A 43,345-nucleotide genomic window follows, 5' to 3' on the forward strand; every position below is an offset into this window, starting at 1 on the left:
TCTCAAGCTCGCCTGTGTCGCTACGGACTCTCTTTTTAGTGTGCCCATTGCGCTTGTTAGGCTTGTCTGCCTTTTCATGCTTGGGGTAACCGAGGTGGTCTTCCATCTCGGCTTCAAGTGCGGTGTCGATAAAAGATTGCATGAGCTGCTTTTGAAAGTCTTTGATGTCATCGAAGCTTTTCATGCTGCTGGCCATTTGCTCAGCCAGTTTCTTGATGTCAGATTGAGTAGTCATTGCTTATTCTCCTGTTAGTGGATTATAAGCAGTTACACAGAGTTTGGGAAACTCCCGATTTATCACTACTCGCTAGTAAAAGTATTGGCGAGCTAGTGACCGCATACCCCAATTTATTGATTTTCCCCGCTCATTTTGAAGACAACGAAGACGATATTGCCAGTAGGCCAACTTTTGAATTAAAGGTGAATGAGTTTCAGACCGTTTTAGAGACAGGCAACGTCATGGGCTTTATTGGTGTGAAAGATACACAGTTAAAAATTCAGTCCCGTTTTGCTCGGGCTTCTGTTGTCGATAGTGATGCCCAATCCAATCAAGAAGAGGTTATTGAAGAAGATTATTTTCTACATTATATGCTGCAAAAAGTATTGTGTATTAACTTGTTCGACTTAAAACATAGCCGAAATCAAACTAACCTATTTGATTTTTTGGTATATTTGTTTCCTTATTTTCTTAAAAAAGCCCTTTCACAGGGCTTATATAAGGAGTATCAAAAGAAAACCTATAATGATAGTAACCTTAAAGGTACTATCGATATTAAAACTCATGTACAGAGAAACTTACCGTTTAGAGGTAACGTTGCCTACAGTGTGCGCGAGCATAGTTTTGATAACCCAATATCACAGCTTATTCGACACACTATAGAGTTTATTAAACAACAACCTAACCTAAGAGGTGTGTTACATAGCGACAGCGAAACACTTGATTTTATCAATCTGATTGTCCAGCATACGCCGTCATATCATGCACGCGATCGATATACTATCATCAATACTAACCGTAAGCCCTTTGTCCATCCTTACTTTATGGAATATAGTGGCTTGCAAAAAATCTGTCTGCAAATTTTACGTTATGAAGGTCTGAAATACGCTAACAACGATGATAAGGCTCATGGCATTTTGTTTGATGGAGCGTGGTTATGGGAGGAGTACCTCAACACGCTGTTACATCCAATTGGATATGACCATCCCACTAACAATACTCAACAAGGTGGTATCAAGGTATATGTTCAAAAGCTTTCAGGGAATAACGTGCGTCGTTATCCTGATTTTATTAAAGACAGTCGTATTATTTTAGACGCTAAATATAAGCGTATGAAAAATAATGAAATTAATCGTGACGACCTAAACCAATTACTTTCGTATTTGTTTTTATATAAAGCAAGTATTGGTGGCTATATTGCCCCAAGTGAAACGACAAATTTAGACTTGAAGATGGGATTACTTAATGGCTTCGGTGGCAGTATCTACAAATTTAAATTAGCAATTCCACAAGAAGTCACAAGCTACCAAGCATTTAAAAACGCTATTGCTGAGAATGAAACTAAGCTGATTAATGCTATTAAAGAGCTGTCTTCTGAGAAAAGTAATAATGAATAGTTTGTAATCATACAAGAGTCATTTTGAGAAGCTTTTTAGCCCTGACAGTAGCGTCTATCCTACTTGGATAAGCGTGTTGCGAAGGCTAGGTTTTGGGGCAGTATCGTGACTAAACAGGAATGACTCAAACCGTAGCCTCGCCACGCCTAGATAAGCAGATAATAGCGGATGGCAGGATTGGCTACTTTTCACCACTATACAGCTCAAACCTCACCCAAATCTTCCATATCCACATACTCTTTTTTACCATGAATCTTATACATCTTGCGATTGATCTCTGGATACAGGGTAATATCGATCGGTGGTCGGCTGCCGCCCATCAGGTAAGTGGCATCGGCATCGCTCTCATTGCGCATCGAATGCGCCGCGCCATGCGCAGGAAAGCCGACAAAATCTCCAGCACTCAGCTCATACTGCTCATCACCGTAGCGCAGCGACAGCTCACCTGACAGTACATAAATGAACTCATCCGACTCTTCATGATAGTGATGCGTCGTCGTCTCATCTCCCGCTTCCACCCGTACGAGGTGCAAGCCAAACTTGGTCAGACCAACGATATCACTGAGCGACACCGTATGGCGGATAGCGTGCTCATTGAACTGGTGGATATGCTTAGTCTCAGGCGTGTTATCGATATCGGATTTGGTCAAGACGTATGCTTGCGTGTCCTTAGGCGGCTTTTGTTCTGGTGTCGTCATCATCGGTCTCCTTGATTGATGCTTTGAGTGTATACCACTATTAGCCAATAGTATCAGGTTTTAAAAGGGACGAAATAGGCGTGATGTTGATAATCAGACAGCGGCTTTATATATCCTGCATAAAGCGATTGTTGATGACGCCATTCCTGTTGTACCCTGAACCATTATTTTAAATGAAGGAGAGTGCGGGTGTTGTATAACTTTGATGAGGTCATCGATAGACGTGGTACGGGGTCGCTTAAATGGCACTATAGCGATGATACGATTCCGCTGTGGGTGGCGGATATGGATTTTAAGGCCGCACCGCCTATCTTAAACGCGATTGAGCAAGCCGTACAGCATGGCATATTGGGCTATACCTTACCGACCGAAGCGTTGTATGCGGCGATTATTGATTGGCATAGTAGCCGCTATGGATTGATGCTCACGGATAAGGAGATTTTGTTCTCCCCAGGTGTCGTCCCAAGCCTAGCGCTGATGATGAACGTCTTTACCGAGGTAGGGGATGCGGTACTGGTCAATGATCCTGTGTACACGCCCTTTATGAGCAAAGTCACGCAAAATAAGCGCACGCTGGTGCGCTCAGCGCTGGTGGAAGCGGACGGCAAATATCGTCTGGACTTGGACGATATGGAAGCCAAAATCATCAAGCACAGTATCAAGCTGTACTTTCTGTGCAATCCGCAAAACCCAGGCGGGCGCGTGTGGACGGCGGATGAGCTGAATGCGGTGCTAGACTTGTGCAAAAAGCATGATGTAGCGATTGTCAGTGATGAGATTCACCAAGATTTGACCTTGCGCGGGCATACCTTTACACCGTTTTTAACGCTGGCACAAGGTTATGAGCACAAAGTGGTGAGCCTGACCTCGATGACCAAAACCTTTAATATCGCGGGGATCAAAGGCTCGCTGATTTTTGCTAAGGATGCCGCGCTGATAGAAAAAATTGACGCCCAGCAGCATCTAAACGATGAGTATGAGCTCAACATGTTCGCCTATGCGGCGATGCACAGCGCCTATCGTGAGGGCGGTGAATGGCTGGCGCAACTGCTTGCCTATATTGAGGACAATATTGAGTTTACCTTGCAGTTTTTCGCTGAACATCTACCCAATATCAAGGTAATGCGACCAGAAGCGTCTTATCTGATTTGGCTGGATTGCTCAGCATATAGTCAAGACGACGAGCAGCTTTATGATATTTTACGTGCGGCGAAAGTGGAGCTCAATGCTGGAATCAAATATGGTGAGGAAGGACATCTCAAAATGCGTATCAATGTTGCCTGTCCGCGTATGCTGTTAGAAGCGGGTTTGGCGCGGATGGTGATGGCGTTTGAGGGGTTGGGGAGTTAAGGCATTGTTGAGAAAATGGGCAATGCCTTATTGCTGACCTAGTGAAACAAGCAAACTATTGATTCTATTAATCGAGATCAAACATGGATGAAAAAGTTAAAGCATCATGGGAGCGTGTACTTCACCCCAGGACGCTTAAAAAAAATATCATTACAGCCTCTATATTTTCGATGGGCTTCGAGATGCTCAAGAATAGTATTGTTGAAAAGATAAAAGGCTTTTTTACTAATGGGTTCGATAAAAATGGAATGATTGTTAGCGCTGAGTATAAAGAAAAGGTGCTTGTCTTGAATAGAAGCCGACTCTATGCATCTTTAACGTGGCTACGAGATATGGGTGCCATTGATGATGAAGATTTAGAGAAATTTGAGTATATCAAAAGGTGCCGCAACACCTTAGCTCATGAAATGTTAACATTTGCTTCGGCTAGGATTGACTTTGATGTCACAGAAACTTTTGAAGAAATGGTCGGTTTATTGAGAAAGATAGAGATTTGGTGGTTTGTAAACCTAGATATGGCAATAGACCCAGAGGCTTATCCTGAAGATCTAGATTTAGAGCAGGTTACTCCAGGTCCATTATGGGGTCTTCAAATGCTTATTGACGTTGCGTTAGGTTCAGAGGATGAGGCGCAAAAATACTATAATTACTTTGTCGCAAACTCGGACAAAGTTTAAGATGTGCATTTCCTCGGAATTTTTCAACTCTCCTACAACTAGCTGCGAATGTATGTTGAATTGTACAAAATAGTATGGTCTAAATTTTCAACCACTTCTAAGCTAAAAATACTTATCACACCAAAGCTCAATCGGTCATAACCATTGAACATTAATATCTATACCCTTACTCTATCGGAGATAGCTTACCATGCGGGCTTGAGCGCAGGTACTGTTTGGGCGCTTTCACTTTTGTGCCAAGCTCGCCCACTACGCACAAATAAAACCACACTTAAACAAACGGCGCATCAGGACAATGTGACTCCTCCAGCTCCTGTTCCGTAGGCGCGCGCAGTAGCGTAATCGGCGCTGTCTGCGCCGCCTGCCAGTCAATTAAGCCAAGCGCGGCAAACTCACCCAGCCAGCCTGCCATTGCCCAATGTTGCCACTGATCATAAAAGCGATTGGCATTGATAACGATGCTGTCCAAGTGGTTCAGCGGCGGACGATAGACGCCGTGCTGCTGATGGTAGACGATTTCGGCAGTCAGATAAAACGGCATGCCGCACGCGCGTGCGCGAAATGCAAAATCGGTATCCTCCGCGCCATAGCCGACATAAGCGGTGTCAAAGCCGCCAAGCGCCTCAAACTGCTGGCGCGTGATGGTAAAGCACAAGCTCCAAAACGTGCCAAAGTCCTCGGTCTGCGCTATCGCGGCGGGCGCGAGTGAGTCGGTTGGCGCAAAGTTCGGGCGGTAGGGGTTGTATACCGAGAGCGTATCTAGCGCGGCATCATTCAGCATATCTGCTGCCAGTTCTGTCGATTCGGCGGCTGATAGCGGGCGCGTCAGATATTTGGGCTGTCCCATCAGTAGTGCCTCAGGGTGCGCCATGAGCTTGCTATATAGTCCCGCGATGCTGTCCACAGCAACCAAGCAATCGACATCTAAGAATATCAGCGCATCATGGCTCGCGTGCGTGGCGCCGATATTGCGATTGTGCCCGATATCAAAGCGCGCTTGCTTATCGTTGCCATCATTCGTGGTTGGAATCTGCACGATGTTCAGCGCATATTCGCTTAGTAGGCGCTCGGGGTCGGCGTCGTCATTGACGATGATGACTTCGGCGGGTAGCGTACTGCTGTTGGCAAGCGCGGCAAGCAGATTATATAAGTGCGTGTTGCGTCCGTAGCAGGTAGTGATGACGCTCACAGGCGCGGTCGGTCGCTTCGGGGAGGCGGTCGGTCGCTTCGGGGAGATTGGGTCGTGATGGATCATAGGCTTAGTTTTTCTTATTATTAAATGAATATTAGCGCTCAGGACGCAGCTCAAGTTTGGGCAACAGCCACTCATGAAACCATGCCTTGGTATCGCCATAGTCGCCAAAGCTGTGCATCAATGCGGCTGCTGAGGTGTCCGAGTCAGGCGCTGTCTGCGTAATGGCTGTCGGCGTAGGCAGCTGACCGTTATTATTTTGCACAGTTTCACAAAAGTCATCCCAGCTGAGCGCCCGACCTTGCGCAATCAAAGCATTGGCGGTGGCGACTTGCTCGTCATGTGGACGCGCATCAGGCTGTACGATAATGGGCGTCTGCTCGTAATAGACCTGCGCGATGCTGTTCAGCCCGCACGCCATAAACAAGGCATCACTATGGATGATAAACGGGCGCACGTCTTTGACCTGTGTGGCAATATCGACCAAGTGGCGCATGTTATCACTAATAGGACCGAGCGAGATGATAAAGGCATCGGGCAGCAGCTCACGCAATGTGGGCAGGCGCGCATCGATGGCTTGGTGTCCGCCATAGCCTTTAATCACCGTGATAATAGGCGCGCCCTCACGATACGGCGTAGCATCGTCTGCTAAATCATTGAGTAATGTCAAAAACTCGGAACGGGTCAACTCCGCACTGGGCGCTGTACCGATAAAGTCCAAATATAGGCTTTTCTTTGGTATCCATGCAGGCGTGTCTATCGCTTCAAGCGCACGCGGATACGGTGCAAGCATTGCCAGCGCACCTTTAAAAGCCTCTACGTGCGGCGTATCGTCCCGCACGCCAGTCAGGCGCACGTACAGATACGGCATGCTGATCGTGCGACACAGCATGGCAATTTCCACACTGACATCGATGATCATCAGATCAATCTGCCGCGCGTGCAACGCCTTTATCAGCTGATAGCTGCGCGCTTGAATGTCGCGACTGCCGACAGGGGAATAGTGTAAGCTCTCAGGCTGCCAGTAGTGTCCCGCGCGCCCTTTAATGACATCATCTGCGCGCTCATCTTCAGGCGCGAGGCGGATGACTTGTGCCTCACTGATATTGCTAAAGCTATAGTCCGCCGCAGACACACTGGTAAACACCGTGAACTGCGCGCGCACAGGTTCAGGCAACAGCGCCGCCAGCTTGTCCGCCTGCCGACAATGCCCCGAGCCGTGATGATGGGCGTAATAGCCGATGCGCATCCCTTAACCCTCGGCGTGCTGTGGCAAGGTGTCGAGACTTGGCGTCGCTTGTGGTGCTGGCATGGAAGGTAAATGCTTGGGCGTAGCAGCACTGGGCTTTTGCGCTGTGGATAGCGATTGTTGTTCTGGTGTCAGCGTTTGATAATACAAGTCTAAATAGCCATCGACCATAGCGGTATCAGCACAAAATAACTTGGCACGCGCACGGCACGCCGCCCGTGAGATGGTTTTGATATTATCAAAGGCTTTGATAAAGGCGGCTTTGTCTTCTTTCGCGACCACAATGCCCGTTTCAGGCGTGACAATCTCCGCGCACGCACCCACATCAAAGCCAATCACAGGCGTGCCGCAGGCGAGACTCTCTGCCAATATCAGCCCATACGGCTCATCCCATGTACTGGTAAACAGCATCGCCGTCGCTTGACTCAAGTAGCGGTTAATCTCTGCTTTGGTTTTGTGACCAACGTAGTCGAGCAAATCGCTGCCTTGCTGCTTGTCTTGGAGTAATAACGGCGCGACAAATTGTTCAAAATACTGTGCATTGCTTTTGGGGCCTGCGATAATCAGGCGTTTGCCTGCCGCCAAGCAATATTGCATTGCCAAATGCGTGCCTTTTTCAGGGCAGATACGTCCGTACCACAGATACACTTCGTCATCGATAGGTGTCAGCTGCGCGTCAAAAGAGTCCACATCAATACCGTTATACACCACTTTAGATGGCACAAACTCGGCAAACAGCTTTTGCTGGCAGGTACTAATCGAGGTGAATTGCGTATCGGTGCCCAGTTGTAGGGTCAATAATGCCAAACGCAGCTGCGGAAAAATCGGCGTATGAAAAGTGGTAAAAAAGCGCTTGCCAAAGACCTGACCCATCATCATCGGAATGTGATGCAAGCTGTGATTGTGTACCACATCAATCTCGCCGCGTCCGTCACGCTCGATGATATCGCGTAGCGCATGTTGATAGGTTAGGTATTGGTACATTTCCTCGCGCCCCATCGCCACCGACTCATGCTCGTTTGGATAGACCATCGTCTCAAATTCTTGACGCGACAATAGCGGTACAAGGGTCGCCTCCGTCTGACTGTCAGCATGCGCGTAAAGCAGCACCTCGTGCCCCGCCGCAACCAACTTGTCACACAGCAGATGCGTAATCATCTCAAGCCCGCCTGCGTAAGGCTCAGCAATCGGGTATAAAGAATGCGCAATGATCGCAATGCGTAAGGGTCGCTTTTGCGGCGTGACAGAAGCAGTGGGTAAAGATAAAGGGGGCATAATATTTCCTATGGCGGCGTTTACTCATCATCGTTATGGCCGCTGCTGTTATGTTGTTGTTATTGAAAATAAAGATAAAAGTCAGGATAAAAATGTGCGCAAAATAAAAAGTAAAATAAAGGTTAAAAGTTAATGGTCCGCTTATCTTGTACGCGATCAGTCGTCTCGATAAAGGGCATTTTTTGAATGTTTAGTGGTTTTACATATTCTGTATTTAATAAGGGAAAAGGTGCTGATGGTTCTGGTAAAGAATGTAGGTACTCGGCCTCACTGGCCGCGCTGTAATTGGCTAAGGCAAGTCTTGCGGCAATGAGTTTTAAACCAAAGACGGTGAGCGCGCAGGCAAATAATATCGGGGAATAAGCCGCAGACAGCGGTGATACTAATAGGGCAGTGAGCGCATTTAACGTCAACAGTAATTTGGGTAAGGCACGGCGATTGGCGTGCTTTAGCGCTGATTGCGTGGCATCAGGAGCGATTTTTGGGGTACACACAAAGGGTTTTTGTCGTCCCCACAATACTGGCAACCAGCACAGCGCGCCCACTTCCCAAAAGTTTAAATGCATCAGCCATGTGCGTAAGCGTTTAGGAATAGAATGTCGATAGCCGCGCTGCATTTGCTGGGTGAGTGGGGCTTGGTCGCGCAAATACGCCCATAAGCGGCGCAGTAAAAATACGCCGTAACCTGTATAGATGACAGCCAAAATCGGTAACGCCCATGTGCTGTCGTGCCCCACTATCAAGGTGAGCGCCATCAGCATCACGGTTATAAGCTGAAGCAAGATTAAAATCCCTGTGCCATTGACCCATGCACTAAGCTGCGACAGATGCGCACGCTGATAGCGGCGCTGCTCAGCTTTACTGTGTTTGGTTGTCGCCATACTCGCGGCATACGTCGGATGCAGACGACGTAACAATGGCGCGGCAAGATAGCGACAAAAAATCTGCATATTGCCATATACCCAGCGCTGACGCTGTGCCAATAAATCACACAAGGTTGCGGGCAGCAGTCCTGTTGCAATCACTGTAGGAATAAAGGCGCTACGCATATCATGCTGATGCATGAGCACCCCCATCTGCGCGTCTTCGGTGATTGATGCGCCTGACCAGCCGCCCAGCTGCTGCAAATCATGACGGCGAATGACCGCATAGGTGCCTGTCGATAAGGCGCGCATACGATTGCGCGCCTGATATAGGTGATGGTTAAAGTAGTGATTTAGCTCGCTGTGAATGTCCTCAAGATGGGCGCTGCGATAAAACTGCGGAAACTGTAATAGTGTGTGCTCAGGATAGTCGTTAATGGCTTGTACCATCGCCTCACGGGCATGCGGCAATGCTTCATAATCGCTATCTACCACCACGATATGACTACAGCGTCTGTCCATCCACGCCAGCGCCAAGTTAAGCGCACCCGCTTTGTAGCCTGCAATCTCATCAATATGATAAAAGCGCACGTTGAGCGCGGCATCTAGCGATTCACAAAAGGCGGCCAGCGGTTGATAAAGAGATTTATCCGTATGGTTATTATCAATAATTAAGATTTCATCCACTGCCTGTTTGACAGCCAATAACGACTTAATGGTTGCAATCACAATCTCAGGTGGCTCCGCCCGTGTCATTAGCTGGAAGCTAAAGGCAATCGTGGCAGCAGTCGACTGAGATGATACGGGCGCAAAAACAGTATCTTGCACACTGTGCATCATACGAGACGCAGGCGATAAAGGAGTCATCATCTTTTGTTCTTATCGTTATCGAGCTGTGGACGTTGGAAACAGGGCCAGCAAATAGCGCTTTGGTTTTAATGAAATATTTAATTGGCGCTTGAGAGAACAAATTCATAGTAATACAAAGTTCGGTAACATATTGATTATTAAGTGTTAGTTTCTGCACTATCTCGTAATGTTACGTAAGTTTTTCAGTCATTAACTTAAGAAATTTAGTGAAGTACCAAAAATATAGAGACGAGGAGGTTGTATAAAAGGATAACTGACGAAAAATAATGAAATATAACCACAAAAAAATCCCGACGTAGCGAGATTGTTCTGCTAGGGTGTGTCCCTATTTTAAAAATGGTGATAAAAATGAGATAAATCGCAGGCAAACAAGGAAAATAGCGCAGGTAATATCAAGATATTGGCCAGCTATTTGACACCGTTTGCCAAAGATTTAGCCATGATTTAGCCATTTTTAGCCCATTTAGTCATAAACGCTTGAATTAGGGAAACGCCCTAATGTCATACGGTATTACAACTGCTTACCAAGCAAAAGTCATCCCACCCCGCGCGCCAAAAATGCTTGCGTGCGCTCTGCATTTGCACCAGATTGCCAGCCGATAGCGGTCGCGCCTGGGCCTGTCGCCACAGACTCACCGCCGACCGCAGTGGTTGAATTGCCATTTGCATTGGCAGTGTCGCCAATGGCTAAGGCGTCGGTACCGTTAGCGATAGTTTCATTACCAATCGCGGTAGAAAAGCCGGTTTGTGCGTCCGCATTTTCACCGATAGCCAGTGCGCTATCGCTGTTACTGGTTGCTCCTAATGTCGTGGTAGTGTCATTTGCATCATTGAGCAGACATTCAGCTGCCATGGTGCTGGTAGTGGCAAAAGAGGCGGCGGCAATGGCTAAAGTGAGAGTACTAAGTTTTAGAGCAGAGTGAGGTAAGAAGTCCATATCTTTCATTTCTTCATCCTTTTTTTAGAAGCGTTAGGGCTTGATGTCGTCGATAAACAAAGACGGCAGCACCATTATTATTGAATGGGTTATTGACTTTTACTATTATAAAAAACCAACAATTATCTGCCTATAAGGCTATTTATGAGGCAGGCAAGTCTTAACGGTGTTACCGAGTCTCAATGTAGCAATATCACAATCAGTCTACTCGCTACCCTGCTGTGACAATACCAGTCGAGTGAATAAGCCAATGGTATAAGCTGCTAAAATCGCTTGTTTTTTTGCCAAGGCAATATGCTGCTCATCCCTATGTTTCACTGGTGTTTTGGGCATCCATGTTTATAATCTACATGATTATGTAACAAAGTTAGACTGATAATTAACGTTTGTTTTCAAGAAGTTACAGTCAAATTATTCAACAAAAAACACGTAGTTTTTGTAAGGGATTTCAGACCTTGTGAGTACTGGCCTGTGTAAAAATGCTTAATAGCAAGAGGTATAAAATAAATAATATTTAATAGCGCTAAAATACGTGCAGGAAAGTAATCAAAAGAGAGTAGCGTGGTAAATTGAAGTTAAGATTACTGAAAGAGGGGTGGTTAGCAGATGATATTCTGTCTGAAGCTAAAGTAGATGGTTGGCAAGTCAAAGAGTAGAAAGAATTAAGATTTGTCTTTATGCTTGGCTTTGGTTTTAAATGGTGTGGAAAATTGCAATATTAAAAATCCCACTACGGATAAGATAATGGCGATTTCGTAGCGAGCGTAAGCCACTGAAATACCGATCGCGCCAGTGTTCCAAAGTCCTGCGGCCGTTGCGGTGCCTTTTGCGCCATCTTTGTTTTTGAAAATCGCGCCGCCGCCAATGAAGCCCATGCCAGTGATGATGCCATACATAATGCGCGCTTGGGCGTCGGGGCTGTCGTAGATGTCCATCCCTACCAGCATAAAGGCGCATGAGGCAATGGTAACCAAAGGAAAAGTACGCAGGCCTGCGCCATTGTCTTGAAACTCGCGATTGAGCGCAATGGGCAGCGACAGGATAAAGGCGATACTCAGTTGCATGGCGTGATAAGCCAGCAGTTTGAGGTTTAAATCAAAGGCGAACATAATGTAGTGTCCCTTCCACATCGCACACTTGCGCGATAACAGCATCCACGATAACAATGTCCATGTCACCGTACTGTATTTTTTATACCATATAATGATAATGAGATGCCATATTGGGTATGCAACAGTGTGATCACCCATTCTAAATTTACGGCATCAACAAAATAGTTGTGAATAAACCGCACGCGAATCGCCATCATTGCCCCGAAACTTGTTAAAATAGGGCACCAATTTATCTATTGATGGACATTGATTTATGACCGCTGCCACTCCTGCAATTAAACAAGATCGCATCTTAATCCTCGATTTTGGCTCGCAATACAGCCAGCTGATCGCGCGCCGCGTCCGTGATGCAGGCGTGTTTTGTGAGATGTTCCCGTACGATATCGACACCCAGCGCATCACTGATTTTGGTGCCAAGGGCATCATTTTATCGGGCAGTCCTGAGAGTGTGCATGAAGACAACAGCCCACGTATTAACGAAGCGGTATTTGAGCTGGGCGTGCCTGTGCTTGGCATCTGCTACGGCATGCAGGCAATGGCAGAGCGCTTCGGCGGTAAGGTACATGGCAGCGACATTCATGAGTTTGGCGCAGCGACCATCGACGTGACAGGCAACTGTGCGCTACTTGACGGCATCGAAGACAGCCCAAGCAAACTCAACGTCTGGATGAGCCACGGCGATAAAGTGATTGAAGCGCCAAGCGACTTTGATATCGTTGCCAGCACGCCAAGCTGCCCGATTGCCATTATGGCGAATGACGACAAGCAATATTACGGCATTCAGTTCCACCCAGAGGTGACGCACACCTTGCAAGGTCAGGCGCTGCTCGGTCGTTTTGTGCATCAAATCTGTGGCTGCGCGGGCGATTGGACGCCTGATAACATCGCAGATATGCGTATCGCGCAGCTCAAAGAAGAAATCGGTGACAAGCAGGTCTTGCTCGGCTTATCAGGCGGCGTGGACAGCTCGGTTGTGGCAGCGCTATTGCACAAAGCCATTGGCGACCAGCTGACTTGTGTGTTTGTAGATAATGGCCTCTTGCGTTTGCACGAAGGCGATCAGGTCATGCAAGTTTTTGCAGAAAACATGGGCGTCAAAGTCGTCCGCGTCGATGCCGAAGAGCGTTTCTTAACCGCGCTGGCTGGCGAGTCGGATCCAGAGAAAAAGCGTAAAATCATTGGCAAAACCTTCATCGACGTATTTGCTGACAGCGCGCGTGATGTGAGCGCCAACACCGACGGCAAAGAGATTGAATACTTGGCGCAAGGAACGATTTATCCTGACGTTATCGAGTCGGCAAAATCGCACCAAGGCAAAGCGCACGTCATTAAGAGCCACCACAACGTCGGCGGTCTGCCTGATGACTTGAGCTTCAAATTGATTGAGCCACTACGCGACCTGTTTAAAGACGAAGTGCGTAAGCTGGGTATTACCTTAGGTTTGCCTGCCAAAATGATCTATCGTCATCCATTCCCAGGACCAGGCTTGGGCGTGCGTATTTTGGGCGAAGTCAAAAAAGAATACGCGGACGTGCTACGTTTAGCTGACGCTATCTTTATGCAAGAGCTGGAGCGTTCAGGCTGGTATGATAAGACCGCGCAAGCCTTTGCCGTATTCCAACCGATCAAATCGGTCGGCGTGGTCGGCGATGGTCGCCGCTATGCGTGGGTGATTGCGCTACGTGCGGTTGAGACCGTGGACTTTATGACCGCGCGCTTTGCACACCTGCCGTATGATTTGATTGAAACGGTATCAAACCGCATTATGAATGAAATCGCGGAAGTATCTCGCGTGACTTATGATGTGTCGAGCAAGCCGCCGGCGACGATTGAGTGGGAATAATTATTCATATGCTATGATTGTAATATCAACGCAAAGGAGTGATGGACTATGAAACTGGTTCATGTGGGACAAAACGAGTGGATGTTTGAAGATGACGTTAGCGATAAGTTGGCTGACAATAGATCAAATGCGCTTGGCGCTGGTAGAGCGCTTAATCTTAAAATAAAAGCCTTTGTAGATGCCGAGGTAAAAAGAGGTCGTGATATCAACGATATTATGAATGAAGTCATGACCAAATTTCAGCATGAAATTGTGCAAGACTTTGATGAGCAGCCGCCAACCTCATTCCAAGTGATACAGATGACGCTGGAGAAAGAAGGTTATGAAGTGGCTCGTGATATTGCTCAGTTTTTAGTATTAGAGAATATGAATGACCCTGATGCTTACTTTAACTTAGCATTTTTGTGTGAGCAGCATGATGACAGCTTTTTAGCACTATTGAGTAGCCGCGAATGTATGCGCCTATACTTAGAGTATTTCCCCAAAAACTTTAATTGGCAAAAAAGTAAGCTGCCATGGGGCATCATGGAGAACCGTCCCTTTTTGCGAGCGCTGTTTCAGCTGGCAAATGTCTATGCTGACAATATGAGCTTTGATGAAGCCTGCGAGCAGGGAAAAAGGCTGCTACAAGTTTGCCCTAATGACAACCTAGGTATGCGTGAAGCGCTGATAGAATGGTACATGTTTACCGAAGAGTATCAGAAAATAATTCGAATTTGCGACAACTATCCAGAGGATATGCTTGCAAATATCGCTTTCGGTAAGGTGCTGGCTTACTGTTATCAAGATAAATTAGATAAGGCTGAAAAAGAGTGGGATATCGCAAAAGATAACTTGCCTGAAGTGGCGCATGAAATTCTTAAAAAGCGTCATCCTAGACCACGCGGTATGGGTATCAATAGTTATGGTATCGAAATTGGTGGTAAAGAGCAGGCTTATCTCTACTGGCAAGATATGGGCGATTGGTGGGAAGAAAATACTACCGCTCAAACCCTGATTGAGAAAAAACGTGCTGAGAAAAAGAAGAAAAAATAATTTGATTTAGCGGCACTTCTCTTTAGTTTAGTTAAAACACTCAACTTGGTTGGGTGTTTTTTTGTCTAAATTCCTGTATCAGGTGGTATAGGGTTATTTTCTTCGTACGAAAGATAGTCAAAATTGATACGTTGATATTGGCGTAAAGTACCTACAGAAATTTTAAATTCAGTGCCTACTTTAGGAACAGAGACGTCCATTCCTGCATCTTTTAATATATCGGCATATTCATTAAGTGCATCAGTAGCAGAAGCAATAGACTGAAGGTAGATGATGCTCCAACTGCTAACTTAGCGTGCCTAGGTTGTAGACCTTTGAAATCACTATCTTTGCCATGACCACTACCATATTCGTTTCTAACCTCTGCAATGCCTTGGACAACAGCAGACAAGCTACCTAGAATCTGTCGTATCGAACTCGCTGCTTTTGCTTCATTAGATATATTGTCAGGCGTAATTTTGAGCAGCTTAGTGGTTTCTTTCATTAATTTAGATAAGTCCCAGTTTTTATTGTATTCTTCTTGCCTACTTTTAAAGATTGATTTACAAGCAGTTTCAATCAACTCTTTCGCTACTCCTATCGCTTGATAAGGTGAAGTTTCAATTGATGATTCCATTAAGTTAATCTGCTGAGAAACGTACTCAGCGTTAAAAATAACTTTGATTTCATTAATTTTTCTTTCGATCGATGTTTTTCCTGTAAACTTCATTTTTCCACTAAAAACTGGTCTACCAGATATTTTGGTTGTTTCAACAATCTCGAACTCATCATGATACAAATTATCTTTGAGTACCTTTGTTATTCTTTCAACTTCCTTTTGATCAGTTCTTACCACTGGATGTATCATCAGACAGAGAAAGTTCAAAAGAGTGGCGTCATCGCAATTTAACAAGTTAAATCTTGCATCACTGAATACCCAATCATCCTCCCAGTCATAATTATTAATTCTGTGTTGCCATATATCACCTGCGGCATTTTCGTATCTAGAGTCTGTAGAAGGCATACTCTCTAAATCATAAATTCTAGATAAAAACTCTGTTTCATCTAGCTTTCCTGCCCACCAAATCCCTTCTATTTTTAAGATATCAAATATGTTGCGTCGAGTAATTTGAGATATTTTATTCATTATTTATTTCAACTTTCTTTGGCTAGACATTTAGTAATATCAAGTATATGTATTAATAAGCTTTAACTACAGTTTTATAGTCAAATATTTTAACTACAGTTTTATAGTCAAATATTTTAACTACAACTTTGTAGTCAAAATCCACCATCCTATTTAGCAACTAAATAAACACTATCCAACACGCGCACCGCCTACTTCTGCTACAGTAAGTCATGCAAATATCCTAAAAGGAGCCATTCATGAGCTTACTCAATACGCTTAACCTAACCTACCCGATCATCCAAGCGCCAATGGCGGGCGGTACCACCACCCCTAAGCTGATTGCGAGTGTCAGTAACTTTGGCGGACTGGGTTCATTAGGCGCTGGCATGACCGCGCCAGATGTTTTGAATAGCCAAATCAATACGATTAAGACCCTGACCGACCGTCCTTTTATGGTCAATCTGATGGTGTTATCTGAGCAGGAGTCGAGCAGCTTTGACACCGCCATGCCGAATTGGCTGAGTAATTATTACCAAGAGCAGAATATAGAATTTACGCTACCCGAACGTCCAGCTCAGAGCTTTGCTGAGCAGTTACAAGTGCTGTATGACAATCCTGTACCTGTTGCCAGTTTTACTTTTGGTATTATCAGTGCTGAGCAAGTTCAGCGTCTGCAACGTGTCGGCACACACGTCATCGGTACGGCAAACCATCCATTAGAAGCCAAAGCATGGAGCGAGATTGGTGCAGATGCAGTGTGCGCGCAAGGAGCAGAAGCTGGCGGTCATCGCGGTGGTTGGTTACCGCAAAGCGAAACCGATCCATTGGGTTTATTGACGCTGATTAGCCAAACGCACGCTTGCACAGATATTCCGTTGATTGCCGCAGGTGGCATTATGACGGGACAGGATATCAAGGCAGTACAAGCGGCAGGAGCCGAACTTGCGCAAATGGGAACGGCATTTTTGACCACAGATCAATGCGGTATTAATGATACCTATAAACAAGCGCTCATTGATGCCAGTCAAGGTAAACGTAGTAGCGAGACGCGCTTAACACGACTGTTCTCAGGTAAGCTTGCTCGTGGTCTTTTAAACGATTATTTGCGTGATTTTGCTCAATTTGAGAGTGCAGATGCGCTACCGCCCTACCCGCAATTCAATGCCATGACCAAGTTTATGCGGGCGGATGCGGCCAAGCGTTTGGACGTCGAGCATCTGTCGTTATGGGCAGGGCAAGGCGTCACGTTAGTCAAAAACGAAAGTACAGACGCCTTACTGATACGATTAATAAAAGGTTTGTGAATTACTGACCCTTCAGCGTTGCACGAAACCCTTTATAATCCTCCGCCGTTTGCTCTACTGCCTCTATCATCGGTACGTGACCGATATCTTCCATCATAATGACTTGCGCTTGCGGGATGATGTCTTTAATCACATTGACCGCTTCAGGCTTGATGACTTGATCCTTCTCACCCCAAACCACGAGCGTGGGTATCTTATAATCCGCGATAATTTGAGCGCGCTCCTCGACATTATCAGTGACGATTTGCTCAAGGATTTTGGCGTCCAACTCCTTATTATTGATACGCTCTTGCGCGAATACCGCTTTGATTGACTTGGGCAAATAAGGCGGCTTATACATGACAAAATCGTACATCTTATAGAAGTCCTCTTTGCTATTGATCAGCAGTGGGTTGTTCTCAAGGGTTGCGCCCTCAAGCGATTTTGGCACGCCTGCTGACCAAAACCCTGCGCTATCGACAAGCCACAGACTCTTGACGTCTTTTGGGTACTTTGCGGCATAAGCGACACTGATCGCGCCGCCCATCGAGTTACCGCCGATGTGAATATTGCTTGCCAATCCCTTAGCTTGCAACAGCTCATGTAAGCGCGTGGCCTGTGCATGTGAGCGATAGTCTGCGCTCATAGGTTTGCTCGACTCGCCAAAACCAAGCAGATCAGGAATGATCAGATGATAGTCCTCTAACTCGTCAGCGATACGGGTGAAGTTGTCCTTATTACCGCCAAAACCGTGAATGAGAAGTAGTGGCTCGGCGGTGAGATTGTTATTTTCGGCATAAACTAACTTGTCGCCAGAAGCTAGCGTGAATGACTTGACGTCTAGATCAGACTTATTGCGCTCATATTGGATAATTTTTTGAGTGGTGTTAACGGCAAGCGTATTGGGCGCTGTGGTACAGCCTACGATAGAGAGACTAAATAGTGCGGCAAGGCCTAAGCTTTTAAATAGCATGGAGACATCCTTGTTGGAAGATAGAGTGAAAATACATTTTGACTTTAATTCTAGCGCTAAACTTGTGCCTAGATTTTTTAATTTATAACTTTCTAGTCAAAACCTTATCTTCTATGTTCATATACAAGACTATCGTTAGCTTTTGTTTACCTTTCTAGCCCAGATAGCTTAGGCATTGTTATTTATAATAGGAGCGCTTTATAGAAATAGTGGTTATAACTACAACCCTAAGCTCACTATCTATTCTTAATTAAACCCAACTGACACTCATCAAAGCCCAATCAAAGTGGCATAAAAGGATGCACCTTGAGCGACACGAGTACGCCCTCCAGTAAATCGCGTGACCTTACCAAAGGGTCTATCGCCAAAACGATGCTCTTATTTACCTTGCCAACGACACCATGGAGACGGTTACCGCTGCGCCGTATCATCAAAGTGCATAAAAAGGTTCATGGTAGCCATTAACCAACTTACGATAAAGGCTAAACGGTCGCAGCAGGCTTTATGCTATCTTTGCAGTATTTAGCCGACTGCCTTATCCACTAAAAACCTTACCGCCGCTCGCGCATGGATAGCAGTGGTATCAAACACAGGGATGGGGCTGTCAGCTTGCTTAATCAGCAGTCCAATCTCAGTACAGCCCAAAATCACCCCCTCGCAGCCTGCATCAGCTAACTGCTCAATGACCCTTTGATAATATTCTCTTGAGCTATCCAATAACTGCCCTTGGCACAGCTCCTCATAGATAATTCGGTGCACCTCTGCTCTCGCCGCATCTTTAGGTATCACCACTTGCAAACCGCTATCTGTCAGGCGCTGCTTATAAAAACCCTGCGTCATGGTAAACTGCGTACCGAGCAAACCTATCTTAGTCAGACCCTGCGCTTGAATCGCACTAGCAGTTGTATTGGCAATATGAATAATCGGTAAGCCTGTGGCCTCCTGTACCTCATCAGCTACCTTGTGCATGGTATTAGTCGCAATAAGCAAGCCTTGCGCGCCAGCCGCTTGCAGACGTTTGCCGCTACTCACTAATATCGCGCCCATCTGTGCCCACTCGCCTTTTGCTTGCAGCTCACCAATCGGCGCAAAGTCTAAGCTATGAATAAGCAGGTCCGCTGAATGCAGGCCACCTAATTCAGCCTTGACCCCTTCATTGATCAGTCGATAATAGCTCTCGGTACTCTCCCAACTCATGCCACCGATGATGCCTAATGTACGTTGTGGTCTAGCCTTATCATTACTTTTCATAGTCTATTCTTATTGATTGGTCTGGTTTATTTATGCTATCGATATCGTTAACATTTAAAGAACTTGGTGTTTGATAATAACCAATTTACCTAGTTATATATAGGTTATATGATAGCTCCCTATAAAACCTTTAGGACAAAAATGCGTTATGGCACTACCGAAACTAAGAATACGTATGAGCCGCAAACTATATCGCCTAGTATTTACTGGACTAATGGCCATGATGATGTCGCTTATTATTTCAGCGGCGCTGATACTGGTAAAGGTTGGCTATAGCGATCATTTTTTCTCTGATTTATTGGGTTCGTGGAGTTTAGCCTTTGTGTTTGCTTGGCCGAGCGCTTATATCTGCGCTTACCTTATCCAAGAGCACGTGCTGAGCCGTATTGAGTTTTATTAGTTTACTCTTAAAACTCTCAAACCCTTTAGCTGCACCCGCCTACCTCTGTTTACTCAACTCTATAAATGCCGCCTAAAAAAATTGCTAAGATAAGCTAAATATTCTGTTAAACAGAGGGCGCTATGAGTCAAACGCGGCGTGCTATCGAACAACTCATTGAACAACACAAGCTTCCTCTCAAGCATGCAGAGGCTGCTGCCAAACACCTAGAAGTCTATCCCAGCAAAAGCACATGGCTTAGCTTCTTTGATAAAGCCTTGCTGATTATCGGTTCGCTGGCATTGGTATTATCACTGGTGTTTTTTATTGCTTATAACTGGCAAAATTTGGGTAAGCTAGGCAAATTCGCTTTGGTCGAGGGCGCTCTGGTTATCACTATTGCGCTCTACGTGGCTCTCTCTTTTCGGCGCAGGTTTCATTTTATTCGCCAGCTATTATTGCTGGTCGCTAGTATCATTACGGGTAGTTTGCTGGCGCTATTTGGGCAGGTATATCAGACCGGCGCGGATACTTGGCAGCTGTTTTTTGCTTGGGCAGTATTGATTACCCCTTGGGTCATTATTGCCCGCTTTCCGGCACTATGGCTATTGTGGCTTGGGCTGCTTAATACTTTTCTATTGCTTTATTTGGAGGTGGTAGATCTATCGTTCGTTGATAGTAGCTATCAAGATGTTATAAGAGTGGCGATATTGGCACTGATCAATCTGGTTGCCCTAAATCTTTGGCTTATCTTTTTGGGTCAAAAACGTGCGATGGCTAGCCAAGTTAATAGCGAAATTGTTGGTTCAGATACTTCTATTGCTAGTCCTAACCTTTCAAGCTCCAAAACGACTTACGACGATATATTATTGCAAGCTCAAGCAGGTTTGCACTGGAGTACTTATCTTGTCGGTTTAATCAGCACTATCGCTATCACTTTCCTCGCTATTATTACTGTTTTTGATGTGGATAGTGTGTTGGCGACGCTCCTGTCTTTATCGCTTTGGGCGGGCTGGTGCGCCTTTATGTATTGGCGTTTTTATCGACAGCGCAGTGATCTACTGATGCTGACCTACCTTTGCTTTTCTCTCATTATTGTAGTGATGTCTTGGGCAGTTAACATACTACCTAATGACTTTGATGCAGGCAGCCTACTCGTCTTAACCCTTCTACTGATTGGCATGGTTACTTATGCTATCAAGTGGTTATTTGAAGTTATAAAATCAGATAACTCTCCTTCTGAAGACCTTAAAATCTTACAAGCGGTGAATACTCCTTTGAATAAAAAAGGAGCCGATCATGAATAATAACGACCAACAAGCGCTGGCATCGCTGCAAAATATCGGTCTAATCGCTAAGGATTTTAGCGTATATAACGACCATTTAGATGACGACTCACAGAAACATACCCCTTGGTATCTGCAACTTTTTATTGGTTTCGGTGGCTTGTTATCCAGTTTGTTTTTTACAGGTTTTTTGACTTTATTTTTGGCTGAAAGTAATGTGTTAAAAAGCGCTATAGGCCTTATTATAGTAGGTCTAGCTTTAAGCGCTCTTGCCTTTTGGCTCTTTAATACCGCAAGCAAACATCGCAATCTATTCTTTGAATATTCAGCCTTTGCTATCAGTATCACAGGACAGTTGTATGTCGCCGCTGGATTGTTCTTTTATGCCGTAGAGCGCCCCTTATCAGTCTGGCTATTTTTGATTATTCAAAGCTATTTGACTTTTATCATGCCCAATGTGGTGTATCGACTGCTAGGTGCTAGCCTCGTGCTTGGGCTTATGGTCTATTTGTTCAATTATTATCAGTTCCCTGAGCTAAGTTTAGGCGTATTAGCGCTCTTGACTATCGTGACGCAATTGCAACGCTATCCGCTATTACGGCGCGTTCCTCGTCCACATCAAGTCTATGCACAATCTATTATTAGCGCGTTTGGCTATGCAAGCGCCCTTGTGTTGCTTGGCGTTTCAGTCTATTTTATCGTTGCTGAATATGATGGCAGCTTCGATAATGACGGTAACCCTTTTCGTTATAACTACTATTTAGCGCAAGGATTATTGGCCCTTGCTAGCTTATGTGCCGCTTACTTAATCTTGAAGCGCTACCGTATCCAACTGCTCTCAGCAACGGGACTGATTATAGTCGGCGCTACCGCCGTGCTTGGAGTGGTATCGATTTACGTTTCAGGGTTGCTCGCCACTAGCCTTATTATTGTCATAGCGTTTGCCAATAGTCAGCGAGTGCTATTAGCGCTTGGTATTATCGCCTTAGTCAGCTACATATTTTGGTATTACTATCAGCTCGATACGTCATTATTACTCAAAGCCGCTTCTATGCTTATTATCGGAGTTGGCTTATTGCTGATGCGCTGGCTACTGATCAAACGTTATTTTGCCAGTAATGCGGCATTAGCAACGAGTACTGATAAGGAGCGCTTGTCATGAATAATAAGACTATGGTTCAAAACTCATCCGTGCTTAGCTCGATTGGCTGGCTTGAAAAACGAGCGGTTAGAATTACTATTGCGCTGTTTGGCTTAATCGTTATCTTAGTAGTAATGACTCTCAATGTCGCCAAATACGAGACCCATTTAGCCACTGGTGATACCGTACTGCTTGAGCTTGCGCCCGTTGATCCACGCGGCTTTATGCAGGGCGACTATATGACGCTACGTTATGCGCTAGAGAATGAGGTACTTGCCGCCTTAAATACAGATCCGGGCAGCTATCCTACTCATGAGGAAGGCTATGTCATCGTCGCTTTGGATAATAATAATGTCGGACAGTTTGAGCGCTTGGCAGAGAGTCAGCCTGACAACTTAAGCACAAATGAGAGGGCGATTTATTATCGTCTCCGTAATGGCGTACTCAAACTGGCGACCAACGCTTTTTTCTTTCAAGAAGGTCATGCCGAGGCTTTTGAGGCGGCTGAATATGGCTTATTTCGGGTTAATGATGACGGTGAGCCTTTACTGACTAATATGGTCGATGAGAAGTTTAAGGTAATCGATCCTAAGATGAGTAACCCTGAAACTAATAGCCTTGACCATGAAGCGAGTATTGATAATTAATCCTTGTAATTTTTCAAAAAATTCATAGCTAAAACCACTCACAACATCAGGTAACCAAAGTTGCCTTGTCAGTGATCCAAACCCCTTGTTAAGGTAGTTCTAAATTGTTTTTTAATAAATACTATTTAAGTCAATAAAAAGGAGCATCCTATGCAAGCCTATTTACTTCATAAAGCAGGTGGTATTGATAACCTAATCTTAAGCGAGATTGACAAGCCGACACCAAAAGCTGACGAGGTACCGCACGTGTTTAAGACTTTTGCCTTTGCAAAGCTGCACGACGCTCATCGTCAAGTGGAGACCAATCATACTGTCGGGAAAGTAGTGCTTGAGGTTTAACTTTTTAAAATTCTATTAGGGCGTGTCTTCATTTCAAAAATGGCGATAAAAATGTGATAAATTGTCGTCAAACAAGAAAAATAGCGTAGACAATATCGGGATATTAACCAGCTATTTGACGATGTTTGGCAAGATTTAGCCATTTTTAGCCCATTTAGATGACTATCGAGTGAATTGAAGACACGCCCCACTCTAACAATACTTATAAACCCTTATAAAAGATAAAAAGGAATATATTATGCGCAGCGCAACTTATAACGAATTTGGCAAACCCACCGAAGTATTGAGCCTAGCCGATAGCCCTATCCCAGAACCTAAGCCTACCGAGGTGCGCGTAAAAACCGTGCTCGCCTCTATCCACAACCATGATCTGTTAACCATTCGCGGTCAGTATGGCTTTAAGCCAGAGATGCCTGCTATCGCAGGTTCCGAGGCGGTCGGCGTGGTCGATGCTGTGGGTAGCGAGGTTAAAAATCTCAAAGTCGGTCAGCGCGTTGCTGCCGCTAGCGTGCAAGCGACATGGGCGGAGTACTTCGTCGCTGACGAGGACATGGTGTTTGCCATCCCTGAGAGCCTGGATGATGAGATGGCCGCGCAGCTGATCGCCATGCCATTATCCGCCTTGATGCTGTTAGAATTCTTAGAAGTAGATAGTGGACAATGGATCATCCATAATGCGGCCAATGGTGCTGTTGGTAAAACACTAGCCATGCTAGCAGCGGCACGCGGTGTGAACACCATTAATCTCGTGCGTAGCAAAGACTCGTTAGAAGAGCTGACCGCGCTAGATATCAAAAACAATGTCGTCACTGCTGATGATGACTGGCAAGACCAAGTCCGCGCTATCATTGGTGAAAACAAGATCACCGCTGCTGTGGACTCCGTCGGTGGTGAATCAAGCAATGAGCTGCTATCGCTACTCGGTAGCAACGGCACGTTGGTCTCGTTTGGTATTATGTCAGGTAAACCAATGCAACTAGACGCTGGCAGCCTGATCTTTAAGCAAGCTATCGTCAAAGGCTTCTGGGGCAGCAAAACCAGCCAAGAAATGGATCTGGACAACAAGCAGCGTCTGATTGATGAACTACTAGAGCGCGCGACCAACGGCAATCTAAAATTACCAATTGAAGCGGTTTATGGGCTTGATGAGATTACCAAAGCCGTCTCAGGTGATGTGCAATCTGGCAAAAAAGGTAAGGTACTATTAAAACCTTAGTACCTTTAAAGTACTGTCAAAACTATAATTTACACACTAACCTTTCAATGACTGTTGTCATCAGAGGTAGCATAAAATAAGAAGAAGCCCATTTGTATTTATCCTAAAGTACAGTGGGATTTTTTTGCTTTAGTGACTTTGCAGTCATTAGATAATGAAGCATGCGATAGTTAAGCCATGACTCATGAACATAAACAATAAAACGTAATAGGGATATCACCATGTCAAACGAGAAAACGTTTAAAGCCTTAGTCGTTGAAGAAACTAACGACGGCAAATTCAAAAAAAGCATTCAAGAGCGCAAAGTCAGTGACTTACCAGAGAATGACTTGCTCATCGAAGTGCATTATTCATCATTGAACTTCAAAGATGCCATGTCAGCGTCAGGCAATAAGCGAATCACCAGAGAGTATCCGCACACCCCAGGTATCGACGCAGCTGGCGTGGTCGTCAGTGATAAATCAGGCACGTTTAGCGCAGGGCAAGAAGTGTTGGTATTCGGCTATGATCTCGGCATGGACACCGCAGGCGGGCTTGGCCAGATAATCTCGATACCCGCTGATTGGGCGATAGCATGTCCAAAATCATTAACATTAAAAGAAGCAATGATATACGGCACAGGCGGTTTGACAGCGGCTTTGAGCGTGCAAAAGCTTGAGAAAATGGGCGCAAAACCTGAAGACGGACCAGTCGCCGTCACGGGCGCAACGGGCGGCGTCGGTAGTATCAGTATCGCGATATTGAGTCAATTGGGCTACGAGGTTATCGCCTTCTCAGGTAAGCCTGAACAAAGCGATTATCTAAAAGATCTTGGCGCAAGCGAAGTCCGTCATCGCGATACGATCAATGAAATCGGTAGCAAACCTATCGGCCGTGAGCTGTGGGCCAATGCCATTGATACGCTCGGTGGCGATTATCTAGCTAATTTGCTCAAGCAAACCAAAGCGGGCGGTGCAGTGACCAGTTGCGGCCTAGCGGGCGGTGCGGAGTTTTCGATGACGGTCATGCCATTTATCACCAGAGCAGTGTCATTATTGGGTATCGATTCGGTCTATATTCCATTGGACGATAAAAAGGCCATTTGGGAGCGCGTTTCAACCGATATGAAATTGCCTGACCTTGAGAGTTATGCTGAAGAAATTATCCTTGAGCAAACGCCTGAATACTTAGATCGCTTTATTTCGAGTAAGGTGGTTGGGCGTTATGTGGTGAATGTGCGGGGTTAGGGTTTGGCTTAGAATTTAGTTTTTATATAATGGCAGTGCTCTTTTTTGGAGCGCTGCTTTTTTTGGAATTCTCAACTGTTTTCCAAAAATTACACAACTAATTACACATAGTGTGTATTATATAATAACTTTAAATAGACTTATCAGCTTACTGAGAGTTCAACATGTGTGACTATAAAAAGTTATCGAATCAACCTTTAGTCTTTGTATTAGCAGAATTTAGATTTTCTCCTATACTAGGTATAAAGGAATACATACCTAAGATTCAAGATGCTTTGAGAAATAAGCTACCAATTCTAAGAAATACTGAGACCCAAGAAATTACGGTGTCGCCTAACGGTATAAGCTTAGAGGCTCAAGCCAACTGGGAGTTTATCTCTAAAAATAGTCATACCGCAGCTTCGGTTAACCAGAATCGTTTATTGTTTATGACTAGTGAATATGAACGCTTTAATGGATTTGAAGAGAACTGTGATTTCTTATTACAAACTATCATAGATGTTATTAACCCAAGCCTCTGTTTAGGTCTTGGCTTACGTTATAGCGACACCATTTTTAACATTGAAGGCAAAGGTTCAATAGAAGATTTTGTTCAGCCTAGACTATACAACAACGATGATTTAAAACTGTCAGGGAGCTTACTAAGACAGACTAATGAAACTTTATGGAGAACGACAGAAGGGGCTATTTTTATTCGTTCGATATACGGTGAGGATAAAGTTTTAGTTTGGCCTGATGCAGAGAATTTACCCATTGCAATAGAAAAATCTTCTGATAAGCCTGTCAAAAGACTACTATTGGATATCGACCATGTATGGAATGCTCAGGAAGAAGAGTCCGGTCCACTAGATTTTAATAAAGGATTAATACTTAGTAAGCTATCAAACATGCATAAAATCAGTCGAAAAGCATTTTGGAATGTAACAACAGAACAAGCCAAGGAGGCATGGAAATGAGACAAAACAGTTATGGAGCAAATAGCTGGATAAATAAGAATATTACTACCGCTTTTATAGGCGCTTCTATTCTTGCCACTACTCCAGCCTATGCTTTTAAGAAATCAACCAGTTACGATAACAGTCGTTATATAATTGACAAAATGAGCCAAGCAAGCGGATCAAGTATTAATGTTAAGTACAATACTCGCCAGTCTCAGCTTTCGACAATAAAAGAGTATTTTGATTTGAGTGATGAAGAGCTTGCTAACCTTGTTGGTGTCTCAAGAAAAACACTGTACAACTGGGAGAAGCAAGGGATTAGTAAAGAAAAAGATAGACAAAGAGTGTTTGAGTTAAGCGTTATCGCAGAAGACTGGAGTTATAACAAGCTTCCTACTGATAAAGAAAAGCTGTTTTCCCCTATCCTAGGTTCTACTAGCGTGATGCAAATGTTGACAGACGAAAAGCTTGATAGAGAAAAAATAATTTTTGCAGGTCGACGTCTTACTCATCAATCATTGACGCCTGAAGTAGGTTTGATTTAGAGGTTTAAATGCAGCGTATACTCGAAGCATTAGGATGGCGACAAGGCAGCTTTGTCAAACCTGAATCAGTTGCAAAGCTAATAGGTGATATAGATAGTACGTTCACTATATCTGCTAACAACTTGTTGGTTGTTGCCTCACAATCATGCGACATTGCCTCCTCGCAAGAAGAATACATCGAGCTCTCTATTGTCCGGCTTTTATCAGTTGAAGCGTTTAATAAACAGTATAGCAATAATCGTCATCCTAGAATATTGCATATAGAAGCCATCTCAAACAGCTCTGATGAGAAGGTTATTTTAGAGCTAAAAGCTCACGAAAAAATTCAAATAAAAAAGTCACTTCTTGAAGAATTTAAACCTGATTCTTCAATTAACTTTTTAGAAGGGAATCTAAATCAGTATATTGATTGGCTAGCTGGCCGTTATAAAAGACCAGCATTACCTACTAAATTCGATCAGCTAATTGCGTCTTCTGATAAGAAAGGTAAAAGAAAAAAGATTGCTAAGCGAGCCAATGAACATCTAACTGGTATATATGTTGAGATTTATCCAAATCGAGATATTAAGGATGAAGAAACTTATTCAGTTAATTTGTTAGGTATAGCTTCTAATGATCAGAGCCCATCCCAGATTCTGTGTAACTGCCATTTAGATTAAATGCTTACTGATACGATCATCAAACATAATCATAAAGCGATTCAGAGCAGACGTCCAGTTACGGATTGGCATCGACCACTTTTTAGATGCCTGCTGGGTGGCTAAGTACACCACTTTAAATGCCGCCTGATCAGAGGGGAACACCTTACGCTTATTCACCGCCGTACGGATAACACTGTTCAGTGATTCTATCGCATTAGTAGTATAAATCGCTTTTCTGATGTCTTTCGGGTAACCAAAGAACACCGTTAAGCCCTCCCAGTTATTGCGCCAAGACTTGATGACATGCGGGTACTCTTTACCCCATACTTCATCAAAGTGCTCAAGGTTGGCCTCTGCCATCTCAAGCGTATCAGCACCGTAGATGGCCTTTAAATCAGCTGCTACGGCCTTCTTGTCCGTCCAAGGTACGAACTTCATCGAATAGCGCACCATATGCACGATACACAGCTGAACCTGAGCGTTAGGGTAGACCGTATTGATGGCATCAGGGAAGCCTTTTAAACCATCGACACAGGCAATAAGAATATCTTGAACCCCGCGGTTTTGTAGCTCAGTGAGAACACCAAGCCAGAATTTAGCGCCCTCGTTCTCTGATAGCCACATGCCAAGCAGCTCTTTTTTACCATCAAGAGCAACGCCTAAGGCCAGATAGATAGCTTTGTTGATGATCTGCTTGTCCTGACGAACTTTGACGACAATGCAGTCTAAGTAGACGATAGGATAGACGCTGCTCAGTGGCCGGTTCTGCCAAGCGGTGATGTCATCCAAGATGTTGTCAGTGACTCTGGAAACCAAGCTGCTTGAGATGTCGACGTCGTAGATGTCCTTGATGGTTTCGACAATCTCAGTAGTGGTTTGACCTTTGGCGTATGAGCGAGGATCAGCAAGTGTCTGGGAGACACTTGCCCGAAGCGCAAGACGTAAGGCTATGCCTGTAGTGAAATATGATTTTATCATCGAGACCTGAGATACGGGTTTGATGCTTACGTACTAATGCAGGCTCAAAGCTGCTATCACGGTCTCTTGGGGTGGAGATCTCAAGCTCGCCTGTGTCGCTACGGACTCTCTTTTTAGTGTGCCCATTGCGCTTGTTAGGCTTGTCTGCCTTTTCATGCTTGGGGTAACCGAGGTGGTCTTCCATCTCGGCTTCAAGTGCGGTGTCGATAAAAGATTGCATGAGCTGCTTTTGAAAGTCTTTGATGTCATCGAAGCTTTTCATGCTGCTGGCCATTTGCTCAGCCAGTTTCTTGATGTCAGATTGAGTAGTCATTGCTTATTCTCCTGTTAGTGGATTATAAGCAGTTACACAAAGTTTGGGAAACTCCCTCTACCTTAGCTATATATCTACTAGAAACGCATGAAATGAGAAAAGATAGCTAAGAAAACTGACTCATTTTTATAACTCAGCAGCCCAACCACATCATCACCGCTAATCAGCAAACTCCAATGACATGCCTTAAACAGACTGACTCTAGTTCTCTACTTCAACGAATTTATCGTTAGTATGACGCCGAATCCGTCTGGATCAGTCAACTCGATGCCGTTTTCATTCCAATAAGGATTTTGTGAGGTGACTGGTAGTATCTCTGCCTGTTTCGCCCTATCTATAATGGTTTGGATTTTCTCTTCGCTATCTAAGTAAAATACGATCAAATCGTCCCTGTCAGGACGATGGTTTGCTTTATCAGCGGAATAGGTAAACTCCATATGCCAATCCTGATCGGGAAATCCTAAAAAAATACCGTCGTAACCATTATGGTCTTTGAAGCCGCCCAGCTTTTCTAGTCTAATAATGTTCTGATAAAAATTAATAAGAGTGTCCAAATTATTGGTGTGCCGTGCATATCGAAATTTCATAAGTATCCTTACTCAATCCTAGTCCTGCGGTGGCCATGGACGATCAGCGTCACTCTCGATCCATTCGGCGACATAGCCAGTTGGCGGTAGGTCCCAGTCAGACTTGCCCAATGCGGCCAGTACTTGTGCCGTGTCAATCACCCGACCACCTTTGGTCACGCCTGTACGCAGTAACGCAGAGGAGCAAGGTTTGCCCTTGACCCACATGGATTGTTCAATATAGAGCCAGCGCGCATCGATACCGACGATTTTGGTTTTTAGCGTGACCTTGTCAAACGCACGAATACGCTTGCGATATTGGATGGTACTGCCAGCGATGACCAAACCCCAACGCTGTTTTAGCAGCTGCGTGCCAAGTCCGCTACGCACCGCAAAATCCATACGCCCCAAATCATACAGCGTGAATACGCGACCGTTATTCATCTCCAAGAAATTATCGATATCCGTCAGGCGACAGCGAAACTGGATCTCGCTGGTTTCTTTTAGGGTCAAGGTATCGCCCTTTTTTGCTTTTAAGGCGGCATGAGCGATGGTGCTGGCATAACGGATAAATGGGTACATAAAGTCGTCTCGAAGGTTTAAAGGACAGCATTAAAAGTCGTTAGATTAGGAGCTATTGTCAGGGCTACTTAGGCCTATTTTTTACGTGACTCGACCCCAATCCAATTGAAGTACGCACTCACCGTTTCGGGTATCCATTTAATATCAAATTTTGAAGACTTGCCATTAGTATTATTTTTTGCTCGACCTTTATCTGAGCGATAACGCAAATAACCGATATGTCCACCGTGCTCAGTATCTAAGATAGTGACGCTATCAGAGACATCGTTTGGTGTCGCGGTAAAGCCAATAAACGGATCGTCCTTTGCACTGATGAGTAATAAAGGCTTGGTCACTTTGATCAAATAGGGAAGGGCGGACGAGGCTTGATAGTAGTGGTTGTTAGAGCGGTAGCCATGACGCGGCGCGGTAAAGATATCATCAAAGTCACTGATGCGATTGACCGCTTTGATCGAGTCGATCTCCTCTTGAGTAATGTCATTGGCAAGCGCTTTTTTGATAATCGGATTAAGCAAGTAGGGCGTATAAATACGATGACTTAAAAAGCTATGCATACTAAGCGCCGCTGATGACATATCGACTGGCGCGGAGATAACAGCCGCGCCTTTACAGAGCGCTTTCTCGCCGTATTCGCCCATGTATTTGGCTAAGGCATTACCACCCAATGAGACGCCGACCGCATACATATTGGCGTATTTTTCGCTTAGGTTTTGCAGCATGTAGTGCACTTCGCCCGTATCACCCGCATTATAAAACACCCGTCCACTAGCTGGAATACCACCACAACTGCGGAAATGGGCGACCACAAAGTGCCACCCTTGCGCGTGCATCTGGTAAGCCAAGGCGCGAGCATAATGGCTGTCGCTGCTGCCTTCCATTCCATGGAATAAGACAATCAAAGGCGTTTGCTCAAGCGCGCCGTTTTTTGATGCGTCTACTGGATGCGCATCATAAAAATCGTAGGCAATATCACTTTCATCCAAAGAGTCTTTTTCTACCACACGGCGATAAGTTGGTGCTTTTGGCGCAAAGAACTTGGGTAGGATGCTTTGCAAGTGCGGATTAGTCAGCCAAAAAGGCGGCTTAAAGGGCATTGGAGAAAAAGGTTTGGTTGAGGTTGACATATTTTGGTCTTATTTAATGATCGTGGAAAAGCAAAAAAGTAGCGTGGTGAGGTTTTTTTATCATAACGCCAGTATCTGTAAAAACCAATGATTTTCAGTGGACGCATGATTACTGAAAATGGCTGACAAGCTAATAAATGGCGACTGAATACAACTATAGTGAAACCATTATAAAAATGGTATAGCAAGATTAAACGCTATTTTTCGCAGCCTCTAGAGACGCAGTCACAGCAAGCAAGAAAAGTAGCATTTAATTGAGCGCGTTTCCTATGCTGTATCAATTTTATTGAGGTTCTACTATGTCTAAGCGGCTAATGAGAAAGGTTAATCAGGTTTTTTTAGACTTCTGGCTGATTCAATACGCGACCATCCATAGCCAGCCGCTCTTTTAGACTATCGATATCTGCCTCAGCCAATGTCGCGGTCAGCGTGACTTGTTTACTGTAGGCGACATCATCAATATGACCGCCCAAGCTCTCTATCATATAGCGGCATTGTGCCTCGGTCGCAAACTCTGCCAATATTTGAATCTGTGCCATGGGTACATACGGATTTAATATCATCTGATCGACTGCTGCTTGTGCAGAGCCTGCATAGGCACGAGTGAGACCGCCTGCGCCAAGCTTAATACCGCCAAAGTAGCGCACCACGATAATGATAATATTGCCGATAGACTTGTGCTGCAGCACGCCTAGTATTGGTCGCCCTGCGGTACCATTCGGCTCGCCATCATCATCGAAACCTGCGCTGGTCGTATTATCAGGGTCGCCAATGATATAGGCCCAGCACCAATGCCGAGCATCAGGGTACTTTTCTCGTAGTTGTTCCACGTGAAACATGGCCTCTTCACGCGAGATCACCGGATACGCGTAAGCAATAAACTCAGACTTCTTAATTTCTAGGCGCGCGGTGACGGCGCGTTTTAGGGTTTGATAGCTCATATTTCATCAGGCTTAGGTTGGATATGGTAAACTTAGCTAACTGTCACTGTCGTCCGTATTGGCCGCAGTGTTCATTTTATTTTTCATTATAGTACCATTTCTAACCATCGAAGATAACGAGGCGCTCATGGCTGAGTGCTGGTGTCGTTAGTTTCTGATTTAGGGCTGGTATCATAAAACCGATGGTAGTAAATAGTATGCGTTTAGATAAATTCATTAGTAAAGCCACCGAGCTGTCACGCAAAGAATCAAAAAAGATCATGCACGCAGGCGAGATCACCGTCAACGATCAAGTGGTCAAAGACCCAGGCCTACATGTCGATGTCATCAACGATGAGGTGATGTGGGCAGGCGAGCCGCTGTCAGTTGCGACAGGCAATCGTTATATCTTGCTGTACAAACCTGAAGGCTTTGAGTGTACGCTAAAAGCCAAAGAATACCCAATTGTCACTGAGCTGATTGCCGTACCAGAACTGGGCAGCTTGCGTATCGCTGGCCGTCTCGATGTCGACACCACCGGCGCGCTACTCATGAGTGATGATGGCGGCTGGCTACACCGTGTCACCAGTCCTAAACATGAGCACGCCAAGGTCTATGAGCTGACCCTAGCATCGCCGATGGATAGCGATGCCCAAGAAAAGGCGGTGAAAAAAGTCGCTGAAGGCATCTTATTAGAAGGCGACTATGAGCCGACCAAACCTGCTACGCTTGAGTTCATCGATGAGACACACGCCCGTCTGACACTAGAGCAGGGCAAATACCATCAAGTCAAACGCATGATGGGTTACTTTGGCAATCGAGTGACGGAGCTGCACCGCGCCAGTATCGGTCATATTAATTTAGAGGGCCTCGAAAAAGGTGACAGTCGTTTCTTAACCCCAGAAGAAGTGGCCAAGTTTTAGTCTCTGACCTCTTTAGTATGTGCATCCATACTACTGTTTAAATCATCGTTTTAAATTCATCATCAGCCGCGATATCTTGTGCTGCTTTTTGCTGTCTGCTGATTTGCCTTCGTATCTATTATCTGTTTGTTCTACCATCTACCGGTGTTGCCGATCTCTTAAAGCTGGGTAGCCATTTTGCAAAATTGCGCCGCTAATCATTTGTGTAAACCTTGCTTATGATACAGTCTGTCTGATATCTCAATCTATTTTTTTACATAATATTATGATGATCAATCAAGATGGATATTATGAAGTAAAAAATTTATAAATCATTAACGAGGACTGCTTTTGTGAAACTATCCGCCTTTAATTCGGTAAGCCTGATTAGCCTTGTGCTACTCGCAACCACGGCTTGTGCTCAGTCAAACTCAGCGGATGCGACACGCACCCAATTGAACCAAAAAAATCAAAGCACGCAGACGAGCAAAGCGGTAAGTGCAACTGTCGATAAACGCTTGCGCCAAGTGCTGACCCAAGCAGGTATCAAAACGCAGATTACCTCTATTGTGACGTCCAAATTACCCAATATGTATCAGGTAAATTTGGCGGGTCAGCCGCCATTGCACATCACCGAAGACGGTCGCTATATCATCCAAGGTGAGCTACAAAAGAATCCGAGCAAGCGGGTAGTGACCAAAATACCAGTACGCAGCACGAGTGCGCAGGTAGGCAAGCCTGTCAGTGCAGCAGTCAAATCGGTGCTGCTCAAAAATACGCGTGCGCTCAAAAACATGAGCGCCAAAACGCCGTTCTTTTATACGGCTGTACCCGGCGTGATTTGGGGCGCAACGCTAGAAGGGGTGCCTTTCTTGTTATCGGACGATGCGCATTACATCACTGATGGTGAAATATCAGTGATCGAAAACGGTCAGTTTACCGGACTCGATGAGAAGTTTGAGCGGCGCAAAAACCAATCGGTGTTTGCGACATTGGATGAAAGCCAGCTGATGACTTATCCAGCCACCACAACTGAGAAGGCGGTGATTTATGTGGCTGATGACGTCAACTGCCCGTATTGCCGTCGATTTCATCAGCAAATATCCATGCTCAATGCAAAAGGCGTCACGGTAAAAATCATTGGCTATCCGATATACGAGCAGTCCCCTGAGCAAATGCGTGGTATCTGGTGCCAAGGTAGCGAGAGCAGTCGTCGTCATGCATTCGATAAGGCGATGCTGCAAGGTGAGATGACACCTGCACCAGCAAATTGCAACGCCGATCACGTGACGCCCAATCGCGAAAAAGCCGCTGGACTGGCGGTGATAGCAACGCCTGCTATCTACCGTGAGGATGGCGTGCTGTATCAGGCAAGTTTTGAGAGTCCTGAGTTTTTAGAATTTTTAGGTATCGAATAATCACATTAGCGTCGTTCACATTTTAGTGAATAAAGATTTTAAATCACGCCACAAAAAACCGCTTTATGAGCTGATTCATAAAGCGGTTTTTATCGTTTGACTCATCAAAATGTTGAATATCAAAAGCGGTCTCAATTCGTCTATGGCAAGACAATATCGACGATCTTCCACTCAATCAAGCCTTGGCGCTGCATCTCTATCGTGAGCGGATAGCCTTTGACTTGACCGCTGATAGCAAAGCAATTGATACCGCAGTAGCTCAGTGTTGGCTTATCGCTATCGTTGCCTTGTGCGGCTTGTTGCTCAAGCTCCGCGGCTTGTTTTTTCATGACTTGCTGGATTTGGCTCTTGACCACCGCATCGACGTCGCCGCGCTGAATGATCAAGCTTTGAATGAGGTTTCTGAGATCGACCTGATCGCTTGCAATGGCCCATGCCGCCGCCAGCTCTTTGGTTGCTGTATTGGCTTGACCCTGAGTGTTAATGACCTTTTCGATATTTTGCGGCGTGATGGCACCATCGACGGCCTTTGTGATAAAGCCATCGGCTGCTTGGGTTAATGCGTCTCCGCCCAGCTCAGCAATCAGTGGGTACTTTGTCATGGTCGTGGCAAATTGGTCAGTTAGCTGATGTTGGATGCTTGGGCGCACTTGCTCATAGTCTATGGCGGCTGCGATCTTGGCCCCGTCTTTGGCATCGTAGGCATTTTTGAGCTGATAAGCACTATAGTAAGGAGAGCCTGCATAGACGGCTACGGCAATGACAATCAATAAAACAATCAGCTTTTTCATAAGACGGGAACCTTGTCGCAAACATTGTCATTATAGGGATAAATGACCGTAGATATGGCGATAAATACTAGCACGACTCGTCATTATTCAGGTATGAAAAGCTTTGTAATAATCTTAATAAATCGTGTATACCGCCGACTCAAGACCTCAACTATGAATTTCATGACTTAAGCGCTTGATAAATCAGCAGACCATCTCCATAAATAGCGCAAACTTTTTATAATTGATTTGGCTAATCAGCCCTCACCGTATTTGCTCGTTACAATCGCGTATGTCCATCCTTTGCTATGTTTCATGTGAAACCTTATCGCAGGATTATGTATGAAATTGAAACTGTCGATGTTTAATGCTGATGATTTGACGAGCCGGTGGCACTGTGAAGATGATAGGAGAAACCATGAGTAAGCGCGATTTTTATGAAGTATTGGGTGTCAGCAAAACCGCTGATAGCAAGGAGATCAAGCGAGCCTACCGCAAGCTTGCCATGAAATATCATCCAGATCGCAACTCTGATGACCCTGATGCCGATGAAAAATTCAAAGAAGCGTCAATGGCTTATGAAGTACTGAGCGATGAAGAAAAGCGCTCAGCGTATGACCGCATGGGTCATGCTGCCTTTGAAAATGGCATGGGTGGCGGCGGCTTTGGCGGTGCAGGCGGCGGCAACTTCCAAGACATCTTTGGTGATATTTTTGGTAACTTTGGTGATATCTTTGGCCAATCACGTGGCGGCGGCGGTGGACGTTCGCGTCGCGGCTCTGACTTGCGTTATGTGATCGAGCTGACATTAGAAGAAGCAGTACGCGGCTGCAAAAAAGAAATCAGTTTCACAGCGCCAGCGCCATGTGATACCTGTGATGGTAAAGGTGCCAAAGATGCCTCTGATGTCGTGACCTGTCAGATGTGTCATGGTCAGGGTCAAGTGCGCATGCAGCAAGGTTTCTTTGCCGTGCAGCAGACTTGTCCGCAGTGTGGCGGCTCTGGTAAACAGATCAAAAACCCTTGCCCTGACTGTCATGGTAATGGCGTCAAAGACAAATCACGCACGCTAGAAGTATCTATCCCAGCGGGCGTCGATGATGGTGATCGCGTCCGTCTGGCAGGTGAAGGCGAAGCTGGCGCCGCAGGCGTACAGAACGGCGACTTGTATGTCGAAGTACGTGTCAAACCGCACAACGTCTTTACTCGTCAAGGCGCCGATCTCTATATGGATGTGCCAGTCAGCATCACGGATGCGGCACTCGGTAAAGAAGTTGAGATCCCAACCTTGGATGGCAAAGTGAAAATCAAAGTCGCAGAAGGTACGCAAAGTGGTAAATTGCTACGTGTACGCGGTAAAGGCGTGACGCCAGTACGCACCACGATGAAAGGCGACTTGATCTGCCGTGTGGTCATCGAGACACCTGTCAACCTAACACGTGAGCAAAAAGATCTATTACGTCAATTCCAAGATACGTTAGATGATGACAGTAAGCATCAGCAGTCGCCACATAAAAAATCATTCTTTAAAAAGATTGGCGATTTGTTTGACTGATTATTTACCTAAGACAGACTGTTGCTAGATAGCCATACTGAAAGTAAGCCCAAAGGTTTCATGTGAAACCTTTGGGCTTTTTCTTGTGCTGATAAAAAACCACTCAGTTAACGATATTTGTTAAACTGACGATAAATGATATCCAAAAATAACCCACCAAATATAAAGTATATAAGGTAGCGATATGAGTCAAAAAACAACAGAACAAGCCATCAAAGTTGGTGTCATCGGAGCAGGTGGTCGTATGGGTCGTATGCTTATTGAAGCGGTACAAAATAATCCTAAGACCATCCTGAATGCAGCGATTGAGCGCCAAGGATCGAGTCTCGTCGGCGCGGATGCAGGCGAGGTGGCTGCTATCGGACGTTTAGACGTGCAGATCGTTGACGAATTAGAAGCTGTAATTAATGACATCGATGTGCTGATTGATTTTAGTTTGCCAGATGCGACTGAAAAGAACATGCAAGTTTGTGCCGAGCATAATATCGCGATGGTCATTGGCACGACAGGATTTAATGAGACGCAAGAGCAGGTTCTGGCAAAAGCCAGTGAAAAAATCGCTATCGTCTACGCAGGTAACTATTCAACCGGCGTCAACCTATCATTGAAACTACTTGGCATGGCAGCCAAAGCATTTGGCAATGATGCTGACGTAGAGATCATCGAAGCGCATCACAAACACAAAATCGATGCACCGTCTGGCACAGCCTATATGATGGCAGAAGCCGTCGCAGAAGCTCGCGGACAGAACCTAAAAGACGTCGCCATCTACGGACGCGAAGGACAAACGGGCGAGCGCGAATCAGGCGCGATTGGTATTCATGCGGTACGCGGTGGAGAGATCGTAGGCGACCATACCGTGATGTTTATCGCTGATGGTGAGGTGGTTGAAATCACTCACCGCGCACGAGAGCGCATGACGTTTGCCGCAGGTGCTGTACGTGCCGCGACTTGGGTGACCGAGCAAGCCGTTGGGCAATATAATATGCAAGATGTATTGGGGTTGAATGATTAGAGCGCATTGACGATGACTTAAAAAAGGTGAGGAGATGCAGGTGAGTCGTATACGTATAAAGCACGAATTGGCTAGTACCATTCTTAAGGTGAATATTACCAAAAATATAAGCTTGCCCGCGTTTGCCCTAAGTCTGGCTGTCCTACCAATCACCGTACAAGCCAGTAACGTCCAAACCTATGTGATTGACACTTATGGCGGTGCCACGCTCCTGCCAATAGTAAGGCAACAACTCAATAGTAGCGCTGATGGCGGCACCGTCAGCATTTACCAAGGTAAGCTAGTACTAATAACAACACCCCGCAATTATCAAATGATACAGCAGCTACTCACGCAGATTGACCGTCAGCCACAAGCGCTCACAGTCGCGGTGCGTGTTGGCAATAGCAGCAGTGTTCAGGATAATATTCGTCAGGGTCAGGTTATTATTACCAATCGCGGTATCCAGGGTGCAGGCGTAATCAATCAATATAACCGCCAGCAACAAGGTAGTAGCTTGTATCAAGTACAAACGCTGTCTGGTAGTGCCGCTAGTATCGGTACAGGTACGCTCTATTCATTGACGCAGAACTATCGTGCCACTATTCAACCAAATTATCATTATCCAGCTGACCGTCAGCCAAGCGCGCAGATTATTATTCAGCAGCAAATACTACTGCCAACGATGCAAGGCATTGCTGTCACACCGCGTCTACTACCGAATGGTCAAGTCGAAGTGAGGTTATCACAAGTTGAAGAGCGACTGGCGCGATCCAACTCATCCTATAATAAGCACGGCACGAGCAATAATAGCATTCAAAGTCAAAGTCAAAGTCAAAGTCAAAGTCTGAACAGTACGATCATTGTGCCGCGCGGACAATGGGTGACGATTGGTGAGATTTCACAACGCTCAGTCAATAGCGGCAGTCGAACGGTCAAGAGCACTAACACGGTACCGATTGAGTTGTTGGTTCAATAGCTCATTATGCAAACGGCTAAATACAAAAAAGCGCGGTGTTATTAACAGCACCGCGCTTCTCTATAGATGATAGGTTCAAACCCTAGTCAATATAAACCACTTCAAGCGGCGGAAATCCATTGAACTCAACTGATGAATACGAGTTGGTATAAGCACCTGTGGTTAGCCAATAGATTTTGTCACCAATCTCAAGCTCTTCTGGCAGCTGATAACCAGCTTCTTCATACATAATATCGGTTGAGTCACAGGTTGGCCCTGCCAATACGACCGTCCCTTCACTGGTAGACGTTTCCATCTTGGGAGTATAAACAGGATATTTGATGGCTTCGCCGAGCGTCTCGATTAAGCCTTGGAATAAACCAACATCCGTATATACCCAGCGCGCCAAATCAGTGTCTGATTTGCGAGAGATTAGTACCACATCACTGACCAAGACACCTGAACCACCGACCAGTGAACGACCTGGTTCTAGAATAATCTCAGGCATCTCGTCATCATTATAATCATCAGTCAAATAGCTGGTAATCTCTTCTGCATAGACCTTAATAGGATTGACTTCGCTGATGTAGTTGGTTGGGAAGCCGCCACCTAGATTGATCATTTGTAGCTTGATGCCTTCTTCGTTCTTCATCCAGTCAAACATATACTTAACTTTGGCTAACGCATCATCCCATGCCGCAACGTCTTTTTGCTGGCTACCCACATGGAACGAGATACCATAAGGTACCAAGCCAAGCTCGCGCGCCTGAATGAGTAGATCAATGGCCATATTAGGGTGACAGCCAAACTTACGTGACAATGGCCATTCTGCTGTCTCTGATCCTTGTACCAATATGCGTACAAATACTTTAGAACCAGGGGCGTGTTTGGCGATGTTTTTAAGATCGGCTTCTGAGTCGGTCGCGTACAGATCGATACCTTTTTCAAAAGCATACTTAACATGGTCGGCTTTTTTGATGGTGTTACCATAAGAAATGCGCGATGGTTCAACGCCGCAATCAAGCACACGATCCAGCTCATAGATAGAGGCACAGTCAAAGTTGGAGCCAAGCTTTGCCAGCAGGTTGATGACTTCAACCGCAGGACTGGCTTTCATCGCATAGTGCAATTTGGCGTTTGGAAACAGACTCACCATTTCGTGATATTTGGTTTCGATACGACTCAGGTCAACCACCAAAAATGGGGTTTCACGACCCTCAGCAGCTTTGGTAAATTTCTGCCAGCTGGCAGGGTCAAAATATTGGTCAATTTTGATCATGGTCATAGTAGTAAACCTTTGATGAGAGTAGTATCTGCTAGAAAAGTGAACGTCAAATCGTGGATATTAGATCATAATATCCACGTTAAGCATCATTGTATTCAGAATAAAAGATTAAGAACTGATGGGTTGTGACTGCTGCTCAGCGGACTGAGCGCCTTGCTTTTCGCGTATCTTGAGGACTTTACGAACTTTATCACGGGCACGTGTCTGTTTCAAACGAGACAGGTAGTCGACGAATATCACGCCATTGAGATGATCCATTTCGTGTTGGATACAGACCGCAAGTAAGCCTTCTACTACCTCATCAATGACGTCGCCGTTTTCGTCTAATGCTTCGATACGTACTTTATTAGGGCGCTCGACTTTGTCGTAGACATCTGGGACCGAAAGACAGCCTTCTTCGTACGGTTGCTTTTCTTCTACCAATGGCGTGACTTTTGGGTTGATAAATACTCTTGGGGCACTTTTGTCTTCAGACAAATCCATCACGATGAGCTGAATATGACGATCGACTTGACTTGCGGCAAGGCCAATGCCCTGAGCATCATACATTGTCTCAATCATATCTGAGATTAAGGTTTTGATTTCAGCAGTCACTTCCTTGACTGGCTTGGCAATCGTGCGCAAGCGGGGATCTGGATAACTTAAGATAGGGAGTAGTGCCATAACGCTCACCTCAATGATAAGGACAAAATAGGGTTGATATTATAAGATAAATGGGGACAAAAGTAATGCTTATCAATACTTTCGCCCCTATATAAGGATTGTTGAGTGGATAAAATAAAGACTGCGATATTTGTCTGAACAAAAAAAGGCCTCACATTACGTAAGGCCTTTTTTAGATATTCTATTTGACTCACTATTATGCACGGCGTTTGTTGACAATCATCTCATACAAGAACAGCAAAATGATGGCACCGATAACTGAGAAGATAAGACCAGTGAAGCCGCCATCTGCATTAATACCGATTAGGCTTGCAAGAAAACCACCAAGCATAGCACCCACGATACCCAATACGATTGTCATAATCCAACCCATAGGGTCGCTACCTGGTTTGATAGCACGTGCCAGTAAACCTGCAACCAAACCGACGATAATCATCCAAATAAAACTCATGTTATTCTCCTAAATTATGAATATTTATAATATGTTGCTAATTTAATAACTCCATTGTAAAGATTCCTCAAACGCAAGAGTAAGCAAAAAATGTTACCTGTGTAGGGCCTATGTGAGGAAAAAGTCAGATTTGCTATTACGTAGGTGCAATAGGTAAACGGAAGGTTACAAAGGTAGCCGTGGTGCTAACAGAATGGCGTATCAATCATTTAGCCACGACAGAAGAATTTGATAAGAATAGGGAATTAAATAAAAAAAGCGCAGCCCGTTTATCAGACGGCCACGCTTTTGTTTAATACTAATTTTTTAGATACTAATTTTAGGGTTCAGGGTTTAGGGTTAAATCAAACGTTTATTTATCACGCAATGCCGTTAATAGACGCTGATGAATCCCCTCAAAACCACCGTTGGACATCACGACTATTGCATCACCTGCTTGAGCATGACTACTGATATGCTCGATAATAGTATCGACGCTAGACATGACCTGCTGCTGATGGTTTGAATGGCTAGCGATATTGGCGTTCTCAATGACGTCTTTTAGACCCCACTCCAAACCCGCAGGCTCATACCATAAAGCATGGTCAGCAAGGGCAGCCGACTCAGCCAAGCTGTCTTGATGAATGCCCATCTTCATGGTGTTACTGCGCGGCTCAATAATCGCCCAGATACGTCGTCCCGCCAGTTTCTTTTTGGCACCATCGAGCGTGGTTGTGATCGCTGTTGGATGATGAGCAAAGTCATCAAAGACTAAGATATCATTGACATCACCGATCAGCTCCATCCGGCGTTTGATGCCTGCGAAAGCGGATAATGCTGCGCAAGCGGTAGAGATGCTGACACCGACATCATAAGCGGCAGCGACAGCAACCAAGGCATTGTTGACATTATGAATACCGCTCATGCCCCAATCAACAATGGCGCTCGCGGTTTTATCGGCAGTAAGGCTCACTCGAAACTGACTGCCATCGTCGAATATGAGCTCGGCTTGCCAGTCGCTATGGTCTTTTAAATCACTGGTCTCTGCCGAGGCAGCATCGAGGACGGCAGTGCGCCAAATAGGGGTCCAAACGCCTTTGGCTAACGTCTCCTCTAAGCTGATCGTTGCGGCAGGCATGATGATTTTTCCCGTACTTGGAATCATACGTACCATATGATGAAACTGTGTTTGGATAGCATTCAAGTCAGCAAAAATATCTGCATGATCAAACTCTAAATTGTTCAAGATGGCGGTACGCGGACGATAATGAACGAATTTTGAGCGTTTATCAAAGAAGGCAGAGTCATACTCATCGGCTTCAATCACAAAGTAACCAGAAGGTGCTGCGGTGTCATTGTCAGCTTTTTCTGCCCCCAAATAACTACTGTGTGCAAACACTCGCTGTAGGTGCTCATCAGTCGTATTGACCAGTGGCACACCGCCAATTAAAAACCCTGTATCGATACCAGCGTAATGCAATATCCAAGCAAGCATGGTTGTCGTTGTTGTCTTACCATGAGTACCAGCAACCGCTATCACGTGGCGCGATTGCAGCACTTGCTCTGACAAAAACTGCGGACCTGACGTGTAGCGCAGACCCGTATCTAGCATGTATTCAATCACATCCATGCCACGCTTCATCGCATTACCAACAACGACCAAGTCTGGCGCTGGTTGCAAATGCTTTACGAGATAGCCTTCTTCAATAGTGACGCCCGCATTTTCAAGTTGGGTAGACATAGGAGGATATACGTTGGTATCTGAGCCAGTAACGGTATGCCCAAGTTCACACGCCAATAATGCCAGCGAGCCCATAAAAGTACCACAAATACCAAGAATATGAATATGCATAGACGTTCCGTAAGAGCTTGAATAAGTGAAATAGAGAGAGTAAAAATAAAGTTTTGGGTGCTGAGCTGTTATCAATCGTGACTAACGTTTTAAACAGTCATTGCCATGGCAGTAGTCTGGCAGACAAGCGATCATTGTAAAGTAAACGCTGTTCGATGACCAACAAAAAACGCCTAACAAGTAGGCGTTATCTAGCTGATAAATGCTGTCTTATTTGGCAGCATACCAAGCACTTGCTGTCTATTTACGTGACAACGTATAGTCATTATTTAGGTTTTTTTGCTCATCTATCAAAATCAGGTGTAATGGACAAAATTCATGCTAAAAAGTAGGTGGTAGTCGCTAAT

Annotated in this window: 43 protein-coding genes and 1 pseudogene; 22 read left to right on the top strand and 22 right to left on the bottom strand. The window is 45.2% G+C overall.

From position 1 onward, the window contains the following. A partial coding sequence (locus L0G63_RS05530; protein ID WP_301449742.1) for a transposase occupies positions 1 to 235 on the bottom strand: 235 nt, incomplete at its 3' end. A 95-nt stretch (positions 236 to 330) separates the two neighbouring features. Between L0G63_RS05530 and L0G63_RS05535 the strand changes: the two genes are divergently transcribed. Continuing rightward, a complete protein-coding gene (locus tag L0G63_RS05535; protein WP_301449743.1) occupies positions 331 to 1,614 on the top strand; it encodes a hypothetical protein in 1,284 nt (427 codons plus the stop codon). A 203-nt stretch (positions 1,615 to 1,817) separates the two neighbouring features. On the opposite strand, the gene L0G63_RS05540 is transcribed toward L0G63_RS05535, so the two are convergent. Beyond that, positions 1,818 to 2,315 (bottom strand): cupin domain-containing protein, encoded by a 498-nt coding sequence (locus tag L0G63_RS05540; protein WP_301449744.1) that lies wholly within the window; start codon positions 2,313 to 2,315, stop codon positions 1,818 to 1,820. 186 nt (positions 2,316 to 2,501) lie between these two features. Here L0G63_RS05540 and L0G63_RS05545 point away from each other — a divergent pair, with 186 nt between their 5' ends. Beyond that, entirely contained in the window at positions 2,502 to 3,662 is a 1,161-nt protein-coding gene (locus tag L0G63_RS05545) for a MalY/PatB family protein (RefSeq protein ID WP_301449745.1), read from the top strand. Between the two features lie 83 nt (positions 3,663 to 3,745). Then, entirely contained in the window at positions 3,746 to 4,339 is a 594-nt protein-coding gene (locus L0G63_RS05550; RefSeq protein ID WP_301449746.1) for a hypothetical protein, read from the top strand. A gap of 271 nt (positions 4,340 to 4,610) precedes the next feature. Here the strand turns inward: L0G63_RS05550 and L0G63_RS05555 are convergent, their stop codons facing one another. The 7 genes from L0G63_RS05555 to L0G63_RS05585 all read right to left on the bottom strand — a co-directional run bounded on the left by L0G63_RS05555 (position 4,611) and on the right by L0G63_RS05585 (position 11,834). Further along, positions 4,611 to 5,594 carry a glycosyltransferase family 2 protein gene (locus L0G63_RS05555; RefSeq protein WP_301449747.1) on the bottom strand — a complete coding sequence of 328 codons (984 nt, stop codon included), beginning with the start codon at positions 5,592 to 5,594 and terminating at the stop codon, positions 4,611 to 4,613. Between the two features lie 31 nt (positions 5,595 to 5,625). After that, the gene (locus tag L0G63_RS05560; protein ID WP_301449748.1) at positions 5,626 to 6,780 is read right to left on the bottom strand and encodes a hypothetical protein; all 1,155 of its coding nucleotides are present in this window, start codon (positions 6,778 to 6,780) and stop codon (positions 5,626 to 5,628) included. A 3-nt stretch (positions 6,781 to 6,783) separates the two neighbouring features. After that, positions 6,784 to 8,055, bottom strand: a complete 1,272-nt coding sequence (locus L0G63_RS05565) for a glycosyltransferase (RefSeq protein WP_301449749.1) — start codon at positions 8,053 to 8,055, stop codon at positions 6,784 to 6,786. A gap of 122 nt (positions 8,056 to 8,177) precedes the next feature. After that, positions 8,178 to 9,788, bottom strand: a complete 1,611-nt coding sequence (locus L0G63_RS05570) for a glycosyltransferase family 2 protein (RefSeq protein ID WP_301449750.1) — start codon at positions 9,786 to 9,788, stop codon at positions 8,178 to 8,180. A 535-nt stretch (positions 9,789 to 10,323) separates the two neighbouring features. Further along, positions 10,324 to 10,734 carry a hypothetical protein gene (locus L0G63_RS05575; protein WP_301449751.1) on the bottom strand — a complete coding sequence of 137 codons (411 nt, stop codon included), beginning with the start codon at positions 10,732 to 10,734 and terminating at the stop codon, positions 10,324 to 10,326. Between the two features lie 195 nt (positions 10,735 to 10,929). Further along, positions 10,930 to 11,058, bottom strand: coding sequence for a hypothetical protein (locus L0G63_RS05580; RefSeq protein ID WP_301449752.1), 129 nt, complete (start codon positions 11,056 to 11,058; stop codon positions 10,930 to 10,932). Positions 11,059 to 11,387: 329 nt separating this feature from the next. Next, on the bottom strand, positions 11,388 to 11,834 hold the full coding sequence (locus L0G63_RS05585) for an MgtC/SapB family protein (protein ID WP_083499676.1): 447 nt from the start codon (positions 11,832 to 11,834) through the stop codon (positions 11,388 to 11,390). 256 nt (positions 11,835 to 12,090) lie between these two features. On the opposite strand from L0G63_RS05585, the gene guaA reads away from it, so the two are divergent. Together guaA and L0G63_RS05595 are read left to right on the top strand one after the other, a co-directional pair. Continuing rightward, a complete protein-coding gene (gene guaA / locus L0G63_RS05590; protein ID WP_301449753.1) occupies positions 12,091 to 13,680 on the top strand; it encodes a glutamine-hydrolyzing GMP synthase in 1,590 nt (529 codons plus the stop codon). 48 nt (positions 13,681 to 13,728) lie between these two features. After that, positions 13,729 to 14,715: a lipopolysaccharide assembly protein LapB gene (locus tag L0G63_RS05595; protein ID WP_301449754.1), complete on the top strand. Its 987-nt coding sequence runs from the start codon at positions 13,729 to 13,731 to the stop codon at positions 14,713 to 14,715. 211 nt (positions 14,716 to 14,926) lie between these two features. Here L0G63_RS05595 and L0G63_RS05600 read toward each other — a convergent pair whose 3' ends face one another. Continuing rightward, a complete protein-coding gene (locus L0G63_RS05600; protein WP_301449755.1) occupies positions 14,927 to 15,841 on the bottom strand; it encodes an abortive infection family protein in 915 nt (304 codons plus the stop codon). 239 nt (positions 15,842 to 16,080) lie between these two features. Here L0G63_RS05600 and L0G63_RS05605 point away from each other — a divergent pair, with 239 nt between their 5' ends. Beyond that, entirely contained in the window at positions 16,081 to 17,127 is a 1,047-nt protein-coding gene (locus L0G63_RS05605) for a nitronate monooxygenase family protein (protein ID WP_301449756.1), read from the top strand. A 1-nt stretch (position 17,128) separates the two neighbouring features. On the opposite strand, the gene L0G63_RS05610 is transcribed toward L0G63_RS05605, so the two are convergent. Then, on the bottom strand, positions 17,129 to 18,079 hold the full coding sequence (locus tag L0G63_RS05610) for an alpha/beta hydrolase (protein WP_301449757.1): 951 nt from the start codon (positions 18,077 to 18,079) through the stop codon (positions 17,129 to 17,131). A gap of 306 nt (positions 18,080 to 18,385) precedes the next feature. Between L0G63_RS05610 and L0G63_RS05615 the strand changes: the two genes are divergently transcribed. Beyond that, positions 18,386 to 18,544: a hypothetical protein gene (locus L0G63_RS05615; protein WP_301449758.1), complete on the top strand. Its 159-nt coding sequence runs from the start codon at positions 18,386 to 18,388 to the stop codon at positions 18,542 to 18,544. Positions 18,545 to 18,601: 57 nt separating this feature from the next. On the opposite strand, the gene L0G63_RS05620 is transcribed toward L0G63_RS05615, so the two are convergent. Beyond that, positions 18,602 to 19,330 (bottom strand): aspartate/glutamate racemase family protein, encoded by a 729-nt coding sequence (locus L0G63_RS05620; RefSeq protein WP_301449759.1) that lies wholly within the window; start codon positions 19,328 to 19,330, stop codon positions 18,602 to 18,604. 175 nt (positions 19,331 to 19,505) lie between these two features. Between L0G63_RS05620 and L0G63_RS05625 the strand changes: the two genes are divergently transcribed. From L0G63_RS05625 to L0G63_RS05670, 10 genes are all read left to right on the top strand, one after another. Continuing rightward, positions 19,506 to 19,730: a DUF2798 domain-containing protein gene (locus L0G63_RS05625; RefSeq protein WP_301449760.1), complete on the top strand. Its 225-nt coding sequence runs from the start codon at positions 19,506 to 19,508 to the stop codon at positions 19,728 to 19,730. A gap of 122 nt (positions 19,731 to 19,852) precedes the next feature. Next, positions 19,853 to 21,016, top strand: a complete 1,164-nt coding sequence (locus L0G63_RS05630; protein WP_301449761.1) for a DUF2157 domain-containing protein — start codon at positions 19,853 to 19,855, stop codon at positions 21,014 to 21,016. Then, complete coding sequence (locus L0G63_RS05635) at positions 21,009 to 22,157, top strand: DUF4401 domain-containing protein (RefSeq protein WP_301449762.1); 1,149 nt, start codon at positions 21,009 to 21,011, stop codon at positions 22,155 to 22,157. The genes L0G63_RS05630 and L0G63_RS05635 overlap by 8 nt, the downstream gene beginning before the upstream one ends. Beyond that, the gene (locus L0G63_RS05640; RefSeq protein WP_301449763.1) at positions 22,154 to 22,783 is read left to right on the top strand and encodes a GDYXXLXY domain-containing protein; all 630 of its coding nucleotides are present in this window, start codon (positions 22,154 to 22,156) and stop codon (positions 22,781 to 22,783) included. Before L0G63_RS05635 ends, L0G63_RS05640 begins: the two co-directional genes overlap by 4 nt. 150 nt (positions 22,784 to 22,933) lie before the next feature. Continuing rightward, a complete protein-coding gene (locus L0G63_RS05645; protein ID WP_301449764.1) occupies positions 22,934 to 23,122 on the top strand; it encodes a zinc-binding dehydrogenase in 189 nt (62 codons plus the stop codon). A gap of 238 nt (positions 23,123 to 23,360) precedes the next feature. Next, a complete protein-coding gene (locus L0G63_RS05650; protein WP_301449765.1) occupies positions 23,361 to 24,338 on the top strand; it encodes a zinc-binding dehydrogenase in 978 nt (325 codons plus the stop codon). 221 nt (positions 24,339 to 24,559) lie between these two features. Continuing rightward, complete coding sequence (locus L0G63_RS05655) at positions 24,560 to 25,564, top strand: YhdH/YhfP family quinone oxidoreductase (protein WP_301449766.1); 1,005 nt, start codon at positions 24,560 to 24,562, stop codon at positions 25,562 to 25,564. A gap of 164 nt (positions 25,565 to 25,728) precedes the next feature. Continuing rightward, positions 25,729 to 26,520: a TIGR04255 family protein gene (locus L0G63_RS05660; protein ID WP_025645354.1), complete on the top strand. Its 792-nt coding sequence runs from the start codon at positions 25,729 to 25,731 to the stop codon at positions 26,518 to 26,520. Beyond that, positions 26,517 to 27,047 carry a hypothetical protein gene (locus L0G63_RS05665; RefSeq protein WP_301449767.1) on the top strand — a complete coding sequence of 177 codons (531 nt, stop codon included), beginning with the start codon at positions 26,517 to 26,519 and terminating at the stop codon, positions 27,045 to 27,047. The genes L0G63_RS05660 and L0G63_RS05665 overlap by 4 nt, the downstream gene beginning before the upstream one ends. Before the next feature lie 8 nt (positions 27,048 to 27,055). Further along, positions 27,056 to 27,706, top strand: coding sequence for a hypothetical protein (locus L0G63_RS05670; RefSeq protein ID WP_301449768.1), 651 nt, complete (start codon positions 27,056 to 27,058; stop codon positions 27,704 to 27,706). Here L0G63_RS05670 and L0G63_RS05675 read toward each other — a convergent pair. The 5 genes and pseudogenes from L0G63_RS05675 to L0G63_RS05695 form a co-directional block, all read right to left on the bottom strand. After that, positions 27,698 to 28,979: pseudogene (locus tag L0G63_RS05675) on the bottom strand (IS256 family transposase). The gene L0G63_RS05670 and the pseudogene L0G63_RS05675 sit on opposite strands and share 9 nt — an antisense overlap. A gap of 209 nt (positions 28,980 to 29,188) precedes the next feature. Beyond that, entirely contained in the window at positions 29,189 to 29,566 is a 378-nt protein-coding gene (locus tag L0G63_RS05680) for a VOC family protein (protein WP_301449769.1), read from the bottom strand. Between the two features lie 18 nt (positions 29,567 to 29,584). Beyond that, on the bottom strand, positions 29,585 to 30,127 hold the full coding sequence (locus L0G63_RS05685; protein WP_301449770.1) for an acyl-CoA thioesterase: 543 nt from the start codon (positions 30,125 to 30,127) through the stop codon (positions 29,585 to 29,587). Between the two features lie 74 nt (positions 30,128 to 30,201). Beyond that, a complete protein-coding gene (locus L0G63_RS05690) occupies positions 30,202 to 31,251 on the bottom strand; it encodes a YheT family hydrolase (protein WP_301449771.1) in 1,050 nt (349 codons plus the stop codon). A gap of 338 nt (positions 31,252 to 31,589) precedes the next feature. Beyond that, positions 31,590 to 32,192 carry a YigZ family protein gene (locus tag L0G63_RS05695; RefSeq protein ID WP_301449772.1) on the bottom strand — a complete coding sequence of 201 codons (603 nt, stop codon included), beginning with the start codon at positions 32,190 to 32,192 and terminating at the stop codon, positions 31,590 to 31,592. Between the two features lie 197 nt (positions 32,193 to 32,389). Between L0G63_RS05695 and L0G63_RS05700 the strand changes: the two genes are divergently transcribed. Together L0G63_RS05700 and L0G63_RS05705 are read left to right on the top strand one after the other, a co-directional pair. Beyond that, entirely contained in the window at positions 32,390 to 33,094 is a 705-nt protein-coding gene (locus L0G63_RS05700) for a pseudouridine synthase (RefSeq protein ID WP_301449773.1), read from the top strand. A gap of 332 nt (positions 33,095 to 33,426) precedes the next feature. Next, the gene (locus L0G63_RS05705; RefSeq protein WP_301449774.1) at positions 33,427 to 34,491 is read left to right on the top strand and encodes a thioredoxin fold domain-containing protein; all 1,065 of its coding nucleotides are present in this window, start codon (positions 33,427 to 33,429) and stop codon (positions 34,489 to 34,491) included. 140 nt (positions 34,492 to 34,631) lie between these two features. On the opposite strand, the gene L0G63_RS05710 is transcribed toward L0G63_RS05705, so the two are convergent. Continuing rightward, positions 34,632 to 35,282 (bottom strand): DUF2939 domain-containing protein, encoded by a 651-nt coding sequence (locus L0G63_RS05710; RefSeq protein ID WP_301449775.1) that lies wholly within the window; start codon positions 35,280 to 35,282, stop codon positions 34,632 to 34,634. A 397-nt stretch (positions 35,283 to 35,679) separates the two neighbouring features. On the opposite strand from L0G63_RS05710, the gene dnaJ reads away from it, so the two are divergent. The 3 genes from dnaJ (at position 35,680) to L0G63_RS05725 (ending at position 38,789) form a co-directional block, all read left to right on the top strand. Further along, positions 35,680 to 36,816, top strand: coding sequence for a molecular chaperone DnaJ (gene dnaJ / locus L0G63_RS05715; protein ID WP_301449776.1), 1,137 nt, complete (start codon positions 35,680 to 35,682; stop codon positions 36,814 to 36,816). Between the two features lie 184 nt (positions 36,817 to 37,000). Beyond that, positions 37,001 to 37,831, top strand: a complete 831-nt coding sequence (gene dapB, locus L0G63_RS05720) for a 4-hydroxy-tetrahydrodipicolinate reductase (RefSeq protein WP_301449777.1) — start codon at positions 37,001 to 37,003, stop codon at positions 37,829 to 37,831. Between the two features lie 40 nt (positions 37,832 to 37,871). Then, the gene (locus tag L0G63_RS05725) at positions 37,872 to 38,789 is read left to right on the top strand and encodes a hypothetical protein (protein ID WP_301449778.1); all 918 of its coding nucleotides are present in this window, start codon (positions 37,872 to 37,874) and stop codon (positions 38,787 to 38,789) included. A gap of 82 nt (positions 38,790 to 38,871) precedes the next feature. Here the strand turns inward: L0G63_RS05725 and L0G63_RS05730 are convergent, their stop codons facing one another. From L0G63_RS05730 to mpl, 4 genes are all read right to left on the bottom strand, one after another. Beyond that, positions 38,872 to 40,047 (bottom strand): type III PLP-dependent enzyme, encoded by a 1,176-nt coding sequence (locus L0G63_RS05730; RefSeq protein WP_058024748.1) that lies wholly within the window; start codon positions 40,045 to 40,047, stop codon positions 38,872 to 38,874. 114 nt (positions 40,048 to 40,161) lie between these two features. Then, complete coding sequence (def, locus tag L0G63_RS05735) at positions 40,162 to 40,716, bottom strand: peptide deformylase (protein WP_301449779.1); 555 nt, start codon at positions 40,714 to 40,716, stop codon at positions 40,162 to 40,164. 196 nt (positions 40,717 to 40,912) lie between these two features. After that, positions 40,913 to 41,167, bottom strand: a complete 255-nt coding sequence (locus L0G63_RS05740) for a GlsB/YeaQ/YmgE family stress response membrane protein (protein ID WP_058024727.1) — start codon at positions 41,165 to 41,167, stop codon at positions 40,913 to 40,915. A 352-nt stretch (positions 41,168 to 41,519) separates the two neighbouring features. Then, positions 41,520 to 42,998: a UDP-N-acetylmuramate:L-alanyl-gamma-D-glutamyl-meso-diaminopimelate ligase gene (gene mpl, locus L0G63_RS05745; protein ID WP_301449780.1), complete on the bottom strand. Its 1,479-nt coding sequence runs from the start codon at positions 42,996 to 42,998 to the stop codon at positions 41,520 to 41,522. Positions 42,999 to 43,345 lie beyond the last annotated feature (347 nt).

It is taken from the genome of Psychrobacter sp., assembly GCF_030454045.1.
In the GTDB taxonomy this organism is placed as follows: Bacteria; Pseudomonadota; Gammaproteobacteria; order Pseudomonadales; family Moraxellaceae; genus Psychrobacter.

Coding starts and splice junctions, on each gene's coding strand:
- L0G63_RS05585 (WP_083499676.1), bottom strand. CDS start 11,834: ATGTTCGCCTTTGATTTAAACCTCAAACTGCTGGCTTATCACGCCATG.
- L0G63_RS05600 (WP_301449755.1), bottom strand. CDS start 15,841: ATGAATAAAATATCTCAAATTACTCGACGCAACATATTTGATATCTTA.
- L0G63_RS05595 (WP_301449754.1), top strand. CDS start 13,729: ATGAAACTGGTTCATGTGGGACAAAACGAGTGGATGTTTGAAGATGAC.
- def (WP_301449779.1), bottom strand. CDS start 40,716: ATGGCACTACTCCCTATCTTAAGTTATCCAGATCCCCGCTTGCGCACG.
- L0G63_RS05660 (WP_025645354.1), top strand. CDS start 25,729: ATGTGTGACTATAAAAAGTTATCGAATCAACCTTTAGTCTTTGTATTA.
- L0G63_RS05610 (WP_301449757.1), bottom strand. CDS start 18,079: ATGCTATTTAAAAGCTTAGGCCTTGCCGCACTATTTAGTCTCTCTATC.
- L0G63_RS05550 (WP_301449746.1), top strand. CDS start 3,746: ATGGATGAAAAAGTTAAAGCATCATGGGAGCGTGTACTTCACCCCAGG.
- L0G63_RS05710 (WP_301449775.1), bottom strand. CDS start 35,282: ATGAAAAAGCTGATTGTTTTATTGATTGTCATTGCCGTAGCCGTCTAT.
- L0G63_RS05630 (WP_301449761.1), top strand. CDS start 19,853: ATGAGTCAAACGCGGCGTGCTATCGAACAACTCATTGAACAACACAAG.
- dnaJ (WP_301449776.1), top strand. CDS start 35,680: ATGAGTAAGCGCGATTTTTATGAAGTATTGGGTGTCAGCAAAACCGCT.
- L0G63_RS05670 (WP_301449768.1), top strand. CDS start 27,056: ATGCAGCGTATACTCGAAGCATTAGGATGGCGACAAGGCAGCTTTGTC.
- L0G63_RS05540 (WP_301449744.1), bottom strand. CDS start 2,315: ATGATGACGACACCAGAACAAAAGCCGCCTAAGGACACGCAAGCATAC.
- L0G63_RS05655 (WP_301449766.1), top strand. CDS start 24,560: ATGTCAAACGAGAAAACGTTTAAAGCCTTAGTCGTTGAAGAAACTAAC.
- L0G63_RS05645 (WP_301449764.1), top strand. CDS start 22,934: ATGCAAGCCTATTTACTTCATAAAGCAGGTGGTATTGATAACCTAATC.
- L0G63_RS05665 (WP_301449767.1), top strand. CDS start 26,517: ATGAGACAAAACAGTTATGGAGCAAATAGCTGGATAAATAAGAATATT.
- L0G63_RS05740 (WP_058024727.1), bottom strand. CDS start 41,167: ATGAGTTTTATTTGGATGATTATCGTCGGTTTGGTTGCAGGTTTACTG.
- L0G63_RS05635 (WP_301449762.1), top strand. CDS start 21,009: ATGAATAATAACGACCAACAAGCGCTGGCATCGCTGCAAAATATCGGT.
- L0G63_RS05580 (WP_301449752.1), bottom strand. CDS start 11,058: ATGCCCAAAACACCAGTGAAACATAGGGATGAGCAGCATATTGCCTTG.
- L0G63_RS05700 (WP_301449773.1), top strand. CDS start 32,390: ATGCGTTTAGATAAATTCATTAGTAAAGCCACCGAGCTGTCACGCAAA.
- L0G63_RS05605 (WP_301449756.1), top strand. CDS start 16,081: ATGAGCTTACTCAATACGCTTAACCTAACCTACCCGATCATCCAAGCG.
- L0G63_RS05695 (WP_301449772.1), bottom strand. CDS start 32,192: ATGAGCTATCAAACCCTAAAACGCGCCGTCACCGCGCGCCTAGAAATT.
- L0G63_RS05690 (WP_301449771.1), bottom strand. CDS start 31,251: ATGTCAACCTCAACCAAACCTTTTTCTCCAATGCCCTTTAAGCCGCCT.
- L0G63_RS05685 (WP_301449770.1), bottom strand. CDS start 30,127: ATGTACCCATTTATCCGTTATGCCAGCACCATCGCTCATGCCGCCTTA.
- dapB (WP_301449777.1), top strand. CDS start 37,001: ATGAGTCAAAAAACAACAGAACAAGCCATCAAAGTTGGTGTCATCGGA.
- L0G63_RS05625 (WP_301449760.1), top strand. CDS start 19,506: ATGAGCCGCAAACTATATCGCCTAGTATTTACTGGACTAATGGCCATG.
- L0G63_RS05565 (WP_301449749.1), bottom strand. CDS start 8,055: ATGCCCCCTTTATCTTTACCCACTGCTTCTGTCACGCCGCAAAAGCGA.
- mpl (WP_301449780.1), bottom strand. CDS start 42,998: ATGCATATTCATATTCTTGGTATTTGTGGTACTTTTATGGGCTCGCTG.
- L0G63_RS05640 (WP_301449763.1), top strand. CDS start 22,154: ATGAATAATAAGACTATGGTTCAAAACTCATCCGTGCTTAGCTCGATT.
- L0G63_RS05555 (WP_301449747.1), bottom strand. CDS start 5,594: ATGATCCATCACGACCCAATCTCCCCGAAGCGACCGACCGCCTCCCCG.
- L0G63_RS05560 (WP_301449748.1), bottom strand. CDS start 6,780: ATGCGCATCGGCTATTACGCCCATCATCACGGCTCGGGGCATTGTCGG.
- L0G63_RS05620 (WP_301449759.1), bottom strand. CDS start 19,330: ATGAAAAGTAATGATAAGGCTAGACCACAACGTACATTAGGCATCATC.
- L0G63_RS05730 (WP_058024748.1), bottom strand. CDS start 40,047: ATGATCAAAATTGACCAATATTTTGACCCTGCCAGCTGGCAGAAATTT.
- L0G63_RS05650 (WP_301449765.1), top strand. CDS start 23,361: ATGCGCAGCGCAACTTATAACGAATTTGGCAAACCCACCGAAGTATTG.
- L0G63_RS05680 (WP_301449769.1), bottom strand. CDS start 29,566: ATGAAATTTCGATATGCACGGCACACCAATAATTTGGACACTCTTATT.
- L0G63_RS05570 (WP_301449750.1), bottom strand. CDS start 9,788: ATGATGACTCCTTTATCGCCTGCGTCTCGTATGATGCACAGTGTGCAA.
- guaA (WP_301449753.1), top strand. CDS start 12,091: ATGACCGCTGCCACTCCTGCAATTAAACAAGATCGCATCTTAATCCTC.
- L0G63_RS05575 (WP_301449751.1), bottom strand. CDS start 10,734: ATGAAAGATATGGACTTCTTACCTCACTCTGCTCTAAAACTTAGTACT.